At 60.8% G+C, this 55,075-nt stretch carries 62 protein-coding genes, 1 tRNA gene and 1 pseudogene (2 of these 64 cut by a window edge); 46 read left to right on the plus strand and 18 right to left on the minus strand.

What is annotated here, in order from left to right:
• Positions 1–1,079: the 3' portion of an MFS transporter gene (locus tag DK842_RS21275; protein WP_114063272.1), read on the plus strand. 235 nt of this gene lie to the left of the window's left edge; the window shows 1,079 of its 1,314 coding nt (coding positions 236–1,314); the start codon falls outside the window, past its left edge; it ends in the stop codon at positions 1,077–1,079.
• Here the strand turns inward: DK842_RS21275 and DK842_RS21280 are convergent.
• Positions 1,067–1,867, minus strand: coding sequence for a M90 family metallopeptidase (locus tag DK842_RS21280; RefSeq protein ID WP_232538553.1), 801 nt, complete (start codon positions 1,865–1,867; stop codon positions 1,067–1,069). The genes DK842_RS21275 and DK842_RS21280 overlap by 13 nt on opposite strands.
• A gap of 91 nt (positions 1,868–1,958) precedes the next feature.
• Here DK842_RS21280 and DK842_RS21285 point away from each other — a divergent pair, with 91 nt between their 5' ends.
• The 6 genes from DK842_RS21285 (at position 1,959) to DK842_RS21310 (ending at position 7,238) form a co-directional block, all read left to right on the plus strand.
• The gene (locus tag DK842_RS21285; protein ID WP_198414593.1) at positions 1,959–3,164 is read left to right on the plus strand and encodes a cation:proton antiporter; all 1,206 of its coding nucleotides are present in this window, start codon (positions 1,959–1,961) and stop codon (positions 3,162–3,164) included.
• Positions 3,157–4,290 carry a YbdK family carboxylate-amine ligase gene (locus tag DK842_RS21290; protein WP_114063275.1) on the plus strand — a complete coding sequence of 378 codons (1,134 nt, stop codon included), beginning with the start codon at positions 3,157–3,159 and terminating at the stop codon, positions 4,288–4,290. The genes DK842_RS21285 and DK842_RS21290 overlap by 8 nt, the downstream gene beginning before the upstream one ends.
• A gap of 25 nt (positions 4,291–4,315) precedes the next feature.
• Positions 4,316–5,110: an NAD(+) diphosphatase gene (nudC, locus tag DK842_RS21295; RefSeq protein WP_114063276.1), complete on the plus strand. Its 795-nt coding sequence runs from the start codon at positions 4,316–4,318 to the stop codon at positions 5,108–5,110.
• A gap of 144 nt (positions 5,111–5,254) precedes the next feature.
• Positions 5,255–5,689, plus strand: coding sequence for a hypothetical protein (locus tag DK842_RS21300; RefSeq protein WP_114063277.1), 435 nt, complete (start codon positions 5,255–5,257; stop codon positions 5,687–5,689).
• A gap of 47 nt (positions 5,690–5,736) precedes the next feature.
• A tRNA-Thr gene (locus tag DK842_RS21305) sits at positions 5,737–5,812 on the plus strand.
• Between the two features lie 1,069 nt (positions 5,813–6,881).
• Positions 6,882–7,238, plus strand: coding sequence for a hypothetical protein (locus DK842_RS21310; RefSeq protein ID WP_114063278.1), 357 nt, complete (start codon positions 6,882–6,884; stop codon positions 7,236–7,238).
• Positions 7,239–7,297: 59 nt separating this feature from the next.
• On the opposite strand, the gene DK842_RS21315 is transcribed toward DK842_RS21310, so the two are convergent.
• Positions 7,298–8,416, minus strand: a complete 1,119-nt coding sequence (locus DK842_RS21315; RefSeq protein WP_332835391.1) for a phage portal protein — start codon at positions 8,414–8,416, stop codon at positions 7,298–7,300.
• A complete protein-coding gene (locus DK842_RS21320) occupies positions 8,335–10,098 on the minus strand; it encodes a terminase ATPase subunit family protein (protein ID WP_114063280.1) in 1,764 nt (587 codons plus the stop codon). Before DK842_RS21320 ends, DK842_RS21315 begins: the two co-directional genes overlap by 82 nt.
• Positions 10,099–10,252: 154 nt before the next feature.
• Here DK842_RS21320 and DK842_RS21325 point away from each other — a divergent pair, with 154 nt between their 5' ends.
• From DK842_RS21325 to DK842_RS21360, 8 genes are all read left to right on the plus strand, one after another.
• Positions 10,253–11,074 carry a GPO family capsid scaffolding protein gene (locus tag DK842_RS21325; RefSeq protein WP_114063281.1) on the plus strand — a complete coding sequence of 274 codons (822 nt, stop codon included), beginning with the start codon at positions 10,253–10,255 and terminating at the stop codon, positions 11,072–11,074.
• 30 nt (positions 11,075–11,104) lie between these two features.
• The gene (locus DK842_RS21330; protein ID WP_114063282.1) at positions 11,105–12,130 is read left to right on the plus strand and encodes a phage major capsid protein, P2 family; all 1,026 of its coding nucleotides are present in this window, start codon (positions 11,105–11,107) and stop codon (positions 12,128–12,130) included.
• Positions 12,130–12,804: a phage terminase small subunit gene (gene gpM / locus DK842_RS21335; protein ID WP_114063283.1), complete on the plus strand. Its 675-nt coding sequence runs from the start codon at positions 12,130–12,132 to the stop codon at positions 12,802–12,804. Before DK842_RS21330 ends, gpM begins: the two co-directional genes overlap by 1 nt.
• A gap of 89 nt (positions 12,805–12,893) precedes the next feature.
• Entirely contained in the window at positions 12,894–13,364 is a 471-nt protein-coding gene (locus tag DK842_RS21340) for a head completion/stabilization protein (RefSeq protein WP_114063284.1), read from the plus strand.
• Complete coding sequence (locus tag DK842_RS21345) at positions 13,364–13,576, plus strand: tail protein X (RefSeq protein WP_114063285.1); 213 nt, start codon at positions 13,364–13,366, stop codon at positions 13,574–13,576. Before DK842_RS21340 ends, DK842_RS21345 begins: the two co-directional genes overlap by 1 nt.
• Before the next feature lie 2 nt (positions 13,577–13,578).
• On the plus strand, positions 13,579–13,950 hold the full coding sequence (locus DK842_RS21350) for a putative holin (RefSeq protein WP_114063286.1): 372 nt from the start codon (positions 13,579–13,581) through the stop codon (positions 13,948–13,950).
• Complete coding sequence (locus DK842_RS21355) at positions 13,947–14,258, plus strand: phage holin family protein (protein ID WP_114063287.1); 312 nt, start codon at positions 13,947–13,949, stop codon at positions 14,256–14,258. The genes DK842_RS21350 and DK842_RS21355 overlap by 4 nt, the downstream gene beginning before the upstream one ends.
• On the plus strand, positions 14,249–15,049 hold the full coding sequence (locus DK842_RS21360) for an N-acetylmuramidase domain-containing protein (protein ID WP_114063288.1): 801 nt from the start codon (positions 14,249–14,251) through the stop codon (positions 15,047–15,049). The genes DK842_RS21355 and DK842_RS21360 overlap by 10 nt, the downstream gene beginning before the upstream one ends.
• Here DK842_RS21360 and DK842_RS24310 read toward each other — a convergent pair.
• Positions 15,019–15,381: a hypothetical protein gene (locus DK842_RS24310; RefSeq protein ID WP_145964111.1), complete on the minus strand. Its 363-nt coding sequence runs from the start codon at positions 15,379–15,381 to the stop codon at positions 15,019–15,021. The genes DK842_RS21360 and DK842_RS24310 overlap by 31 nt on opposite strands.
• Between DK842_RS24310 and lysC the strand changes: the two genes are divergently transcribed.
• The 10 genes from lysC to DK842_RS21415 all read left to right on the plus strand — a co-directional run bounded on the left by lysC (position 15,371) and on the right by DK842_RS21415 (position 22,056).
• Positions 15,371–15,652: an Rz1-like lysis system protein LysC gene (gene lysC, locus DK842_RS24315; protein ID WP_114063290.1), complete on the plus strand. Its 282-nt coding sequence runs from the start codon at positions 15,371–15,373 to the stop codon at positions 15,650–15,652. The genes DK842_RS24310 and lysC overlap by 11 nt on opposite strands.
• On the plus strand, positions 15,649–15,861 hold the full coding sequence (locus DK842_RS21375; RefSeq protein ID WP_114063291.1) for a TraR/DksA family transcriptional regulator: 213 nt from the start codon (positions 15,649–15,651) through the stop codon (positions 15,859–15,861). Before lysC ends, DK842_RS21375 begins: the two co-directional genes overlap by 4 nt.
• On the plus strand, positions 15,858–16,256 hold the full coding sequence (locus DK842_RS21380) for a phage tail protein (protein ID WP_114063292.1): 399 nt from the start codon (positions 15,858–15,860) through the stop codon (positions 16,254–16,256). Before DK842_RS21375 ends, DK842_RS21380 begins: the two co-directional genes overlap by 4 nt.
• Positions 16,253–16,696 (plus strand): phage virion morphogenesis protein, encoded by a 444-nt coding sequence (locus DK842_RS21385; protein ID WP_114063293.1) that lies wholly within the window; start codon positions 16,253–16,255, stop codon positions 16,694–16,696. Before DK842_RS21380 ends, DK842_RS21385 begins: the two co-directional genes overlap by 4 nt.
• 1,066 nt (positions 16,697–17,762) lie before the next feature.
• A complete protein-coding gene (locus DK842_RS21390) occupies positions 17,763–18,410 on the plus strand; it encodes a phage baseplate assembly protein V (RefSeq protein WP_114063294.1) in 648 nt (215 codons plus the stop codon).
• Positions 18,407–18,769: a GPW/gp25 family protein gene (locus tag DK842_RS21395; RefSeq protein ID WP_114063295.1), complete on the plus strand. Its 363-nt coding sequence runs from the start codon at positions 18,407–18,409 to the stop codon at positions 18,767–18,769. Before DK842_RS21390 ends, DK842_RS21395 begins: the two co-directional genes overlap by 4 nt.
• A 4-nt stretch (positions 18,770–18,773) precedes the next feature.
• Positions 18,774–19,715, plus strand: a complete 942-nt coding sequence (locus DK842_RS21400; protein WP_114063296.1) for a baseplate assembly protein — start codon at positions 18,774–18,776, stop codon at positions 19,713–19,715.
• Entirely contained in the window at positions 19,712–20,278 is a 567-nt protein-coding gene (locus DK842_RS21405) for a phage tail protein I (RefSeq protein ID WP_114063297.1), read from the plus strand. Before DK842_RS21400 ends, DK842_RS21405 begins: the two co-directional genes overlap by 4 nt.
• Positions 20,275–21,474, plus strand: coding sequence for a tail fiber protein (locus DK842_RS24020; RefSeq protein ID WP_114063298.1), 1,200 nt, complete (start codon positions 20,275–20,277; stop codon positions 21,472–21,474). The genes DK842_RS21405 and DK842_RS24020 overlap by 4 nt, the downstream gene beginning before the upstream one ends.
• Positions 21,475–21,486: 12 nt before the next feature.
• Entirely contained in the window at positions 21,487–22,056 is a 570-nt protein-coding gene (locus DK842_RS21415) for a tail fiber assembly protein (RefSeq protein WP_114063299.1), read from the plus strand.
• 58 nt (positions 22,057–22,114) lie between these two features.
• Here the strand turns inward: DK842_RS21415 and DK842_RS21420 are convergent, their stop codons facing one another.
• Positions 22,115–22,381, minus strand: a complete 267-nt coding sequence (locus DK842_RS21420) for a hypothetical protein (RefSeq protein WP_145964112.1) — start codon at positions 22,379–22,381, stop codon at positions 22,115–22,117.
• Positions 22,382–22,432: 51 nt separating this feature from the next.
• On the minus strand, positions 22,433–22,840 hold the full coding sequence (locus DK842_RS21425) for a helix-turn-helix transcriptional regulator (RefSeq protein ID WP_114063301.1): 408 nt from the start codon (positions 22,838–22,840) through the stop codon (positions 22,433–22,435).
• 129 nt (positions 22,841–22,969) lie between these two features.
• Between DK842_RS21425 and DK842_RS21430 the strand changes: the two genes are divergently transcribed.
• Genes DK842_RS21430 through DK842_RS21460 form a run of 7 tightly spaced genes read left to right on the plus strand, consistent with a single transcriptional unit; the run spans position 22,970 to position 29,614 of the window.
• Positions 22,970–24,142, plus strand: coding sequence for a phage tail sheath protein (locus DK842_RS21430; protein ID WP_114063302.1), 1,173 nt, complete (start codon positions 22,970–22,972; stop codon positions 24,140–24,142).
• Between the two features lie 15 nt (positions 24,143–24,157).
• Positions 24,158–24,667: a phage major tail tube protein gene (locus tag DK842_RS21435; RefSeq protein WP_114063303.1), complete on the plus strand. Its 510-nt coding sequence runs from the start codon at positions 24,158–24,160 to the stop codon at positions 24,665–24,667.
• Positions 24,668–24,712: 45 nt separating this feature from the next.
• Positions 24,713–25,000 (plus strand): phage tail assembly protein, encoded by a 288-nt coding sequence (locus DK842_RS21440; protein ID WP_114063304.1) that lies wholly within the window; start codon positions 24,713–24,715, stop codon positions 24,998–25,000.
• An 8-nt stretch (positions 25,001–25,008) separates the two neighbouring features.
• Positions 25,009–25,128 (plus strand): GpE family phage tail protein, encoded by a 120-nt coding sequence (locus tag DK842_RS21445; protein WP_114063305.1) that lies wholly within the window; start codon positions 25,009–25,011, stop codon positions 25,126–25,128.
• Positions 25,125–27,971 (plus strand): phage tail tape measure protein, encoded by a 2,847-nt coding sequence (locus DK842_RS21450; protein ID WP_168194952.1) that lies wholly within the window; start codon positions 25,125–25,127, stop codon positions 27,969–27,971. The genes DK842_RS21445 and DK842_RS21450 overlap by 4 nt, the downstream gene beginning before the upstream one ends.
• Positions 27,972–27,974: 3 nt before the next feature.
• The gene (locus tag DK842_RS21455; RefSeq protein ID WP_198414594.1) at positions 27,975–28,418 is read left to right on the plus strand and encodes a phage tail protein; all 444 of its coding nucleotides are present in this window, start codon (positions 27,975–27,977) and stop codon (positions 28,416–28,418) included.
• Positions 28,415–29,614, plus strand: a complete 1,200-nt coding sequence (locus DK842_RS21460; protein ID WP_114063308.1) for a phage late control D family protein — start codon at positions 28,415–28,417, stop codon at positions 29,612–29,614. The genes DK842_RS21455 and DK842_RS21460 overlap by 4 nt, the downstream gene beginning before the upstream one ends.
• Before the next feature lie 263 nt (positions 29,615–29,877).
• On the opposite strand, the gene DK842_RS21465 is transcribed toward DK842_RS21460, so the two are convergent.
• Positions 29,878–30,702, minus strand: coding sequence for a GTP pyrophosphokinase (locus DK842_RS21465; RefSeq protein WP_114063309.1), 825 nt, complete (start codon positions 30,700–30,702; stop codon positions 29,878–29,880).
• Between the two features lie 57 nt (positions 30,703–30,759).
• Between DK842_RS21465 and DK842_RS21470 the strand changes: the two genes are divergently transcribed.
• Positions 30,760–31,086, plus strand: a complete 327-nt coding sequence (locus tag DK842_RS21470; RefSeq protein WP_114063310.1) for a hypothetical protein — start codon at positions 30,760–30,762, stop codon at positions 31,084–31,086.
• Positions 31,087–31,319: 233 nt separating this feature from the next.
• Positions 31,320–32,324, plus strand: coding sequence for an FRG domain-containing protein (locus DK842_RS21475; protein ID WP_114063311.1), 1,005 nt, complete (start codon positions 31,320–31,322; stop codon positions 32,322–32,324).
• A gap of 187 nt (positions 32,325–32,511) precedes the next feature.
• Here the strand turns inward: DK842_RS21475 and DK842_RS21480 are convergent, their stop codons facing one another.
• The 5 genes from DK842_RS21480 to DK842_RS21495 form a co-directional block, all read right to left on the minus strand.
• Positions 32,512–32,952 (minus strand): hypothetical protein, encoded by a 441-nt coding sequence (locus DK842_RS21480; RefSeq protein WP_145964113.1) that lies wholly within the window; start codon positions 32,950–32,952, stop codon positions 32,512–32,514.
• A 149-nt stretch (positions 32,953–33,101) separates the two neighbouring features.
• On the minus strand, positions 33,102–33,749 hold the full coding sequence (locus DK842_RS23190) for a hypothetical protein (protein ID WP_145964114.1): 648 nt from the start codon (positions 33,747–33,749) through the stop codon (positions 33,102–33,104).
• 10 nt (positions 33,750–33,759) lie between these two features.
• Complete coding sequence (locus tag DK842_RS23195; protein ID WP_145964115.1) at positions 33,760–34,815, minus strand: hypothetical protein; 1,056 nt, start codon at positions 34,813–34,815, stop codon at positions 33,760–33,762.
• A gap of 48 nt (positions 34,816–34,863) precedes the next feature.
• Positions 34,864–35,439 (minus strand): PH domain-containing protein, encoded by a 576-nt coding sequence (locus DK842_RS21490; protein WP_114063314.1) that lies wholly within the window; start codon positions 35,437–35,439, stop codon positions 34,864–34,866.
• A gap of 187 nt (positions 35,440–35,626) precedes the next feature.
• Positions 35,627–35,965 carry a helix-turn-helix domain-containing protein gene (locus DK842_RS21495; RefSeq protein ID WP_114063315.1) on the minus strand — a complete coding sequence of 113 codons (339 nt, stop codon included), beginning with the start codon at positions 35,963–35,965 and terminating at the stop codon, positions 35,627–35,629.
• Positions 35,966–36,033: 68 nt separating this feature from the next.
• On the opposite strand from DK842_RS21495, the gene DK842_RS23200 reads away from it, so the two are divergent.
• The 10 genes from DK842_RS23200 (at position 36,034) to DK842_RS21540 (ending at position 42,407) form a co-directional block, all read left to right on the plus strand.
• Positions 36,034–36,231 carry a hypothetical protein gene (locus tag DK842_RS23200; RefSeq protein ID WP_145964116.1) on the plus strand — a complete coding sequence of 66 codons (198 nt, stop codon included), beginning with the start codon at positions 36,034–36,036 and terminating at the stop codon, positions 36,229–36,231.
• Between the two features lie 45 nt (positions 36,232–36,276).
• Positions 36,277–36,729 carry a YmfL family putative regulatory protein gene (locus tag DK842_RS21500; RefSeq protein ID WP_114063316.1) on the plus strand — a complete coding sequence of 151 codons (453 nt, stop codon included), beginning with the start codon at positions 36,277–36,279 and terminating at the stop codon, positions 36,727–36,729.
• Between the two features lie 2 nt (positions 36,730–36,731).
• On the plus strand, positions 36,732–37,013 hold the full coding sequence (locus tag DK842_RS21505) for an ogr/Delta-like zinc finger family protein (RefSeq protein WP_114063317.1): 282 nt from the start codon (positions 36,732–36,734) through the stop codon (positions 37,011–37,013).
• A gap of 83 nt (positions 37,014–37,096) precedes the next feature.
• Complete coding sequence (locus DK842_RS21510; RefSeq protein WP_114063318.1) at positions 37,097–39,799, plus strand: toprim domain-containing protein; 2,703 nt, start codon at positions 37,097–37,099, stop codon at positions 39,797–39,799.
• Between the two features lie 21 nt (positions 39,800–39,820).
• Positions 39,821–40,006, plus strand: coding sequence for a hypothetical protein (locus tag DK842_RS21515; RefSeq protein ID WP_114063319.1), 186 nt, complete (start codon positions 39,821–39,823; stop codon positions 40,004–40,006).
• Positions 40,003–40,221, plus strand: a complete 219-nt coding sequence (locus DK842_RS21520; protein WP_114063320.1) for a hypothetical protein — start codon at positions 40,003–40,005, stop codon at positions 40,219–40,221. Before DK842_RS21515 ends, DK842_RS21520 begins: the two co-directional genes overlap by 4 nt.
• Positions 40,222–40,231: 10 nt before the next feature.
• A complete protein-coding gene (locus tag DK842_RS21525; protein WP_114063321.1) occupies positions 40,232–40,579 on the plus strand; it encodes a hypothetical protein in 348 nt (115 codons plus the stop codon).
• Position 40,580: 1 nt separating this feature from the next.
• Positions 40,581–40,880 carry a helix-turn-helix domain-containing protein gene (locus DK842_RS21530; protein WP_114063322.1) on the plus strand — a complete coding sequence of 100 codons (300 nt, stop codon included), beginning with the start codon at positions 40,581–40,583 and terminating at the stop codon, positions 40,878–40,880.
• A gap of 268 nt (positions 40,881–41,148) precedes the next feature.
• Positions 41,149–41,373, plus strand: a complete 225-nt coding sequence (locus DK842_RS21535) for a DUF4224 domain-containing protein (protein WP_168194953.1) — start codon at positions 41,149–41,151, stop codon at positions 41,371–41,373.
• Positions 41,373–42,407: a tyrosine-type recombinase/integrase gene (locus tag DK842_RS21540; RefSeq protein ID WP_198414595.1), complete on the plus strand. Its 1,035-nt coding sequence runs from the start codon at positions 41,373–41,375 to the stop codon at positions 42,405–42,407. Before DK842_RS21535 ends, DK842_RS21540 begins: the two co-directional genes overlap by 1 nt.
• A gap of 314 nt (positions 42,408–42,721) precedes the next feature.
• Here the strand turns inward: DK842_RS21540 and DK842_RS21545 are convergent, their stop codons facing one another.
• Genes DK842_RS21545 through DK842_RS21560 form a run of 4 tightly spaced genes read right to left on the minus strand, consistent with a single transcriptional unit; the run spans position 42,722 to position 49,788 of the window.
• Positions 42,722–43,717 (minus strand): restriction endonuclease, encoded by a 996-nt coding sequence (locus DK842_RS21545; protein ID WP_114063324.1) that lies wholly within the window; start codon positions 43,715–43,717, stop codon positions 42,722–42,724.
• Between the two features lie 39 nt (positions 43,718–43,756).
• Positions 43,757–46,891 (minus strand): type I restriction endonuclease subunit R, encoded by a 3,135-nt coding sequence (locus DK842_RS21550; RefSeq protein ID WP_114063325.1) that lies wholly within the window; start codon positions 46,889–46,891, stop codon positions 43,757–43,759.
• Between the two features lie 7 nt (positions 46,892–46,898).
• Entirely contained in the window at positions 46,899–48,245 is a 1,347-nt protein-coding gene (locus DK842_RS21555) for a restriction endonuclease subunit S (RefSeq protein ID WP_114063326.1), read from the minus strand.
• Entirely contained in the window at positions 48,235–49,788 is a 1,554-nt protein-coding gene (locus DK842_RS21560; protein WP_114063327.1) for a class I SAM-dependent DNA methyltransferase, read from the minus strand. The genes DK842_RS21555 and DK842_RS21560 overlap by 11 nt, the downstream gene beginning before the upstream one ends.
• A gap of 243 nt (positions 49,789–50,031) precedes the next feature.
• Here DK842_RS21560 and DK842_RS24025 point away from each other — a divergent pair.
• Both DK842_RS24025 and DK842_RS21575 read left to right on the plus strand, forming a co-directional pair.
• A pseudogene (locus DK842_RS24025) lies at positions 50,032–50,722 on the plus strand (transposase); the annotation flags it as partial.
• 160 nt (positions 50,723–50,882) lie between these two features.
• Positions 50,883–51,650, plus strand: coding sequence for a hypothetical protein (locus DK842_RS21575; RefSeq protein WP_114063329.1), 768 nt, complete (start codon positions 50,883–50,885; stop codon positions 51,648–51,650).
• 171 nt (positions 51,651–51,821) lie between these two features.
• On the opposite strand, the gene DK842_RS21580 is transcribed toward DK842_RS21575, so the two are convergent.
• Positions 51,822–52,373 (minus strand): cob(I)yrinic acid a,c-diamide adenosyltransferase, encoded by a 552-nt coding sequence (locus tag DK842_RS21580; RefSeq protein ID WP_114063330.1) that lies wholly within the window; start codon positions 52,371–52,373, stop codon positions 51,822–51,824.
• On the minus strand, positions 52,366–55,075 hold the 3' portion of the coding sequence (locus tag DK842_RS21585; RefSeq protein ID WP_114063331.1) for a hypothetical protein. The gene runs 263 nt beyond the window's last position; 2,710 of the gene's 2,973 nt are visible here — the last part of the coding sequence; its start codon lies beyond the right edge, outside the window; it ends in the stop codon at positions 52,366–52,368. Before DK842_RS21585 ends, DK842_RS21580 begins: the two co-directional genes overlap by 8 nt.

A 55,075-nucleotide genomic window follows, 5' to 3' on the forward strand; every position in this document is an offset into this window, starting at 1 on the left:
TGATGGCCCATTTCGGCGACCTGATGGGCCGCAAGCGGATGTTCACGCTGAGCATCGTGCTGATGGCGCTTCCCACGCTGGCGATGGGGATGCTGCCCACCTACCACGATATCGGCATGGCCGCGCCGCTGCTGCTGTTGGCGATGCGCATCCTGCAGGGTGCGGCGATAGGCGGCGAAGTGCCGGGCGCCTGGGTGTTCGTCGCCGAGCACGCGCCGGCGCGCCACACCGGCTTCGCCTGCAGCGTGATCACCGCCGGCCTGACCATAGGCATCCTCCTGGGCTCGCTGATCGCCACCGCGATCAACCTGGCCTTCAGTCCGCAGCAGATCGCGGACTGGGCGTGGCGCGTGCCTTTCCTGGTGGGCGGCGTGTTCGGCCTGGTGGCGATGCAGCTGCGCCAGTGGCTGCACGAGACGCCGGTGTTCGCCGAGATGCAGGCGCGCAAGGCGCTGTCCGAGGAGCTGCCGCTGAAAACGGTGCTCAAGAAACACAAGGCCGCCGTCGCGCTGTCGATGTTCGTCACCTGGTTCCTGGCCATTTCCATCGTCGTCGCCATCCTGATGGCGCCGGCCTATCTGCAAAAGCAGTTCGGCCTGCCGGCGGTGGACACCTTGCGCGCCAACAGCCTGGCCATCGTCGCGCTGACGCTGGGCTGCCTGGTGGCCGGCGTGTCCAGCGACCGCCTGGGCAGCGGCCCCACCTTCATCGGCGGCAGCCTGCTGCTGGGCGCCAGCAGCTACGCCTTTTATTCGTCGATGGCGGCGCACGCCGGCCAGCTGTACACGCTCTACCCGCTGCTGGGCTTCAGCGTGGGCATCGTCGGCGCGGTGCCGCTGGTGATGGTGCGCGCCTTCCCCGCGCAGGTGCGCTTCTCCGGCCTGTCCTTCTCGTATAACGTGGCTTACGCCTTCGCCGGCGGCCTGACGCCCATCTTGCTGTCCATCTGGCTGAAGTACGACGCGCTGGCGCCGGCCTACTACCTGATGCTGCAATGCCTGATCGGCCTGCTGGTCGGCTGCTACCTGCTGTTCGCCGGCAAGCGGGCCGGCTCGTCTGCGCTGGCTCAGGAGGGCTGAGCCGGCGTCACGCTCTCTTCGTCCACCGGCGGCAGCCTCGCCGCCGGGTCCTGGCGATAAAACAGGCTGAGCAAGCGATACAGCTCGGCATAATCGCGCTTTACCAAGTGCGGAATCTCGAAGAATGCTTCGCTGAGCACGGCGAAGAATTCGGCTGGGTTTTCGCTGGCGTACGGGTCCAGCCAGCCCTCCACGCCGCGATCCACCTCTCGGCAGAATTGACGGTAGGCCTGATTCCAGGCTCGGCTCCACTCCGCGCGGTTCATCCCCTTGTGCAAGGGCGGCGCGCCGTTGGCCGGGCCGTCCAACATGTCGAACTGGTGGGCCGCCTCGTGGATCACCACATTCCAGCCGTCCAGCAGCGGCGATTCGTTCACATCCGGCCAGGAAAACACCAGCGGTCCCTGATAATGCGCCTGGCCGATCAGCACCTGCTCGCCCTCGTGAGTCAGGCCGATTCCATCCTGCCAACGGTTGCGCACCACGAAGGGAGCCGGGTAAAGTACGGCCTCGCGCCAGTTCGCATAGGCGCGCATGCCCAGGTTCATCCCCGGCAGCGCAAGCTGCAGGGCCAGCCGGCAGCGCATGGCGTCGTCCACTTCCATATCTTCCAGGCCGGTAACGGCCTTGGCCTGCAGCAGTTCGCCGGCCAGCTTGATCAACCGGTCAGTTTCTTCGGCCGACAAACCGTCCAGCAGCGGCATGCCGCTCGCCTCTTCGCGCAAGCGCGACAGCAAGGCGGCCGGCGGTCGTTTGCCGCCCAGGCGGCGCATCCAGTCTAATAGCATGAACTCTTGGCTCGGAATCGCGTCAGTCATTGAACCTTAGGGCGGGCCCTCGGCAATTCAATGCCTTGGCCCGCGATAGAGGAGAACCATAATGACCATCCCCCTCTGGCACAACCTGATGCTGAACCCGCTGGCCGCGTTCGGCATCCTGCTGGCGCTGGGCGTGATAGGCGGCCAGATCGCGGTGCGCGTGGCGCGCCTGCCCGCCATCACCGGCTACATCGCCACCGGCCTGATCATCGGCCCCTACAGCCTCAACCTGCTCAACCAGCAATTGTTGAACGAAGCCTCGCTGTTCGTGCAGCTGGCGCTGGGCATCGCGCTGTTCGAAGCCGGCCGCCGCGTGGACCTGCGCTGGCTGCGGGTGGAGAAAACCCTGCTCGCCACCACGCTGCTCTATTGCCTGCTGGTGTTCGCGTCTCTGTTCGCGCTGTTGAACGCCAGCGGCTTCGGCGCGCCGGCCAGCCTGATGCTGGCGGCGCTGGGCATGGCCACCTCGCCCATCGTGGTGCTGGAAATCGTGCGCGAGTCGCGCGCCGACGGCCAGGTGAGCGAAAGGCTGCTGACCGCCACCGCGCTGTCCAGCTTGCTGGCGATGGCTGGGTTCGCCCTGGCGCTGTCCTACACCCACCTTTCCGCCGACCACAGCGTGGAGGACGGCATCCTGATGCCGGGCTGGCTGATCCTGGGCTCGGTGGCGCTGGGCCTGGTCGCCGGCCTGGTCACCACCCAGCTCAACCGCTGGCTGGGCGGCCACCAGCGCGAGGCGCAGCGCGTGCTGCTGTTCGGCCTGATCGCGCTCTTGGTCGGCGCCGCCGACATGCTGCAGCTGCTGGCCTTGCTGGCGCTGCTGGTGGCCGGCATGAGCACCCGCACGCTGCGCCACGGCTACACCGTCAGCGAGCCCGGCATCCTGTCGCTGAGCCATGTATTCACCGTCGCCTTCTTCGTTTCCGCCGGCGCCCACCTGTCGCCGCAGGCGCTGGCCTCGCACTGGCAGCTGGCGCTGCTGTGCCTGATCCTGCGCAGCGGCATCGGCATGCTGGTGTGGTGGCTGGCCGCGCGCGGCAACGGCCTGTCCCGCAAGCAGGGCGCCTGGCTGGGGCTGGCGCTGAGCCCGATGAACAGCGGCTCCGCGCTGCTGCTGGGCCTGGGCATGGTGTCGCTGGGCGAAGCGGCGCAAAGCTTCAGCGCCGCGCTGATGGCCGCCTTGCTGATCAACGAGATCGCCGCCCCCATCCTCACCCGGCTGGCGCTGCGCCTGGCCGGCGAAACCGCAGGAGCCAGCCATGCTTGAATTCACCCAAAGCCAGCCGCTCACCCTGGGCGTGGAGCTGGAGCTGATGATTCTGAACCGCCGCGACTATAACCTGACCCGCGGTTCCGACGACCTGTTGCTGCAAGTCGACCGCAAGCCGCACGGCTTCGACATCAAGCCCGAAATCACCCAGGGCATGATAGAGATCGGCACCGCCGTCCACAGCGACGTCAACGCGATGCTGGAAGAGCTGCTCGCCATCCGCAAACTGCTGGTGGACAGCGCCCACAAGCTGAACCTGGGACTGGCCGGCGGCGGCGCCCACCCGTTCCAACACTGGGACGACCAGCGCATCTACCCCAAAGAGCGCTACCAGCTGGTGTCCGAGCTCTACGGCTACCTGGCCAAGCAGTTCACCGTTTACGGCCAGCACATCCACATCGGTTGCCCCGATGGCGACGCCGCGGTGCGGCTCACCCACTACCTGGCCCGCTACATCCCGCACTTCATCGCGCTGTCGGCATCCTCCCCGTTCTATCAGGGCGTGGACACTTCGTTCCAAACCTCGCGCCTGACCAGCGTCAACGCCTTCCCGCTGTCCGGCTGCATGCCGGTGGTGGATAGCTGGAGCGCGTTCAACGACTACTTCGAGCGGATGGAGGCGCTGGGCATCGTCGCCAGCATGAAGGACTTTTACTGGGACATCCGCCCCAAACCGGAGTACGGCACCGTGGAGATCCGCATCTGCGACACGCCGCTGTCCATCGAAACCCCGGTGCTGCTGGCCGCCTACGCCCAGATGCTGGCGCGGCGCTGCTTCGAGGAAGAGTGGAACGACATCTGCTCCGAACCCTACCTCACCTACAGCTACAACCGCTTCCAAGCCTGCCGCTTCGGCTTCGACGGCGTGATGGTGGACGCCCGCACCAAACAACAGCAAGGCCTGCAGGAAGACCTGCTGGACACGCTGCGCGCGCTGGAGCCGCATGCCGAGGCCCTGGGCAGCCAACGCCAACTGGCCGCGCTGAGGCAGCGGGCGCTGAAATGCCACAGCGACAGCCGCTGGCTGCGGCAGATCTTCGAGCAAAGCGGCTCGCTGAGCGAGGTGGTGCGCCGCCAGAGCGAGCACTGGATGTACGCCGAACCGGGAGTGGGCGTAAACTGAACGATTCCAAACGAATCGCTCCGCCATGCCCTTCGAACTTCCGCAACAACCGGCGCCGGAACTGCCTGCGCGCTGGTGCGTATTCAACGGCAGCCTGCTGTGGCTGCTCGACCAGCAACTGCCTGCCCGCCCGCCTGTCGACAGCCCGCTGACCGGCCAACGCTTCCTCGGCGTTCACGAGGGCTGCAATCTGTTCATGGCGGAGCTGGTCGGACCGCCTCCTGCGGAAGGCGAATGGCTGCCGCTGCGGCCGGCCTTGCTGGCCATGCCGTTGCCCCAGGTGCAGGCGGCGGCCCGCGCCGCCCAACTGCGCCAATTCTTCCGCAGCCATCGCTTCTGCGGCCACTGCGCCACGCCGCTGGCCATCAGCAGCGACCAGTTGGGCCGGCTTTGCCCCAGCTGCGGCCAGGTCTACTACCCGCGCATCTCTCCGGCGATGATGGTGCTGGTCCACCGCGGCCGGGAACTGCTGCTGGCCCGCAGCCCCCACTTCGCGCCCGGCGTCTACAGCGCGTTGGCTGGCTTTGTCGAACCCGGCGAAACGCTGGAAGAATGCGTGCATCGCGAAACCCTGGAGGAAGTCGGCGTCCGAGTGAAAAATCTGAAATACGCCTTCTCCCAATCCTGGCCCTTCCCCCACTCGCTGATGCTGGCCTTCACCGCAGAATACGAAAGCGGCGACATCCTTCCCCAGGAAGGCGAAATCGAGGACGCGAGCTGGTTCGACATCGACGCGCTGCCCTCGCTTCCCACGCCGATCTCCATCGCTCGCCGGCTGGTTGATCACACCTGCGGCTGGCTGAGAAGCCAAAATGCGTGACGAACGCCAAAGCCTTCAACACTGGCCGTCTAGCGCTCGCATGCTAAACTTGGCAGATATCGCCTAGATTCAGGCGCCGGGGAATCCGTGCGCCACGCAGAGCTTTCTCGGCCTCGCTTACATCCTCAACAAGAATCAAAACACATGAACCTGATCAAACTCATCAGCCCGCTCGTCGCCATCGGCCTGGCCTTCGCCAGCCCGCTTGGCCACGCAGAAACCGAAGATCAGCCCTTGCCAGGCGACTTTCAAGCCGCGCCGGCGCCGAAACCGATCAAATCGCATGCCAAGGCCGCGCCCTCCCGCGCGGCCAAGCCTGCGCCTTCTGCCAAGCATCAACATGCGAAGCCTGCCAAGTCCCACGCCAAGAAACATGCAGCCAGACCGCATCATGCCAAGTCCAAGCATGCGGCCAAAAACAAGCGCGCGCATGCTGCCGGCAAACATGCGAAGAAAGTTCAACCCAAACATCACGCCAAGAAAAAGGCGCATAAACCAGCCAAGGCCCAAAAACACAACGCCCATAAAAACAATGCGGTAGCGGCCAAACCCCATCGGAAGAACAAGAAAAAGCATTAGCGGCTCTTGCCAAGCCATGATCGGCCGGGCATAATGCCCCTCTCTTCGCCGGTGTAGCTCAGTTGGTAGAGCACCTGACTTGTAATCAGGGGGTCGCGAGTTCGATTCCTGCCGCCGGCACCAAATTCCGATCAGGGGTTTGCAAATGCAAACCCCTGATTTCATTTAAGAAACCATCAGTTTCAGCCTCGTTGTTCTGCGTATCAAATTCCACCCCACGGCTTCTACAAAAATCGGCAACCTTCTACAAAAATCATTCCCACCCTAACAGGCTAGCCAAGTAAACGTTTTTTCCCTGAGGGCTCCAAGTACACGCACACACATACATGTACGTGTGCGGGGGCGTTATGCGCGTGAGTGGGTTTTTCCAAAGTGATGGGGGGGGCTAGAAAAATAGTAACATCGGTAACCTGTCACGCAGGAAGGTCATTTCTCCCAGTAAATTCAAGGCATTGCAAGGTATGGGGAAAAGTAACAAATCAATAATCTATAAGTAATCAGATTACCTCTATGCTTTGTAACCTCTAAATTTTTTAATCTCAATAAAATCAGTCACTTAGGATTTGGTTACTGCATCAGTTACCGCTGGTGACCTCGAAAAATAACCCTGGAAATCATTGTGATTCAATGGTTTAGATCGATTCGACGCCGTCACCTATCACTGGTTACCATTTTGGTGCCCCCCTCCCCAGCATTTTTTGACGCCCCCCAGTTCTGCTAGACCACGCTCGTTCCTTTGCATGGGCTTAGGCGCATGAATCCGCAAGTTTTCCAGCGGGTTCCTACCTGCCATGAGGCCCGGTACTGGCGGGCTTTCCTGCCGGTTCATGCGGTTGCACGTTTTCCCACACATGAAGCGGGCGGGCGGGGCGGGGTCTCGACCGCGCGCACTCGGCAGTGGGCAATATAAGAAAAGTCATCCATCTAGACTGATTTACCTATCCTCGCCCCGATCAGATAGCCGATACCACCAACTATTTTGTTCAGACGCTGCTCTCTATACCGACCATCTTGTTCATTTCTTTCAACATTCTTCACAACGGCACGCCTACACCCTCGCATTACTACCACCAAGCCATTTCCGCGCAGTCACCACCACCAATCAAGCTCGAGACCATGCCAAGGAGATTGCCTTGGACTGTATTGATATCCTCCCACTCGTACCTTAATTTGAATTAGTACAAAATCAAAAATGGGTGAGATCATGAAAAGGCATTACCTCCTCGAAGATCTTGCAGATGAGCTCGATTTGGTCTTCCGGGCGATCAAAAGCGGGCAACCCACGCTCTGGGAAGCCAAGCAGCTTGCCGCGCACTTTCGTGAAGCGTTCATCACGCCGGACCTATTCCCTAACGAAACCGAGCATGCAAAGCATGTAGCGGCACAGCTCTCCGTCATCCAGGAGCTAGAGCTTGCGTTGGATCGCATGCACGGCTTAGGCATCTCGGCAAAAACTAGGCTTCGAGACATCCCATGCGTCGATACCGCGCTGCGACACTCGCTGGACGAAGCCGCCGCGAATAGACCTGGAGGAATATCCTTCCGATAAAACCAAACACCAACGTAAAAGCCCCGCAACCGCGGGGCTTTGCCAAAGAGAAAACAGAATCAGGAAGCCTCCACCGCCAACGCATACTCCCCAAACCCCACCACCCTCTCCCCCACCCACTCATTCAGCTCCTCGAATCGCGCCTGCAGCGGCACGATCTCGTTCTCATAGAACACCCGCGCGGCCTTGCCCGCGTCGCCGAAGCCGCCGGTATTGTTCGGGATGATCCCCATCAGCTGCGGCGGCACGCGGTGGGCGGCCAGGACATCGTCCCGGGTGGTGTTCTTGATGTTGAAGAACTCATCCTTCGCGGCCACCTCGCTGATCGGGATCACCTGCACGCCGTCCTTCTTGCCGTTGGGCGCGTAGAGGAACACGTTCCGAAAATTCCCCGGCCCCTTCGACTCCTTCAGCGCCTTGCGCATCGCGTCGATGTCCGCCGGATTCTGCGCCGCGTCGGTCATGTACAGGATGAAGCCCGCGTGCGAGCCGTTGAGGTAATAGCGGCGGCGGAACAGCGTCGCCGACTCATTCAGCCAGGCGCTGTTCAGCGCGGCCAGATACTCCGGCAGCCCGTACACCTCCTGGTTGATGTCGTGCTCCAGCAGATGGAACACCTCGCCCAGCTCGTGCTCCTGGTTCCAGCCCGGCACCCACCAGTAGGAAGAGAGATCCACCCCGCGGCGCGTGAACTTGGCCGGCGACGGATCCAGCGCCAGCACGCCGCCCAGCCGGTTCTTCACCTTCTCGCAGTACAGGTTGCCGAACACCAGATAGTCCTGCACCAGCTGCTGGAACGCCGAGCGCGACAGCAGCGGATGCGGCCGGAACGTGCTGGTCAACACGTTGCGTTTCACCGCGATCGCGCTGTTGTGGTGCACCGACGCCCGCCAACTGCGCGCCAAGCCCTCCCAACTGATCGGCGGCTCGTACCACCGGCCCGCGTTCAGGCACTCGGCGTAGTCCAAGATCTCGCGCCGGTCGAGCACCGGCGTCGGGTCGCCAAAGGTGAAGGACTCGACGCCGCCAATGGGGCCCGATGTCGCCACTGGACTCGCCTCGGGCGTGGATGGTTTGAACCTGCGACGCTTGATCATCAGCAAAACTCCATGAAGCCGGAGTTGGCCGCGGTCGCCCCCTCCAGCGGTTCGTTGAAAAGGGCGTGCATGGTCGCCCATGCGATGTCGGAATGGCTGGTCTCCTCGGACCGGCCCGCTTGATAGGTGACCTGGCGGCCGGACGCCGTCATGGTCTTCTTGATCGCCATGAAGCTGGCCGCGATGTCCGTGCTGCCGGCGTCGAACTCCAGCCGGCCGCTGCTGATCACGTCCAGCGCCTTCAGCACCATCCGCGTTTTCAGCTCCACGTTGTAGGTGAAGGCCTGCGCATCCGGGCGGAACTGCTTCACCAGCTGGTGCACGCCCACGCCCAAGCCCGACGTGTCGATGCCGATGTAGGCCACCTCATAGCGGGAGCAGGTCTGGCGGATGAACTCCGCCTGGCCGGCAAAGTCCGCGCCCTTGAACAGATGGCGCTCCAGGATGCGGAACTTGCCGCCCGGCGCAGCCGGCGGCGCCAGCACCACCAGCGCCGCGCTGTCGCCGGTGCTGCTCGGGTCATAGCCCACCCACACCGGCTTGTTGCCGAACGGACGCGGCGAGAACGGCTTCCAGTCTTCCCACACCTCCCAGCTGTCCACCATGCAGCGCTGCATCAAGCTGAACGAGAACACGCTCGCGCCATCGTCGATGAACTGGCACAAGAACAGCTGGGCAAACTCCTCCGGGCTGTACTCCAGCCGCAGTTGGTCCAGATCGAACAGATCGCAGCCGCTGGCCAGCGCATCCTCGATCGTCACGATCTGCCGCCACTGGCCATCCTCGCAATGCCGGCCCGCCGCCAGCGCCGCATGGCTGATGTCCAGCCGGATCTGCTCCGCCTTCGGCCGCCCGCGGTTGTACTGCTCGCCGGTCCAGAACGGATAGGCCTCATGCGACATCGCCGACGGCGTCGAAAAGTAGGTCTGGCGCCAGCGCTTCTGCGACGCCATGCCCGACGCCACCTTGCGCAGCTCCTTGTAGCGGGGAATCCAGAAGTATTCGTCCAGATACAAATTGCCGTGGTAAGACTGCGCGGTGCGGCCGTTGGTCCCCAAGAACATCAACTCCGCCGCGTTCGGCAGCTTGATCACGTCGCCCTTGAGCTCGACATCCGCCTCCTTGGCGAAGTCCACGATATATGACCGGAACTGGAAAGCCTGCGCCTTCGAGGCGGAGAGGAAAATCTGGTTTCGCCCAGTGTCCAGCGCATCCATCAGCGCCTCTCGTGCGAAGTAGAACGTCGCGCCGATTTGGCGCGACTTGAGCAGGTTGCGGATCCGCTCGACAAAGCCGGCGCGATGCCAGTGCCGCTGGTAGCCGAACATGCTGTCCATGAACGCCTGGCGCAGCCGCTCAATCTGCTCCTCGCCGATCGCGTTCTTGGCCGGCGGCCGCTTCGGCGCCGCATTGCGGCTGGCGATGTTCGGGTTGAGATCCGCCTCGCGCCCGGTCTGCTGGTACTTGCCCACCCGCGCCAGGCGCTCCACCTGCCGCCCCAGCAGGTCAATCTCCTTGTAATCGCATCCCTCCTTGCGCTCCTTCAGGATCAACTGCTGCAGCCGCGCCTCGATGGTCGACGCGATGCGCTCGGTCGGGTCTGACTCATCCCACGCGTCGCGCCGCTTCCAGCTGTGCAGCGTGGACGCCTTCTCGCCCAGATGCTCGGCAATGCGCGCGATGCGCCAGCCCTGCCAATACAAAGCCCGGGCCACGCGGCGCGGGTCCAATTCGGGAACATGCGGAAAGGAAATTTCACTCATGACCGCCAGTCTGCCTCGCGCGCAGAACCGCGCCCTCAAGCCATGGTTGTAAGCGCAAACGGCACAACCGCCCCTTGTTGAGCCGTAGCCCTCCAAGTTTCAGCATGGGCGCATCTCACCCGAACAGCCCACGGCAACTCCAAAGGAACCGCACATGGCAGGCAAGTCCAAAAAGTTCTGCATCGCCACCGAAGGCGCTACCACCGATGGCCGCGTCATCGAGCGCGCCTGGCTGGAGCAGATGGCCAAAAACTACGACCCCAAGCTCTACGGCGCGCGCATCAACATGGAGCACATAAAAGGCTTCACCTCCGACAGCCCGTTCCGCCGCTACGGCGACGTGTTGGCGCTCAACGTCGACGAAGGCGCCGACGGCAAGTTGCGGTTGTACGCCGTCATCGATCCCACCGACGACCTGGTCGCCATGACCCAGGCCCGCCAGAAGGTTTACTCCTCCATGGAGGTCAACCCCAAGTTCGCCGACACCGGCGAGGCCTATCTGGTCGGCCTGGCCGTCACCGACGACCCAGCCAGCCTCGGCACCGAGATGCTGCAGTTCAGCGCCAGCGCCAAAAACAACCCGCTGGCCAAGCGCAAGGCAGATCCCGACAACCTGTTCACCGAAGCGGTCGAGTTCAGTCTGGAGATGGAAGACGAGCATCCCGGCAAGGCCCTGCTGGAGGGCTTCAGCGCCAAGATCAAGACCCTGCTCGGCGGCGCCAGGAAAACCGCCGACGCCAACTTCAGCGAAATCCAGCAAGCGGTGGAGCTGATCGCCGACAGCCAGAAGCAAGTGCTGGAGCAGTTCGCGGCGCTGTCCTCCAACCAGACCGAACATCAGGCGCAAAAGGAACAGCTGCAGAAACTCTCCGCCGACCACGCCAAGCTGGTGCAAACCCTCAGCCAACAACCGTCCGCCAAACCGCGCGACCGCACCCCAGGCGGAGACACTAGTGCCGCAGTAACCGACTGCTGATCTGCCACCCACCAGAAAGCCAACGACGCCATGCGAAACGAAACCCGCCCGCTATACGAAGCCTTTGCCGCCCAGGTCGCCAAACTGAACGGCGTGGCCACCGCCGAGAAGTCCTTCTCGGTCACCCCCGCCATCCAGCAAAAACTGGAAAGCCGGATCCAGCTCTCCAGCGCCTTCCTCGGCATGATTAACATTTTCCCCGTGACGGATCTGGAGGCCGAAAAGCTCGGCCTCGGCGTGCTCGGCCCCATCGCCGGGCGCACCAAAACCAGCGCCAGCAAGAAACGCCAGCCTCGTTCCATGGCCGACTTCGTATCCGGCAAATACCGCTGCGAAAAAACCGACTTCGATACGGCCATTCCCTACGCGCAAATCGACATGTGGGCCAAGTTCGCGGACTTCCAAACCCGGCTGCGCGATGCCATCGTCAAACAACAAGCGCTGGACCGCATCATGATTGGTTTCAATGGCATCTCCGTCGAAGAAGACACCGACCGCGTGGCCAACCCGCTACTGCAAGACGTCAACAAGGGCTGGCTGCAGCAATACCGCGAAAATGCCGCGGCGCGCGTGATGAAGGAAGTGAAGAAAGACTCTGGCAAAGTGCTGATCGGCCCCGGCGTCGCGACTGAGGATGGCTACAAAAACCTCGACGCTCTGGTCTTCGACGCCACCAACAACCTGATTCATGAAGTGTTCGCCGAACACCCGGATCTGGTCGTAGTGGTCGGCCGCGATCTGCTGGCCGACAAGTACTTCCCCATCCTCAATAAGGACAATGCGCCCACCGAGCAACTAGCCGCCGACGTAGTCATCAGCCAAAAGCGCATCGGCAATCTGCCCGCCGTGCGCGTGCCGTTCTTCCCGGCAGGAAAAATGCTGATCACCCCTCTGTCCAACCTCTCCATCTACTACCAGGAAGGGGGGCGCCGCCGCCACCTCCGCGAAGAGCCGGACTACAACCAAGTGGCCAACTACGAATCGAGCAACGACGCATACGTCGTCGAGTGCTACGAAGCAGGTTGCCTGATCGAAAACATTGAGCTGGTGGCCTGATGACCAGCCCTGCCCGCGCCCACTTCCTGCGTGCCTGCGCCGCCGAGGCATCCGTCTCGGCGGCTGCCGGCCAGCCACTCCAAGCCACGCAATACGAGCTGATGCTGCTCAAGCTCGCCGAAGACCGCCGCCGGCTGAAAGACATCCAGTCCATGGAAGCCAAGGCCGAGCTCAAGCGCCAGTTGTTGCCGGAATACGCGCCATGGATCGACGGCGCGCTGTCCGCAGGAGGCGGCGCCCAGGACGCCGTGCTGATGGCCGTCATGGTCTGGCGGATCGACGCCGGCGACTACGGCGGCGCGATGGACATCGCCGCCTACGCCATCCAGCACAAGCTGGCCATGCCCGACAACTACCAGCGGACAACCGGCGCGGTCATCGCCGAAGAAGTGGCTGATGCCGCCAAACGCGCCCGCGACGGCAAACAGCCCTTCGACCTCGCCATTCTGCAGCGGGCGATGGCCCTCACCGAGGCCACCGACATGCACGACCAGATCCGCGCCAAATTGCACAAGGAACTGGGCCTACTGCTGGCGGAGACAGACAAGTCCGACGCCTTGCGGCAGCTGCAGCGCGCCACCCAGCTGTTCGACAAGGTGGGCGTCAGGAAGGAAATCGAAAAGCTCGAACGCGAGCTGAAGAACGCGGACGCCGCCCGGCAGGGCGGCGGCTGACACCGGGCGAACCCCGCGACCAGGCGGCAGGGGGCGGCGATGGCAGCGTCTGATCAAAACCCCCTCCACCGCCTCCAACAGGAGCCGACATGCTGATCCAACCCGCAAAACCATCCGGCGGCGCCAACGAAAGCGCGTCGATCCGTTCCGGCAGCTTCTGGCCCGAGGTCGATCCCATCGCCGCCCGCGCCGCGATGAGGCTGGACGGCACGGTCACCGCGGAGCGGCTGCGCAGCGCGCTGATCGAGGCGATCGCCAGTGTCAACAGTCAGTTGGCCGACTGGCGCCGCCTTGCGCAAGATGCCGGAAACGCCAGCTTGCACGCGGTGCCGGCTGACGAGATCGACGGCCAGTCCATCCAGGTACAGCGCTGGCAGCGCGCGGTGCAGTGCCTGGCCGCGGCCAACCTGACCGAACGCTATCGCAGCTTCGACAGCACCGCCGCCGGGCACAAGCAGGCCGACGAACTCGGCACCGCCATCGACGATCTGCGCCGCGACGGACGCTGGGCCATCAGCGACATCCTCGGCCTCGGTCGCAGCACCGTGGAGTTGATCTGATGCGCGTCGCCGCGCGACAAGGCGACACCGTCGACTTGATCTGCCACCGCCACTATGGCCGCACAGCCGGCGTCACCGAGGCGGTCTACGCCGCCAACCCCAGCCTGGCCGACATCGGCCCGACGCTGCCGATCGGCACCCCGGTCAACCTGCCCGACCTCACCACCCAACCAGCTGAAGCCATCCGGCAACTGGTCAATCTTTGGGACTGAAAATGGCTGAACCCGCCTCCACTTCCGCCACCTATGCCGCCGTCGCCGGCGCCAGCCTGCTCGCCATGTTCCCCGGCCTGGATGCCGGAGCCGTGCTCGGCGCGTTCGCTGGCGCGGCGGTGTTCGTCATGTCCAGCAACGAGCTCGGTGTAGGCAAAAAGCTGGTCTTCCTTGCCCTCGCCTTCGTCGCCGGCCTCATCGCCGCGCCCATGGCCACCACCTTGTTGGCCACGATGCTGCCTGCGCGCGTCCAAGTCTCCGCCGGCGTCGGCGCGCTGCTGGCCAGCGCGCTGGTGATCAAGGTGCTGATCCGCCTGATCAACAAAGCGGATTCGATGGACTTGCTGACTGGAATGAAAGGAGGCGGCAAATGACCGCCCTCACTGCCGCGCTCAGCATCGCCTGCTGCCTGCGGCTCATCCTGTTCTCCCGCCGCGGCGCCGCGCACAGGCCATGGGCCAGCGCGCTGGCCTACTTGCTGATCGTCGCCTTCGGCGCGCTGGCCATCGCCCCCCTGCTCGGCCAGCCGGCCGCCGCCGGCTGGGCGCAGCTGCTGATCAATATCGTGTTCGCCGCGGCGCTGTTTTCGGTCGGCGGCAATGTCGTCGAGCTGTTCCGGCCGGCCAGCGACAGCCGGCCGTCCCTCATCCTGCGCATTCTCCGGAGAGAAACATGGATCTGATCCTCAAGAAAGGCGATCACGGCATTGCCGTCCAGGAGCTGCAGCACAAGCTCAACACCCAGGGCGCCGCGCTGTCGGTGGACGGCTGGTTTGGCGACGCCACCGAGGCGGCCATCGCCATCGTGCAACGCCGGGCGGGACTGGTGGTGGATGGCGTGGCCGGGCCGAAGACGATGGAAGCGCTGCGCGGCGAGGACAAGATCGCCCGGCTGCGGGAAAGCGACCTGCAGGCCGCGGCCGACCGTCTCGGCGTGCCGATCTTCTGCATCAAGGCCGTCAACGATGTCGAATCCCGCGGCAGTGGTTTCCTGGCGGATGGCCGCCCGGCCATTCTGCTCGAGCGTCACATCGCCTACCGGCAAGCCACGGCGGCGGGCATGGACGCCGAAGGCCTCGCCATCCGGTTCCCCAAGCTGCTCAGCCGCGCCCGCGGCGGCTATGTCGGCGGCGCCGCGGAATGGGTCCGCTTCGACAGCCTGCGCAGCGTTACCAGCCAGGCCATCGCCGTGGAGGCCTGCAGCTGGGGCCTGTTCCAGATCATGGGCTTCCACTGGCGGGCGCTGGGCTATGCCGGTGCGCTGGATTTCCAGCAAGCCATGACGGCGGGGGAGGACAAACAGCTGGACGCCTTCACCCGCTTCATCGCCGCGGATCCGGCGCTGCTCAAGGCGCTGAAGGCCAAGAAGTGGACCGACTTCGCGCGGCTGTACAACGGCCCGGCGTTTGCCGAGAACCTGTACGACGCCAAGCTGGCCGCCGCTTACCTCAAGGCGGAAAGGCTGGCAGCATGAGCTGGCTCCGCGACAACCTGCGCTGGCTGGCGCTGCTGGCCCTCGCCCTGTGCGCCATCGCCGCCGGCGCCGCCATATGGCTGCAGCGCCTCGACAACGCCCGGCTGCGCGAGCGGCTCGACGCCGGCAACGCCCAGCGCGACGCCCTTCACGGCCAGCTGCAAACCGCGCAACAGACCATCGCCGGCCAAGACGCGCAGATCGGCGAGCTCGCCGCCCTCAACCGCCAGCAAGCCGCAGACGCCAAGCGGCAACTGCAGCTTATCGACGCCATCACCCGCCGCGCGGCCACCCGCGCCGCAGAACTGGAAGCCACGCTCAATGAAGACCAAGACGCCAAACGCTGGGGCGATACTCGTCTGCCTGACGCTGTTGCCCGCCTGCTCGACGCCGCCCGCGCCGCAGGCGATCCCGCCGGCGCGCCCGATCCTGCTGCAAGCCTGCGCGCCGGTGACGGCATGCCAGCCGCCGGCCGGCAGCCCGAGAACCAACCGCCAGCTAGCGCAAACGCTGCAGGCGGCCCGAGCCGCCCTTGAGATCTGCGCCGCCCAGGTGGAAGCCATCGCCGCCTGCCAGCAACGCGCCGCGAGCCAACGCCCATGACCGACATCTTTGACCAAGCCCAGGCGTTGGAGCTGCGCCAGCGCGAGGAAGCGCTCGCCCGGCAGGCCGCCAAGCAGCGCGGCGGCGCCAGCTTCAGCCACTGCGAGGATTGCGGCGACGAGATCCCGCCGCTGCGCCGCGAGAAAGCGGCCGGCTGCACCCGCTGCGCGCCATGCCAATCCGACCACGAGAAAGCCAGCCGCCGATGAACAAAGCCGCCAGCCTGCGCGCCGCCCTGGAGGCGGCTTTGCCTTATCTGCTGGACGATCCCGATCGCCTGGTCATGTTCATCGACGCCGGCCAGGTCGCCGCCGGCATGGGCGGCCCCAGTTTCGAGTACCGCTACACGCTGACCATCGGCCTGCTGGACTTCAACCTGCATCCAGACGAGGTGATGATCCCGCTGCTGCGATGGCTGCGCGCCAACGAGCCGGCGCTGCTGCAAAATCCGGACAAGGCCCGCGAGGCGATCGCCTTCGAGGCCGAGATCCTCAACCACGCCGCCTACGACCTGCGCCTGCAGGTGAAGCTGACCGAGCGCGTCAAAGTCACCATCTCCGGCGACGAGTGCGTCGCCGAACACCTGCCCGAGCCGAAGCCATGAGCGCGCAGCGCTACGAGGACGCGCTGGCCGGCCTGCTCGCCAATCTGGACGGCAAGGCCCGGCGGCAGCTCGCTCGCGAGATCGCCAGGCAGCTGCGCCAGAGCCAGCAAAAGCGCATCGCCGCCCAGCTCAATCCGGACGGCAGCGCCTTCGCGCCGCGCAAGCCGCAGATCCAGGACAAGAAAGGGGCCATCCGGCGCGCGATGTTCAGCAAGCTGCGCACGGCCCAATGGCTGAAGACAGAAGCCAGCGCCGGCGGCGCGGCGGTCGGTTTCATCGGCGAGGTCGAGCGCATCGCGCGGGTCCACCAACTCGGACTACGTGATCGTGTCTGTCAGCACGTGTCTCGCGAGGTGCAATACCCAGCGCGTGAATTGCTGGGCTTAAGTCCACAAGATTACGAAATGATAAGGGATAAGGTTGTAGATTTCTTGTCTTAAACTAATTCTTGGGCATTGCAAGCTGAAAAAAGCTAGCCAATATTGTCAGCACCAAGAGACCTAGCATGCAATTAAGCATAAACTGATCATGTTGTTTTAGCGTCATCGCGACTGAAAAAACACCAAACATTTGAAAAAAATACTGAAAATTAGAAAAGAATTTCTTCATTAAATCCTACCTATTTCCCTTGCTAATAACAATCATCAGCAAGAGGTGTTAAACATAAAGTCAATCAGATTAATTTAAAATTAATCCCCGCCATCGCCTTCGCCTCCGTCACCCCCGCACGGCCCCATGCCTCCAGATGGTTCATTGGGATCATGTGGCGCACTGCATGATACCGATCCGTGGCTTTCTGTGTGGCTGACGCCATGGCCCTCGCCCCCGTGTCCAGCGTCAGGAACCACCATAATGCAGGCCCCAGTTATGCCTGTCGCGGCTCCGGTTGTCCAAGACAGCATGCCTGGCAAGGATGGATTCTGCACGACTGCAGGAATGTTCCCGAGGGCCGCAACTATCGCACCAATACAGGCGCCATTTGCGCCAGTATATTCAAGATGTGGAGCGCCAGGAACGTGGCCATTAACTCCAGGGTAGCCACTCAAGCCCGGTGTATTTGCCATACCGGGCTGATTAATTTGCGTGGCAGGATATCCGCTAAGGACAGCCAATGCAGCGGGGGACAAATTGACTGAAACGGAAGGTGTCGGCTGTGGAGCTGGTTTCGGCGAATTTGATTGTTTTTGAGCAGCCGCTGCCAGCATGTTGCGCAGCATATTTGTACTGATTTCCATCATATATTCTCGATATGAAAACGCAGTGCGAATATATCAAAGACAAGGCATTTGACGCACAAAACATTCAGCATGTCATGTGCATATATTGTTTCTGAATTATGACAAATCATGACACTTAATATGGCTTCTATGCATATTATTTTGAATTGTTAATTTTTGTTAACATCTTAAACGTAAGCACCCTGACAAAGATGCAATGAGTTGTAGAAGGCCACTACACAACACGCTTGCCACGACACTCCCCGCCGGCCTGTGCAAACTGGCCTATATGGACGATTTCGCCGACCTTTCCCGCCGCATCGAGAGCATGATCCGCTTCGGCTCCATCGCCGCCGTGCAGATGGCGCCGCCGCGCGTGCGCGTGCAATCCGGCGGCCTGACCAGCGCCTGGCGGCCCTGGTTCGCGCTGCGAGCCGGCGACACCCGCGACTGGGATCCGCCGACGCCAGGCGAGCAGTGCGTGCTGTTCAGCCCCAGCGGCGACCCAGCCACCGGCGTCGCGCTGGTCGGCCTGTACTCCGACAGCCGCCCCGCGCCATCCAGCAACCCCGATGAACATGTCCGAGCCTACCCGGACGGCGCGCGGATAGCCTACAACCACGTCACCGGCGCGCTGTCGGTCGCCGGCGTCAAGACTGCGCGGATCCAGGCATCGGGTCTATGCACGGTGGACTGCCCTCATGCCGAGTTCACCGGCGACGTCCACATCCAGGGCAAGCTCACCGTCGATGGCGAAACCCTGCTCAAGGCCTTGCTCACCTATATGAACGGGCTTGCAGGCCAGGGCGGCGGCGCGGGCACCCGCATCAGCGGCGCGATCGAGCACAACGGGGGCGGCCTCAGCAGCAACGGCGTCACGCTGCATGCCCACGTCCATCCGGACTCGCATGGCGGCGACACCGGGGGGCCGAAATGAGCGCGCGCTACATCGGCCTCAACGCTGCCACCGGGCAACAGCTCTCCGATCTGGACCACATCCGGCAAAGCATCCGCAAGATCCTGACCACCTCGCTGCGCAGCCGCGTGATGCGCCGCGACTTCGGCAGCCTGGTGCCGGATCTGATCGACAAGCCGCTCAACAGCAAAACCCATATGCAGCTGCTGGCCGCCACCGTGATGGCAATCAGCGCCTGGGAACCGCGGGTCGAGCTGGCGCGCGTGCGGCTGCAGGCCGGCCAGAACGCCTCCGACCTGTTCGTCGATCTTGAGCTCACCCGCCGCGATGACCGCGGCGCAGGCCAATCCGCCAACCTTCGCGTGCCGCTGAGAGGCTGACGCCATGACCATCGACATCACCCAGCTTCCCGCGCCGCAGGTCGTCGAGGAGATCGACTACGAGGCGCTGCTGCTGCGGCGCAAGCAGCGGCTGGCCGCCGCGGTGCCGGCCGACATCCGGCAAGCCGTCGCCGCCGCGCTGGAGTTGGAAACCGAGCCGCTGACCATCCTGCTGCAGGAAAGCGCCTACACCGAGCTGATCCTGCGCCAGCGCGTCAACGAGGCGGCCAAGGCCACCATGCTCGCCTACGCCGGCGGAACCGACCTCGACAACAAGGCGGCCGATTACAACGTCAGCCGCCTGCTGGTCGCGCCGGCGAATCCGGATGCCAATCCGCCGACCGAGGCCGTTTGGGAGAGCGACGACCGCCTGCGGCTGCGCGCCCAGATGGCGATGGAGGGAACCACCGTCGCCGGCAGCCGCGGCGCTTACCTGTTTCACACGTTGTCCGCCTCCGCCAATGTCGCCGCCGCCCACGTCGAATCGCGTGCAGATGGCCCGCTGCGAGGCGACTCGCCGGCTCCGGGCGAGGTGCGCGTCTGGCTGCTGGACGCGCGCGGCGACGGCGTGCCCGGCCGGGAACTGCTCGATGCCGTCACCGCGGCGCTATCGGCCGAGACCGTGCGTCCGCTCAACGACACCGTCACCGCGGCCGCCGCCAAGCCCGTGTCTTTTGCCGTGTCGGCCGTGCTGACGTTCGAGACCGGGGGAGAGGCCCTGTCCGGCGGGCTCGACGCCGCCCGGCAGCGGGTGGAGGCCCTGCTGGCGAGATCCAAGAGGCTGGGCACCGGCAAGCAGCCGTCCGGCCTTCCGCCTGCTGCGCTGATCGCCGCATTAAAGGTGGCCGGCGTGCACGACGTCAAGCTGCTTTCCCCGATGGCGACGGTCGCGCAGGGCGTCGGCGAGTTCCCGCTTTGCGCCGCCATCACCCTGGATAAAGCATGAGCCGCGACCTGCTGCCGCCCAACCGCACCCCGCTCGAGGCCGCGCTGGCGGATGCCACGGCGCTGGCGATCAACCCTGCGCCGCTGCGCGGGACGTCCGATTCCGCCCGCTGTCCCTCGGCGCTGTTGCCCTGGTTGGCATGGGAACGCTCGGTCGAGGGATTCGACGCCGCCATCAACGAGGAGCAGCAGCGAGAGTTGATCCGGCAGTCCATCAGCCTGCATCGCCGCAAGGGCACGGTCTCGGCCGTGCGCGACGTGTTCCGCGCGCTGGGGCTGGGCGAGGTCCAGATCCTTGAAGGGAACCACCACTACATCGCTGACGGCACGCTGGCTGCCGACGGCTTCGGCACTGCCGGCGCCCCGGACGGCTGGGTCGAGTACCGCGTGCAGATCGACAAGCTGTTGTCGATCAACCAGGCCAACACCGCGCGCGATGTGTTGGCCGATGTCGCGCCGGCGCGCAGCATCCTGTGGGGGATCGACTTTACCGGCGCCTCCCTGATCGCAAACGGCTTTGCCATCGCCGATGGCGCCTATACCGCTGGAGTTGTGAACACATGACCAAGCTGATCTCGCCGACCAATCCTGGCTGGCCCGACGTGACCCGCTTCGAAGTCGTCGAGCGCCTGCTCGGCGGCGATGGCGGCCCGCTGAACCGGGCGCCGCTCGAACTTCTCGAGCGCACTGAGTTTCTCAAGAAACAAATCGACGATCTGGTATCCGGCGCGCTGATCGCCGAGTACGCCGATCGCCTGAAGACACCACGCAACATCGCCATGACGGGCGATGGTTCGTGGAGCGTGGCGTTTGACGGCAGTGGCAACGCCAGCGCGGCGCTGACACTCGCCAATAGCGGCGTCGTCGCCGGAACGTATGGCATGTTGACAGTGGACATCAAGGGGCGTGTGACCGCGGCGCGAGCATTGGCCGCTGCAGACATTCCTGCGCTGGGCTGGTCCAAGATCGCCAGCGGCAAACCAACCACGCTCTCTGGCTATGGCATAACCGATGCGGCCTCCATCCGCGCTCCGGTATTTGAGGATCGGATAACGGTTCCGGAGGGGACGCAGACAGCGCCAAGCATCTCATTTCTGATGGACGGCAACGGCGATACCGGATTCTGGCATATAGCGGATGGCATGATTGGCGTGACGTGCAACGGCGTGGAGTCCGTGCGTTTCGGCCCCGCTGGCATCCAGTTTCCTGGCGTGGCGGCAGCCCTCAGCACACCGCAGGCCCTCGCGTCGGCACTGGGGAATGATCCCAACTTTTTCACGACAATCACGACGCTGGCGCGGGCTGCCGCGCCTTCTGGCTTGATCGGCTATTTCGCAGGTTCCGCGGCCCCTGCTGGCTGGTTGCGAGCGAATGGCGCGGCGGTATCTCGCGCAACATATGCCGCGCTCTATGCCGCAATCGGCACCACCTACGGCGCGGGCGACGGGGCCGCCACCTTCAATCTGCCTGACCTGCGCGGCGAGTTCGTGCGCGGCTGGGACGATGGGCGCGGCGCGGATGCCGGCCGGGCGCTGGGCAGCTGGCAGTCGGATCTTGTCGGCCCTCACGATCACAATATCCGGAGGATGCCCGATGGAGCATCGCTCGGTCTCCCGTCACCGGCGGCAGGCGGCGCCTGGGCATATGGCAGTGGCGTCACCTCCGCCGACTTGGCGAATGTCTATACGACAGCGAAGAGCGGCATGGGCAATGAGAGCCGCCCCCGCAATATCGCGCTGCTCGCGTGCATCAAGATTTGATTGGAAATCTCCATGGATACCAAGATCGTCTATTCATACCATCCGCACACTGGTGAATATCTCGGCGCAACACTCGCCGATCGCTCGCCGCTGGACATCGACGAGATTTGGCTGTTGCCGGCGCACAGCACCGAACTGCACCCCCCGCTCGCGGGAGAGCGCCAGGCAGCAGTCTTTCTGGATGGCGCATGGAGCCTGTTACAGGACTGGCGTGGGATCCCGTTGTGGTGCCAATCCACAGCGCGACCCATAGCTGCGCAGTTGGGAGAGACCCCTGACGACGTGGGCGCCACCGAACTGCAGCCGCCGGCATATGGGGTGTGGACTGGCAAAAGCTGGGACGTCGATCAAGCTGCGCAGCGCGCCGGATTGATGCGCGTGGTTGACGATGAAATGACCATGAGGCGCATGCAGGCAGATGCGGCGATCACTCCCTTGCAAGACGCTGCCGATCTGAAGATCGCGACTCCAACCGAACTGGCCTCTCTCACCGCATGGCGACGCTACAGGGTAGAACTCTCACGCATACCAGAACAGCAGGGATATCCATTGAATATCAATTGGCCGCTGAGACCTCAATAAAGTGCCACGGGCAGGTGAAATGCCTGCCCAGACGTTGACTCGATCAGTAGGCGACGGCTTATCCGGAACTTGACGTCATCGACACGGAAACAGATTTTCCAACCGTCGCCGGCGGCCCCTGGTCTTTGAGGTTGTCCGCCTCGAACTTCAGGGCCGCCGCCACGCTGCGGCAGAAGAAAGAGATGGAATTGTCGTCGTGCTGGCTGGCCATGGAGATGCCCACTTTATCCAGGCAGAGACAGAGATTTTCGATGGTGTCGGCGGTAGACCTTCCGACCAGAGGATTCAAAACCCGAGCGGCTTGGCGGCTATTCATTTTTTCCATTTATCGTTACCAACATATAAAAACCCGGAACGCATATTGTTGGCGATGGAATTAAATGCCGGTATTGGCGGATCCGCCAATATTGAGGCCATGGACACTGGCTAATAGTGCAGTTCGATTGGAAACCTGCAGCTTGCGCTGCATGTTTTCAAGGTGCGCGCGAATTGTACGCTCAGTGCATCCCAATACAGAAGCCATATCTGTATTGTTCATGCCGGAACGCAATAGTTCGGCAACCTGCCTCTCCCGCCGCGTCAGCTTATTCAACGCGAGTTCAGCTTTCAACTTTACCGCCGCCGCATCGCGCAAGATAAAAATCAGAGCATCGGCCGCCGCGCCCAAATCCATCCCGTCCAGCACATTCGATTTGTCCGCCACGCGCCTCAAAACCGAAAGCATATCGCCCTCGTCTACCGCGCCCACGATAGTGTGGATGGCGGCGGCAGACGGGTATTGCATTTAAAAATCCTGGGTTTTTTATAAAACTAGCCGGATAACGCTGTGCCCGCCAGCGGCACAACCAGCCTTCGCTGCCACCGGCGCGCGCGTGCGGCAGACTCGGCATGCAACCTCACTCCGGAGAACAGCATGCCTGCCGATTATCACCACGGAGTCCGTGTCTTTGAAGTCAATGAAGGCACGCGCACCATTCGCACCGTTTCCACCGCCGTCGTCGGCCTGGTGGGCGTCGCCGACGACGCCGACGCCGCCTTCTTCCCCGAAGACACGCCGGTTTTGATCACCGACATCCAGGCCGCCATCGGTCGGGCCGGCGTCAAGGGCACGCTCGCCGCATCGCTGGACGCCATCGCCGACCAGGCCAAGCCGCTGGTCATCGCCGTGCGCGCCAAGCAAGGCAAGGACGAAGCCGTCACCACCAGCAACCTGATAGGAACCACTACCGCCGAAGGCAAGCTCACCGGCATGAAAGCGTTGATGTCGGCACAGACCCGCTTCGGCATCAAGCCGCGCATCCTGGGCGTGCCTGGGCTGGACAATCTGCCGGTGGCCACCGAGCTCGCCGGCATCGCCAAGAAACTGCGCGGCTTCGCCTACCTGTCCGCCTGGAACTGCATGACCAAGGAAGACGCGGCGGCGTATCGGCAAAACTTCGGCCAGCGCGAAGCCATGGTGATCTGGCCGGACTTCGTCAACTGGGATACCGCCGCCAACAAGGAAACCATCGCCTTCGCCACCGCTCGCGCGCTGGGCCTGCGCGCCTATCTGGATCAAACCGTCGGCTGGCACAAGACGCTGTCCAACGAGCCGGTGGAAGGCGTACAGGGCATCAACCGCGACGTGTACTGGGATCTGCAAGAACCAGACACCGATGCCGGCTTCCTCAACGCGGCCGGCGTCACCACCTTGATCCGGCGCGATGGGTTCCGATTTTGGGGCAGCCATACCTGCAGCGCTGATCCACTGTTTCAGTTCGAAAGCGCAACCCGCACCGCCCAGGTGCTGGCCGACACCATGGCGGACGCGCACTTCTGGGCAGTCGACAAGCCCATGCACCCGACTCTGGTGCGCGACATCCTGGAAGGCCTGAACGCCAAGGGCCGCGAGATGGTCAGCAACGGCTACCTGCTCGGCTACCGCGCCTGGTACGACGAATCCATCAACACGCCCGACGTCCTGAAAGCCGGCAAGCTGTACATCGACTACGAATACACCCCGGTGCCCCCGCTCGAAAACCTCATGCTGCGCCAGCGCATCACCGACCGTTTCCTGCTCGACTTCGCCGCCAAGATCCAGGCCTAACCCGAAAGGAAAACCATGGCACTCCCCCGCACCCTCCGGCTCTTCAACGTCTTCGTCGACGGCGTCAGCTATATCGACCAGGCGCTGGAGATCAAGCTGCCCACCATCGCGATGAAGACCGAGTCCTTCAGCGGCGGCGGCATGATCGGCTCGGTCAAGCTGCTGAAGATGCTGGAAGACATCCAGATCGAACACTCCTACAACGGCCCTCGCCAGGAAATCGTCGCCACCTTCGGCGCGGAAAAACACGACGCCGCCATGCTGCGCTTCGCCGGCTCCTACAGCGAAGAAGGCTCAGGTACCGACCAGGCGGTCGAGATCGTCGTCCGCGGCCGGCATAACGAGTTCGACCAGGGCAGCGCCAAAACTGGCGAGAACGGCGACTGGAAGGTGAAGACCGACTGCACCTACTACAAGCAGACCATCGACGGCCAGGTCTGGCTGGAGCTGGACGTCGTCAACAAGATCTTCGTTGTCATGGGCGTGGACCGCCTCGCCGCCCACCGCCGCAACATCGGCCTGTAATCCGGCGCCGGCCTGGCCGGCGGCCGCAACCACCAAGGACACCTTATGACCACCATCCAGCTCGACACCCCCTTCAAGCGCGGCGACGCCGACATCGCCGAGATCACCCTGCGCAAGCCCGCCGCTGGCGAACTGCGCGGCTGCAATCTGACCGACCTGCTGCAAATGGACGTCATCGCCCTGCAGCGCGTGCTGCCGCGCATCTCCACCCCCACGCTGACCGAGCAGGACGTCAGCCGCCTGGACCCGGCGGACTTGCTGCAGCTCGGCACCGCGGTGGCCGGTTTTTTGCTGCCGAAGGACAAGCAGCTGGCCGCCTCCCAGTCCGTGTAGAAGAGCCGATGGCAGACATCGCGGCAGTGTTCCACTGGCCGCCGCCGGCGATGGACGCCTTCACCCTGGCTGAACTGATGGAATGGCGCGAGCGCGCCCGGCAACGCAGCGGAGCAAACGACGAATGAGCGGCATACGCAACCTGAAGCTGGAAGTGATCCTGTCGGCGATCGACAAGGCCACGCGGCCGATCAAGACCGTGATGGGCAGCTCGCAGGGGCTGTCCAGGCAGCTGAAGGAAACCAAAGACCGTCTCAAAGAGCTCAACCAGGCGCAAGCCGGCGTGGCCGCCTTCCGCCAGTTAACCAAGGACGCCAAGGAAACCGGCGACAAGCTGGCCGGCGCGCGCCAGAAGCTCAAGCAGATGCAGGAGCAGATGGCCGCGCTCGGCCCGCCCACCGAGGCGATGACGCGCAAGCTCAAGAGCGCCGAGATCGCCGTCGAAAAGCTCACCCTGGCCAATCGCAAGAAGATCGACGCCGCCAAGCAGGCCAAGGCCGCGCTCGAGACCAACGGCGTCAGCGTGGCCCGGCTGGGCCAGCATGAGCGGGAGCTCGCCGGCCGGATCGGCGACGCCACCGCGGCGATGCGCCGGCAGGAGGACGCGCTCAAGAAGCTCAGCGACCGGCAAAACCGCCGACGCGCCGCGCGCAGCGGCTACGAACAGTCACTGGAAAACCGCGATCGCGTCGCAGGTGCCGGCGCGGCCGCCACCGCGGCCGGCACCGCCGTCGGGCTGCCCGTGGTCAAAATGGTCCGTGACTACAGCAGCTTCGAAGACGCCATGCTCGGCGTCGCCCGCCAGGTAGACGGCGCGCGCGACGCCAACGGCAAGCTCACCCGCACCTACTTTGAGATGGGTGATGCCATCAAGGCCATGTCCACCCAGATCCCAATGGCCACCACCGAGCTGGCGGCGCTGGTGGAAGGCGGCGCGCGCATGGGCGTGCAAGGCAAAGACAATCTGTTGGCTTTCGCCAAAACGGCCGCCACCGCCGCCATCGCGTTCGACCTGCCGGCCGACCAAATCGGCGAGAGCATGGGCAAGATCGCCAACCTCTACAAAGTGCCGATCAAAAACATCAGCCAGCTCGGCGACGTCATCAATTACCTGGACGACAACGCGCAGTCCAAGGGCGCCGACATCATCAACGTAATGCAGCGCATCGCCGGCATCACCACTCAAGTGGGCATGAGCTACCAGGAAGCGGCGGCGCTAGGCTCCACCTTCCTGTCGCTCGGCGCGTCGGCGGAGGTCGCCGCTACCGCAACCAACGCGATGATCCGAGAATTGGCCAATGCCGCCCAGCAGCCCGCGCGCTTCCAAAAAGGACTCAAAGCGATCGGGCTGGACGCCAAGTCCGTGCAGAAGGGCATGGCCACCGATGCCACTGCCACCATCCAGCAGGTTCTCGCGGCGGTCAACAAGCTGCCAAAGGACAAACAGATCGGCGTGACCACCGAGCTGTTCGGCAAGGAGTATGGCGACGACGCCGCCAAACTGGCCGGCAACCTGCAGGAATACCGCCGTCAACTGCAGCTGACCAAAGACACGAAAGCGACGGGGTCAATGGACCGCGAAGGCGCGGCCCGCAAGGATACGCTGTCCGCGCAATGGCAGATAAGCCAGAACAAGCTGTTCAATCAATCCGCCGCGCTGGGTGAAACCCTGCGGCCTGCGCTGATGGAGGCCATGCAGCTGTTCGGCCAGGTGGTCGACAAAGTCGCGGCCTGGACCAAGGCCAACCCGGAGTTGACGGCCACCCTGGTCAAGATCGCCGCCACGGTTGGCTTGGCGCTGGCGGCGGCCGGCAGCCTGCTGTTGCTGCTCGCAGGCTTTCTCGGCCCGCTCGCCGCCATCCAGTTCGGGCTGGCCACGCTCGGCATCAACCTGACCAGCGGCATCGGCATCCTCGGCCGCCTGGGCGGTGCGCTGAGCATGATAGGCAAGGTGATGATGTGGCTGGGGCGCGTGTTTCTGATGAATCCAATCGGCCTGGTCGTGGCCGCCATCGCCGCGGCGGCCTACCTGATCTGGCGCAACTGGGACTGGATAGGCCCCAAGATGGCCGCGCTCTGGGAAGGCATCAAGCGCGTCATCGGCGCCGTCTGCGGCTGGATCATGGACTACCTGATGAACTGGACCATCGTCGGCTTCGTCGTTGAGCACTGGGAAGATATCAAGGCCATCACCCTGGCGGTCTGGACGCGGATCAAGGACAGCGTCGCCGCCGTCGCCCAGGGCATTGTCGATTTCTTCATGAACTGGACTATCGTCGGCATCATCGTCAGCCACTGGGACGCCATCAGCGCCGGGGCCAGCGCGGCGTGGGAGTGGATCAAGAACATCGCCGTTAGCGCCGGCGCGGGCATCGCCGACTTCTTCATGAACTGGACGCTGCTCGGCCTGGTGGTCAAGCATTGGGACAGCATCACCGGCTTCCTCGGCGGCCTGGCCGCCAAGTTCATGACCATTGGCTCACAGATCATGCAGGGGCTGATCAACGGCTTTCTGGGCGGGCTCGCCACGCTCAAGAATGCCGTCAACGGCGTTGGGGAAAGCGCCATCGGCTGGTTCAAGGAAAAACTGGGCATCCACAGCCCAAGCCGCGTGTTCGCCGAACTGGGCGGCTACACCATGGCCGGCCTGCAGCAAGGCATCGCTAATAACCAGGTTGGGCCGCTGGACGCAGTCGCCGGCATGAGCAAACGGCTGGCAGCCGCCGGCGCGGGCCTGGCCTTGTCGGCTGGCGGGGGTATCGCCGGCGCGGTGGCGATAGACCGGCGCGCTCCCATCACTGCCCTGCCCTCAACCCCCGCGGCCAGCCCGGCGCCGCAATACCACATTGCCATCTACGCCGCCCCAGGCATGAATGAACAACAGCTGGCGCAGATGGTGGCGCGCGAGCTGGACCGCAGAGAACGGCAACAAGCCGCCCGCGGCCGCAGCCGCCTCATCGATAAGGACTGAGCCATGCTCGGATTGCCCATGATGGCCCTTGGCCTATTCGTGTTCATGCTTGACACCGTGCCCTACCAGCAGCTGCAGCAGCAACTGAAGTGGCGGCTGCCAAGCAACAGCCGCGTCGGCCAACGCCCCGCTTATCAATTTGCCGGTCCGGACGAGGAAACCATCACGCTGACCGGCGTGCTGATGCCGGAGATCACCGGCGGAGACACCACGCTAGCCTTGCTGCGGCTGATGGCGGATCAAGGCAAATCCTGGCCACTGATCGAAGGAACCGGCAACATCTACGGTTTCTATGCCGTGGAAAGCATAGACACCACCCGCGGCGACTTCTTCAGCGACGGCAAGGCGCGGCGCATCGAATTCACCATCGCGCTCAAGCGAACCGACAGCAGCCTGATCGACACCCTCGGCGCCATCACCCACGGCGTGTTGGAACTCATCCAATGAGCGCGCTGGAGAGTTTTGAGAACGCCTCGACGGCGGCGTACCGCACCGCGGCCGGCGGCGTGAGCCAGCTGGCTGATAGCCTGACAGACGCGGCCGGACTGCCGGCATTGCAGACGCCGGCCTTCCTGCTTAGCGTGGATGGCAAAAACATCACCGGCCAGTTGCAGAACCGCCTGATCTGCCTGACCCTCACCGACAACAAAGGCTTCGAAGCCGATCAGCTGGAGTTGGAGCTGGACGACGCCGACGGCAAGCTCGAGATCCCGCCGCGCGGCGCCAAGCTGCGACTCGCCATCGGTTGGAAAGGCTCGCCGCTGATCGACAAAGGCAGCTACACCGTAGACGAAGTGCGTCACGTCGGCGCGCCGGACCGGCTGACGCTGCGCGCCCGCGCCATGGACCTGCGCGCCGGGCTTACCACCAAGAAGGAACGCAGCTGGCACAAAACCACCCTCGGCCAGCTGGTGGAGGCCATCGCCAAGGCCAACGGACTCAAGCCGGCCGTGCCGGCCTGGCTGGCCCGGCAACCGGTAGAACACATCGACCAGACCAACGAAAGCGACGCCAACCTGCTGACGCGGCTGGCGCGCCAGCACGACGCGGTGGCCACGGTGAAGAACGGGAGATTGATTTTCTGCAAGGCCGGGGAAGCCGAGTCAGTGACCGGCAAGCCCTTTCCCACCGCGCGGATCCAGCGCGCCAGCGGCGACAGCCACGACTTCGGCGCAGCGGACCGGGACGCCTACACCGCCGTCAAAGCCTGCTGGCACAATCTGGACCGCGGCATGCAGGGCGAAGTGATCGTCAACGCCGACACCAAGTTCGAACGCCGCGCCGGCGTCACCAAGCGCGGCCGCAAGACCAAGCGCAAACACCTCACCGCCACGCAGCAAAAGGCGATCGAGCCCAGCGCCGCCAACATCAAGACGCTGCGCCACATCTACGCCACCGAGGCCAGCGCGCTGCAGGGCGCCAAGGCTGCATGGGAAAAGATCCAGCGCGGCGTGGCGGAATTCAGCATCCAGCTGGCCACCGGCCGGCCCGAGCTGTTCCCGGAGCTGCCGGCCAAGGTGTCCGGCTTCAAGCCCATCATCGACGCCTGTGACTGGATCATCAGCAAGGTGACTCATCGGATCAGCGACGGCGGCTATACCTCCGCGCTGGAAATGGAGGTGCGGCTGGAGGATGTGGAGTAGTTATTATAAAAAGCAAGGAAACATATAATCTGTGCTTAGAGATTAGATCATCTTGCAATGTTAATTTAAATTGCTGTTATGAGAATTTTGAGTAAAGCCACTCACGAACTATTTCAGACCCAAACTTCTCCCGGAGCGCTTCTCTAGCGAGACCCGCATGCGAAAAAAACACCCCGCGATTAATACGATCTTGCGTGCTCTCTCCCTCTCGATCTATATAATGAAAATGTGGGGAGGACTGCCTTTTTGTCACTTCCTCTCTTTCATGCTGCATTATATTCATGCATGCTTTCTTGAAGAAGGTTGATTAAATTTTTTCTGGATTTTATTTCAAATTGTTGAAGGTCAACGAGCAGGCTAAAGTAATCCTCTGCTCCAGTATCTTTATTCCCTGGGGGCAGCAACTCATCTAAAATCATCTCGACAAGGGTCACGTTCAATTCATCATCATCCGCTGCTTGAGTATCTTGAGCCTCACGGTATTCTTTCAGATTATCTAATACACGAATGAATTCCAGGTCAACTGTCTCAAGCAGCGCAGATACTCGATAGATCGAGCGACGTAGTGGTGCTGGGACACTTTGTTCATGTTTGTACTGCAGCTTGTGTGAAGCCGCTGCCCAAATATGTTGTGCCAATGTACGTACTTGAAGCTCGATTTTTTGCCCAGTAAGCCCATTTAGGCTGGGGACGCCATTCCATCCTTCAGGCATGGTAAGTATGTAGTGGCGAGAATGGTATCCAAATTGTGCGTCATCCAGCCGGTCTGAAGTATTTTCCTCTGACATTACATTGAATATCTCCTTGATTTTTCCGTGAAATGGATCAAGGTCTCGCTGAAAGAGAAAGATCACGCGAAGCCCAAGCAAATCTTCAACTTCTTCGAGCTCCTTTGGCGTCATTCCTTTTCTCTCAAGCTTCTCTTCGATGGATTCCCAGGTTTTTACCCGGCTCTCAATGGGAACGCCAAGAGTAAGGTCGCAGTCCCTAACAAGCGCATCCAGTTGCTGGATCATTGCTTCTTTCAAGCGATTGAGCTTAGGGACTAAGTCCTGATGATCCAACTTAAGCGAACTTTCACGCGTCATTTAGTATATCCAACATGAAATATGCCTCGAATCTGAGGCGTAAGTTAATTTATTCCCTTGAAAGAACATGAGCATATCTCACTTCGCAGTGAGAGCTCGAGGCTGGCCCTACCAATATCAAGGCGCTACGCCACCGAGGCCAGCGCGCTGCAGGGCACCAAGGCAACATGGGAGAAGATCCAGCGCGGCGTAGCGGAGTTCAGCATCCAGCTGGCCACCGGCCGGCCCGAGTTGTTCCCGGAGCTGCCGGCCAAGGTGTCGAGCTTCAAGCCCATCATCGATGCCTGCGATTGGATCGGCAGCGAGGTGACCCGCCGGGTCCGCGACGGTGGCTATACCACCGCGCTGGAAATGGAGGTGAGGCTAGAGGATGTGCCAGGGTGAACAGTGTCAGTTGGCCGAGCTTTGTCTTGTCCCAGGTAGATCGCTATGTCGAGCGCCACTACGACATCCGATTCGGTTTTCTCACCCGAACGGGGTTAGAGCTAATCAACAAGGAAAAACAGGTCGAAATTTCCTGACATTCCCTCCTTTACCCTTGGTAGAAAAAACGTCCCACTTGGGGCGTTTTTTAATTTAACATTGCAATTATCCAGTGATATTTACAGAGTTGACCCATGAATGAAATTCATATAAGCAATGCTAATATATCAAAAATAATTCAAGAGATACGTGAAATCTCATTGTCTTCAAACGTATGGTTTAGAGGGCAGCCTTCGTATAAATATAATTTACAGCCTGCATTATTTCGGGGGCCTGATTTTTACTCGGAACATGACATGCTTATGGAGTTCATAAGGAGTCAACCCGACCATGCCCAAACACACAAAACAGTGTTTGAGTGGCTAACATTAATGCAGCATTATGGTCTTCCGACCAGATTGCTTGATTGGACAAGTAATTTGCTCGTCGCGCTCTACTTCTGCTGTACTTCAAATGAAAATGAAAAAGACGACTCTGGAGCCTTGTTTGTGATCAATCCTGATCATTTGCCACACAGCGTAGAGTCAGCTGAGTTTGTCGAATTGCTAATAGAAAGTAAAGTTGAATATGAGGCGATAGGGAGAATATTAAAAACAAAATATATAGAGTCTAACATTTTTATTCCTTCAGATACCCACTATGGGAAATTAATATTAAACGAAACACCAATAGATAGATTTAGAGAGGAGAGATCTGAAAAGATATCAAGAGCGTTGTCGCGGCGCGAGTCATTGATTGGCTACAACATAGAAAAAATAGAGTACGGAATTTTTCCACATGGCTCTAGGGAAAATTATGATGGTGCACATCATATATCTTCTTTTTTAAGAGGGGTAATGCAATATAAGCCGCCTCATTTGAATCCACGCATAAGGCAGCAGCATGGATTTTTTACTTTGCATGGGGGTAAGATAATGGATGGTAGAACATTTATAGTGCCGCCAGATTTGGAAGATTTGCTCGGAAGTAAATGTATTAAGATCAAAATTAATCCGAATGATAAAATCAAGATATTAGATGAGTTAAAATTTTCTGGAATTGCAGAGCATACTCTATTTCCAGAAATTGAAAAGCAAGCCCAGTATATAAAGAGGAAATGTAAATCTGATACAACTCCCAAGGGAATGTATTACTTATAAAGTAACTCTTAGCGCGCAGCTATAATTAATTATTATCCTGACAGTGTTTTTAGACGCCCGTACTACCACGTGCGGCCTATTTATTTAGTCTTGTGTGAGGTCTAATCTTCTGTGCGGAGTGAGTACTCATTGCTACCTAAATAAAAAGCACCTCTAATTGAGGTGCTTTTCCTAGGTCAATAAAAATCTATATGCTATGCAGCGCTTTCTCGTACTCAGCTGCTTGAGTAGGCGTCAATGCTTTGTCCAGGCGAATCAGTACCAAGCCATTGTGGTACTGGTACTGCGCCATCATCGGCATGGTCTTGCCGATCCTCTCCACGTACTCCTTGCGCGCCTTCAGGTCGTCTTCGCTCTTGAAGATCTCCACCGTGCCGCCGGCCATGTCTTCCTGCGGCTGCGACAGGCGGCCATCTGCCCAGTTAGCCTTGGCGACATACTGATTCGGGCGCCCTAGCAGCTTGTTGCTGTCTGTCTCTGCGGTGTACACCACTTCTTTGGCGATTGGGATTCCGGCCTTCTTGAGAGCGGACAGAACGGTCTCAGGCTTCACCTCTTGCTTGACGCTCTCGCTGCAACTGGTCAGCAGGAAAACGCTCACCATTACTGTGGCAAACAAACTCTTCATGGCATTCTCTCTTTGCTCAGGAAAAAAATGAACATATCATGCCATTCGACGGTGTTTGTGAGGCTACTGGACCGAGGTAGAGGTCAGAGCTATACCACTGGCTTAGCTATCGAGTTTTGAGAAGAAGAAATACCTGACTAGAGGACTGATTAATATCTTGGACGGCGTCTAGCTAGTTTTTTCTTTTTCTTCTCAGTATCTATAGATATGCTTTTCAGACCAACAACAATCATAACCGCTGAATAAATATTGTACATAAAAGATTTAAGCATCATGAGTGATAAAATAAAAGCAGAAACATTAATAGCATCCAATGCAGACCACAAATAGATATTGCCAAAGTTCTTAATAAGAAATCCAGAGAAGCCCCAGTCTCGTAATAGTAGAACTAGAAGTAAGGAGAAGGTACTGCCGATCAAGAAAATTATGATTGTTTTGAAAAAGCTAGCATGTATATACCTTAGCATGGACATGCCATTAATTGGCGACTCTGTTGATGCAAGGCTTACGCTCATTTCGGCACTGGTTACTGTTGCAAAAATAGTATAGCCTGCTACCAAAAATGCTAAAATGGTGTAGTACCATCCAATTAGATTGTTGGAGAATGAGGCGATGTCAGTAAATTTTATTTCTTTGCAATCAAGCCCGAAGCTGTTAAAAAGAAATAATATGATCAGTACAATAGCTGGTATCAAGATATTTTCCATGTTAAATGGAATGCTGAATACCAGCCTACATAGTCCCCAGAAACTATTTTCTTTCTGAACTTCTTGAACAACATCAATCTCTTCTTCCACGACTTCTCCCTTACCTCATATATCTCTCAAATATTCTGGTAAGCTTTCCAATGATAACTCCACCGACCCCAGCACCAACCATCTCCGGCTCAGCAACCCGACCGTGTTGTTTTAATGCAGTATACTCTTGAGATGCTTGTCTCGCCATTTGTGTCAAGCTTGCATTTGCATTAATCAAAGGGACCGATATAGCTATTTTATCCATTTCGGCATTGTCGTCCAAGTTGATCTGGTTGCTATATTGAACATTTGCGGTACCGACTTGTCCTTTTACCGTATAAAGTGTATTTTGATCTTGCACGGCTTCTATTACAGATTCAGCTGCTTCGGCTATGTCAAAGGTGTTTTCAGAATCACTATATTTCAGTATTGCATTTTTTGGATTTCCAAGCTTAACCTTTTTCTTTCTTACCGCATCTAATACACTTCCAGGAGGAACTTCATCATTAGTTCTGACAACTTCAAAAACCAATGATGAAATTGAGCCCATTTCAAGAATAGCATCTCGGATGTTGCGCTCATCAACAAGTGGAACTATGTCAATGGTTGGCATAGGGTTGAGATGGGTGAAATTTTCTCGTAGCTCTACCCATTGAGACCTTGGCCGCCCTCTACGAACAAGAGCCCGCTGTTCTTTTAGCCAAAGTCTATAAATCTTCTTTACAAAATACTCTAGCGTTGATCGAAATAATTTCAAGCTTGGCGAGCCAGCATGCTCTTGTACATATGCCATTCTATGGTTATGCAAAAATAAGGCAAACATAGATGAAGGAGAACTGTGGAGCGTATCGTCTACTTCCTTTAATGCCCCATTTTCAAATCGCTGCTCTGCTTTCAAATGGGCATCTCGTATAATTCTTCCGACTATAGCCAGTCCAGACAAGTCACCATCATCTCTTAAATTGACAAGCTTAACCCCATGAAAAACAAAAGTAGTTGAGCCGTATGTTCTCTCAAGTGCCTCACCAAAGAATGCAGGGTATATGATGTGATCAAACATATCTAGCATAGTGTTATCGCCAGAACGGCAAACAAGATTTGCAAAGTTAATTTTCTTATGTCGCATGCAGAAGGCTCCAACTATATCAATAAGAGAAAAAGAAACGCATAGCCTTTAAATGCTATTCAATATTCTATTTTTTTGCTCACTAAACTCTAGGTCTGTAATTAGCCCTTTGTCTTTCATTTTTTGGAGTTTTTCAAGACGATTAACAGGGTCTTCTGTAATGGCAGATTGTTGGCTTTTCGAGGGATGGGAGCTAATCATCCTCTCTGACTTCGCATGTAGTGCATCTCGAACTTTGTTCACAAATGGAATTACAGTTTTCTTTGGAACATTGTCGATGACGCGTTGAGCTGCGCCGTCCTCAATCATGATCTTACCGAATAAAATGCCAGTTTTGCCGGAGACTGAATTGACTTTGCCGAGCTCGATGGAGGTTTGCTTGAGCCCGAAAATCATGCCTTTGTCTAGAAAGATGATTCGACGGTCGGTCAGGGTGATCAGCCAAGTATTGGAATCCATGAGACCCGACGCAAACGCCAGTACCTGTTCACCGTCGGCGAGTACCTCGGGGAGATGGTTCAGCTCTTTCTTGGTGAAGAATTGATCATCTCCAATCTCGCGCGCTATGCGGTTGTACTCTAGCTTACGGTCTTCATCTGAAGCATTTTTGAAGTCAAAAGCCATGTGGCCTCCTGAGCAATGTGCATGTTGTTCTTGGACTGGGTGGCCGCCTGAGCAATAGGTGGCATCAGCTCGAGATTATGCAATTTTCATGCTGAGTGTGCCAGGGTATCGAGTGCATTAGGTGCAAGCTTTATCTACCCGCAGATTTCGTTAGCACCAATAAAAAAACGCCCTTTCGGGCGTTTGTTCATTTCTCTCTCAGGGCGCTTGCGTACGATCGGTAGAACCCCAAGACGGCTGAGCGGAGCTCGTCGGGGCTGTCCCGCCAGTGGCCGAGCAGCATCATTTCGTCTGGAGACAACCTGTCTTCGATGGCCTGGCCGGTGATCACATACAAGACATCAACACTGTGCTGTGCCAGAAGCGCCAACGCCTCAGCGTTTGGCGCACTGCGGCCGTCCTCATAGGACCGGTAAGCGCTAAATGACACGCCAGCTTTCCCAGCGGCCTCCATCTGAGACCAGCCGAAACGGTGGCGTTCGCGCGACAGTCGATCACCAATTGCCTTTTTTTGATCAATTTCCATTGCTTAGTGTCTTTTTTTAGACAACAATCCGATTGTGCAACTAACCATTCCGCAATCATAACACCGACATGACTACGCCCAAGCGCCGAGCCCCTCAAGGCATGCAGTCCGACAAGCCAGTCCCTGTCCGTTTCTCCACCGAGGAGAAGGAGGAGTTGGCCGAGATTGCCGATCTGGAAAACCGTTCCAACGCCAGCATGGTCCGCATCATCTACTTGATGGGCTTGCCCCATTTCAAGGCCGCGCGCGGTCTCAAGTCACGATAGACCGTGGTTGTCCGAACAAGTACCACAAACGCAAAGGAATAGATTGTGGACAGCCTGAAGGGTAGCTACCAGATGATGTGCCGGGCCATGAATGGCGGCTGGGCCGCCATGGCGCAGGCGCTGGGCGCGTCGGTCACCAGCCTGCAAAACAGCGCGTACTGCCGCAAAGGGCAGCAGATGACGGTGAAGCGCGCCATGGCGATGCAGGCGGCCAGCCGCACCCGCTATTTCGTGGAGGCGGTGGCGAGGGAGAGCGGGGGCGTGTTCATTGAGCTGCCGCCGGCCGCGGAGTTCGGCAATGCCGACATCCAGGAGAAGTATGTCGAGCTGCTGGAGCTGGTGGGCAGCCTGGCGCGCACCTACCGCGAGGCCACCAGGGACAACGAGGTGGACCGCTACGAGCGCCGCGATCTGAAAGCGCTGGAATACCAGATTTGCCAGCTGGTCACCCAAATCAACCAGATGACCTTCCTCATCTACTGCAAGCAGGAGTCCTAACCATGGCAGCCAAGTGCGCTCATTGCGGTTCCGTCGCCTACACCCGCTCCAGCCGCCATCTGTCGCTGGTCACCCAGGAAGAGTACTTCCAGTGCAGCAATATCGCGTGCGGCCACACCTTCACCGCCATCCGCGAGCACCGCGAGACGCTGTCCCCCTCCGCCATGCCCAATCCGCAGGTGCGGTTGCCGCAGGCCAGCCGGGCCAAGCTGGCCGCGGTGAGGATGGCGCTGAACAAGCAGCTGGATGAAAACCAGCTGCCGCTCAGCCTAGACAGCCAGTAAGCCCTTAATCACCCGAAACACCCCGCGCCGTCGCGCCCTGCCACAGGGCTGCGAGGGACGAGTCTTGCCTACGGAAACGCAATATGGACGCCCACCTTCACCAACAGATTCACGAACGGTTCGACCGGGAGTTCCGCTTCAAGAAGGAGCAGAGCGGCTGGTTGCGCCAGGGCGTGTGCCCCGGCTGCGGCAAGAAGGAGCTGTACGTCAACGCTGAACACCCGTGGGTAGTGCGCTGCGGCCGGCTGAACCATTGCGGCTACGAGACTCATGTCCGCGACCTGTACAGCGACCTGTTCGAGGAGTGGAGCGAGCGCTTTCCCAAGCAGCCGGACAACCCCAACGCCACGGCGGACGCCTACCTGCAGCACGACCGCGGCTTCAGCCTGGACAAGATCCGCGGCTGGTATAGCCAGGAAAGCTACTGGAGCCCGGAGCTGAAAATCGGCTCCGCCACCGTGCGCTTCGCGCTGCCGGGCATCGGTTACTGGGAGCGCATCATCGACCGGCCGCACCGCTTCGGCCGCCGCAAGGCTTCCTTCCAGGGCAACTACGGCGGCGCCATCTGGCAGGCGCCGGGCCAGAGCTTCACCGGCGTGGAGGAGATCTGGATCGTTGAGGGCATCTTCAAGGCCATCGGCCTGCTGCATCACGACATCACCGCGGTGTCGGCGCTGTCCACCACCAATTACCCGCACCTGTTCCTGGCCGGCCTGGCCGAGCTGTGCGACGCCGCCGGCCGCGATCGCCCGGCACTGGTTTGGGCGTTTGACGACGACCCCGCCGGCCGCAAGGCCATCCGCGCCTTCGTCAAACGCGCCCGCGAAGACGGCTGGACTTGCAGCGCGGCGCTGTCGCCGGCCATCGGCAAGGCCAAGCGGGATTGGGACGATCTGCACCGCATCGGCGCGCTCACGCCGCAAAACATCAAGGACTACCGCCATCACGGCGCGCTGCTGATCGCCGGCAGCGCCGGGGAGAAGGCCGCGCTGATGTACATGAAGCACGGCCTGCAAACCTTCCCGTTCGACTTCGACCGCCGGCTGTACTGGTTCAAGCTGGATATGGAGAAGTTCGGCGCCGAGCTGGACGCGCTGATGGAGAAGCACCCGGACGCGTCCGAGGAAGAACTGCGCGGCCAGGCGCTGGAGCGGTCCCACAGCGTGCAGGAGATCGCCAACTGCCTGCCCGCGCCGCTGTACAACCTGCGCAGCGAAGTCACCGACGAGAGCTGGTACTACTTCCGCATCGATTTCCCGCACGGCGGCCCTTCGGTCAAGGGCACCTTCACCGCCGGCCAGATCACGTCCGACAGCGAGTTCAAGAAGCGGCTGCTGCACCTGGGCGCCGGCGCGTACTGGTTCGGCAACAAGCACCAGCTGGACAAGCTGGCCAGCCGCTGGACCTACAACATCAAAACCGTCCAGACCATCGACTACCTGGGCTACAGCATCGAGCACGGCTGCTACGTGTGGAACGAGGTGGCGGCCAAGGGCGGCCAGTTCTGCGCGATCAACGAAGAGGACTACTTCGACCTGGACAAGCTTTCCATCAAGAGCCTGTTCAAGTCCATCCGGCTGGAGGTGAACACCGACCTGAAGGCCTACCGCGAAGACTGGTTCTCCAAGCTTTACCTGTGCTTCGGCGCCCGCGGCGTGGTGGCGCTGGCCGCCTGGTTCGGCAGCCTGTTCGCCGAGCAGATCCGCGCGCAGTTCGAGAGCTTCCCCTTCATCGAGATCGTCGGCGAGCCCGGGGCCGGCAAGACCACGCTGATCGAGACGCTGTGGAAGCTGGTGGGCCGCAATGGGCATGAGGGCGACGACCCGATGAAGGGCTCGATGGTGGGCCTGATGCGCACCATGGCGCAGGTTTCCAATTTGCCGGTGGTGCTGATCGAGTCCGACCGCAGCGACGAGGGTGCCGACAGCAGCCGCGGCCGGCCGCGCGCGGCCTTCCATTGGGATGCCTTCAAGAGCCTGTTCAACGGCGGCAGCCTGCGCACCACCGGCGTCAAATCGTCCGGCCTGGACACCTACACTCCGCAGTTCCGCGCCGCGCTGTTCATCAGCCAGAACGCGGCCGTGCAGGCCTCCGCGCCGATCATGGAGCGGATCGTCCATATCTGGTTCGACAAGGCACGGCAGAGCACGGAGGGCCGGGAGGCGGCGCTGGCGCTGGGCCGCATGGCCGCGGCAGACCTGAGCGGCTTCATGGTGAAGGCCATCCAGCAGGAGCAAACCGTGCTGGCGCTGATGGAGGAGCGCCAACGCAAGTACGAGCTGGTCATCCAGAACGCCGGCGTCAAGAACCTGCGGGTGCAGAAGAACCATGCCCAGCTGATCGTGATGGTGGACTGTCTGTCCGCCGCCTGCGCCATTACGCCGGAGCAGCAGCAGGAGGCGAAGGAGCTGCTGCTCGAGCTCGCCATCCAGCGCGAGACAACCCTGGCCGCCGACCACGCCGTCGTCCAGCAGTTCTGGGAGATCTACGACTACCTGGAAAACGACGAGGACGGCTGCTCGCAAGTGCTCAACCACAGCCGCGACAGCGGGCTCATCGCCATCAACCTGAACCACTTCATCGAGGTGGCCAGCGACCGGCGCCAGACCCTGCCGGACATCGGCGAGCTGAAGAAGCTGCTGCCCACCAGCCGCCGCCACAAATTCATCGAAGCGAACAAGACCGTGAACAGCGCCATCAACGCGCAGTTCAATGCGCGCTCCAGCGGCCAAAAGCGCGCCAGCACCGTGAAGTGCTGGGTATTCGAGGCCAAACGCAATGCCTGACACCCGGAAAGGAGCAAGACCATGCAGTCTCAATTCCATCGTCTGATCGCCGCGGCCGACGCCGTGCTGGGGCAAGTCCAGAACGGCGAACTGTTCTGCCACGGCGAGCCGTACATCAGCCGCAACAGCGTCATCCTCGATGAGCTGGAGTCCGCCACGGAGGAAGCGCGGCGGCTACAAGCGCTGGACCAGGGAGAAGCCGCATGAACCTGTCCCAGCTCGATTACCTGGACCAGATCACCTCCGACGCGCTGAACCAGATCGACAGCCGCGTCGGCCAGCTGTCTACCGGCGAGCGCCTGTACGTGGCGCTCGCCGCCAACCGCCTGGACCTGATGCCGGGCTACACCATCCCGCAAGCGCTGGCTCGCCTTGGCGACGACGATGTCGCCGAGCTGATCGCCCGCTGGCAATACGCATAAGGACGCCAAGATGAACCTCTACACCCACGCCGCGCTGGAAATCATGCAGGAGTGCCACGGCCATCTGCGCAAGCTGGAGCATGCCGTTCCCGCCATCAGCCAGGCCGAACAGCTGGCCGCGGCCCTGACCGGTGCCGGCGTCCAAACCGAGGCGCGCTATGGTCTGAGCGCCGGCGTGCACCTGAAGGCGGTGATCAAGCGCTATCACCGAATGGCCGCCATCCGCGTGCTGCACGCCAAGGCGACCGACACCGGCCGCGTCGTCGTCAACGAGAACAACACCCGCTTCATCTTGATCCCCGCCAGCCACGCGGACACGAACACCCAGACCATCGAACTGACCTTTGAGGAGATCTGACATGCACGCTGCCATCACCCACACCCCGCGCGAGATCCGCCGCAAGCTTGGCCTCAATCAGCAAGAGTTCTGGAGCCGCCTGGGCGTGACCCAGTCCGGCGGCAGCCGCTACGAATCCGGCCGCAGCATGCCGAAGCCGGTGCGCGAGCTGCTGCGCCTGGTGCACATCGAACAGATCGACCTCTCCACGGTGCGCCGCGAAGACTTCGAAATCGCGGCCTATCTCAAGAGCGCGCATCCGGATCTGTACCTGAGCCTGAAAAGGGCCATGGTCGGCCAACAAGAGAAAGGCGAATCATGAAGCTGTCCATGAGCGCGGAGGGTTTCTGCCTACCGGAGCGACAACTCCCAGAACTAACTCGACTACCCAAAAAGCGGGTTCGCCTGTTGGTGGTAAACGCAGCACCGTCTCTGCGCTACGTTTCCAAGGTGGAGATTTCTGGACGGAAGTATTGGGCAGATCACTCCACCGGCACGTTATATCGCCAGGACAATGGCCGCTGCGTGGGCAGCAGCAGGCTGCAACTGGACTTGTCGTCTCTGCAGTAGTGCGACAGGCCGGGATGATCATGTTTCTGACCGAGATTGAAATCCAACGGCTAACCGGCTACAAGCGCCCGGCAGACCAGCTTCGCTGGCTGCTGGAGCGCGGCTGGCTGCATGAAACCAATGCAGCCGGCCGGCCTATCGTGCTGCGCCGCTACGCTGATAGCCGGCTGTCCGGCAGCAAAGCTGCAAACCAGGCCATGCCCGCCGCGGGCATGGTCCCTGATTTTTCCAAGGTGAACCGTTGATGGGCCGTAGACGCACCGTACACAAAAAACTGCCCGCCCACATGCACCGCAAGGGCAACAGCTACTACTTCGTCCAGATGGTGGACGGGCGCCGTTCATGGGTGCCTCTGGGCAACGACCTGGCCATCGCTCGGCTCAAGTGGGCCGAGCTGACCAATATTGGCGACGCCGAGGTCGAGGACATCACCTTTGCCGTGGCGGTGGCGCGTTACCGCCGCGATGCGCTGCCGGCCAAAGCGGCCAAGACTCAAGAGGAGTACGACCGGGCGCTGGACCGGCTGCTGGCCGTTTTCGGCAAAATGCCGCTGGATCTGATCATCCCGCAGTACGTCAGGAAGTATCTGGACGAGCGAAAGGCAAAAGTCGCCGGCAACCGTGAAAAGGCGGTTCTGTCCACGGTGTTCAATCACGCGCGCGAGTGGGGATATACCAAGGCCGCCAACCCCTGCGCGGGAGTGAAAGGGAACACGGAAACCGGCCGGCTGCGCTACATCGAGGACCAGGAGCTGCTGGCCGTTTTGGACCACGCCTGCCGGCCGCTGCGCGATGCGATGGAGATCGCCTACTACACCGGCCAGCGGCCGAGCGACGTGCTGAAGCTGAAGCGGACGGATATCCGCGAAGGCACGCTCTTTTTCCGCCAGAAGAAGACGGGCACCGCGCTGCGGTTTGCGATCGATGGCCCGCTGTTCGACGTGCTGCTGCGGATCACCACCGATCCAATCCAGATCCCGGCCGGCGCCGTGCGCTCGCTTTACCTGATCCAGAACGAGGAAGGCCAGCAGCTGGGCTATCGGGCGCTGAACTACCGCTTCAACAAGGCATGCAAAGCCGCCGGCATCCCCGACTTCCAGTTCCGTGACATCCGCGGCAAGGCCGGGACCGACACGGAAGACGTGACCGGCCTGGGACATGCCCAGCGCCTGTTGGGACACAAGAACCGGAAGATGACCGAGCACTACATCAAAGAGCGGCTCGGCTACCGCGTAGCCCCGACGCCGAAGCTGCTGATCAAGCAGAAAAAGCGGGCGTGACCCTTCTACAAAAGGTGCCAAGAACCGCGTAAAACCTAGGGAAAACAAGGGGTTTTTGACATGTTTTGTAGAAGCGAAAATGAGCTAAGCTATTGATTTGTTACGTCTTGCAGCACAACTTGTAATCAGGGGGTCGCGAGTTCGATTCCTGCCGCCGGCACCAAATAAAATCAAGGGCTTGCAAGATTTTTCTTGCAAGCCCTTGATGCATTTTAGACGGAATATTAGACAGCACTGTCCAATCCCCCCGGGCGAGCTGCCGCATCTGTGCAGAAGGTCAGCCCCGGGGAGCGTTTAATCCTTGCCGGCTACAGTCAGGCCGGCCAGTAAACCCGTTTCAGCGGCAACAGCACGCGCGTTTCCAGGTCCATCGCCTGATAGTGTTCGAGGATGGCCTCGACGAGGTCATCCAGATTCATCAAGGTGATGGGGTTATTTGCGCGTTCGGCCTCGTAATAGGCTTCACGTGAGAACCCGCCAGTGCTGACGTACAAACCCTTGTCGCCAGGGTGCCGGATGACGGCCAGAAAACCACGCACTTCCTTCGTACCCATCTGGGCGCGGCGATGCTTCACCTCGACGATGATGCGCGGCTGCTCAAAACCGAAGCCATCCGGCGAAGCAACAATATCCTTCCCGCGGTCGGGCCCCGAGGGCGATACGCGGGTTTTATACCCCATGGCGCGCAGCAGTCCCGCTGTGAGGTCCTGCATCTGCTCCCAATCGAGTTTGCTCACCCGGTCTTTGATGAACTCGAGGGACCTTGCTTGCAAGTCCTGCAGGAGGTCCTCTTCCTCAAGCCCCTCGTCTTCCTCGCTCGCTTGTTGTGGCTTCCCGCCGCTCATCAGGGCTTCAAACTCACAGTAGATTTCTGCCGAGACCTTGAAGAGGGTCAATGTCGAACCCAGCGAGTTCTTGGCCTTGACCGTCAAGTCATCCCGCGCCACCTCGTGCAGCCACTCGATCTGGCGGTAGGTCGGAAACTCCCCCTCAAACAGGGTAGCGTCATACCGTGCCTCACTGACAATCCTGCCAACCAGATAAATACGGCGGGCACTGTCGTAGGTAACTACTTGGTCGCCGACTTGCACTTCGCGCACAAACCGGAACACCTGCCCCGCGGCGCTGCGCTGTTTGGGCTTTGAATCCTCCGGGTAAGCCTCCGCCATACGCTGTGAAAAGTCTTCGCGTGTGACGAGGTCCAAGGTATTCCCCGCTTCAATCCAGCCAATGGCCACGATAGCCATGGATTTGAATTCCGGAGCAAGACGGCCGCCGCTATCGGCGCGCACGAGCCAGGTTGAGGCCATAGCAATCCTTTTTTGACATTATTTTCATAAAAACCCGCATCAAATCCACGCTTCCCCGAGTGCCTGCGCCTGCTGCAGCACCAACTCCACGGCGCCGTCCTGCTGGTCCGGCGGATACTTGTACTTGCGCAGAATCCGCTTCACCATCAGCCTCAGCTTGGCGCGGACGCTTTCGCGCGCCGACCAGTCCACGCTGAGGTTTTTGCGCAGATTGTCAGTCAGCTCATGGGCAATCTTCTTCAGCGTCTCGTCCGTCAGCTCGCGCACCGCGGACTCGTTGTTGGCAAGCGCGTCGTAAAAGCGGATTTCATCTTCAGTGAGGCCCAACGCTTCGCTGCGGTTGGCCGCTTCATGAAACTTCTTGGCCATCTCGATGAGTTCCTCGATGACCTGAGCCGTTTCAATGGAGCGGTTCTGGTAGCGCTTCACCACATTGGCCAGCATTTCGGAGAACTTCTTCTCCTGCACCACATTGCCGGAGAAGCGGCTTTTCACCTCGCCTTCCAGCAGGCGCTCCAGCAGCTCTACCGCCAGGTTACGCTCAGGCAGATTGCGCACTTCCGCGAGGAACGCCTCGTCGAGAATACCGATATTGGGTTTATCGAGACCCACGGCTTCGAACACATCCACCACTTCGTCGGACACCACCGCCGAGCCGATGATTTGGCGGATAGCCAACTCCCGTTCTTCGTCGGTGCGCTTTTGCTGGCTGATATCGCGCTTGGTCAGAATGACTTTGACGGCCTGCATGAACGCCACTTCCTCGCGCACGGCCTTGGCTTCGTCCAGCGTGCAGCACAGCGTGAAGGCCTTGCTCATCGCCAACGCGGCATCGGCGAAGCGCTTCTTGCCATCCTCCAGCCCCAGGACATGGTTGGCGGCGCCGGCCAGGCATTTGTGTCCCGCCGTCAGGAAATCGCTATAGTCGTAGCCGTGCAGCATGCCCTGCAGGATGTCGAGCTTCTCCGCCAGGATGGCATAGGCTTCCGCGGCGTCCACGGTCGGCTTGCCGCGGCCATTGCTGGCGGTGTATTCCTTGAGCGCCGATTTCAGCTCGTTGGCGATGCCGATATAGTCCACCACCAAGCCGCCTTGCTTGTCCTTGAACACCCGGTTGACCCGCGCGATGGCCTGCATCAGGTTGTGGCCTTTCATCGGCTTGTCCACGTACAGGGTATGCACGCAAGGCGCGTCGAAGCCGGTGAGCCACATGTCGCGCACGATGACCAGGCGCAAAGGGTCGGCGGGGTCTTTGAAGCGTTTTTCCAGGCGCTTCTTGGTTTGATGGTTGTAGATGTGCGGCCGCAGCAGCGCTTTGTCGCTGGCCGAGCCGGTCATCACAATCTTGATGGCGCCTTTCTCGGGGTCGGCGTCATGCCAGTCCGGACGCAGCCTGATGATTTCCTTGTAGAGGTGGACGCAGATGTCGCGGCTCATCGCCACCACCATGGCCTTGCCGTTTTGCGCCTTGCAGCGTTCCTCGTAATGGGCCACTAGGTCCGCCGCCACGGCTTCGATGCGCGGTTCCGCGCCCACCACCTTTTCCAGCACCGCCCAGCGGCTCTTCAACTTGGCCTGCTGGCTTTCCTCTTCATTCTCGGCCAGCTCGTCCACTTCTTCGTCTATCAGCGGCAGCTCGTCGGCCTTGAGCGACAGCTTGGCCAGGCGGGACTCGAAATAGATGGCCACCGTGGCCCCGTCTTCCTTGGCCTGCTGCATGTCGTAGACGTGGATGTAGTCGCCAAACACCGCCCGGGTGTCGCGGTCCTCGCTGGACACCGGAGTGCCGGTGAAGGCGACGAAGGTGGCGTTGGGCAAGGCGTCGCGCAGATGCTGGGCATAACCCACCTGATAGACGGCGTGCGGCTCCGCCGCCCGCTGGACCTTATCGTCATTGGCGGCGGCTTTCGGGGCTTTCAGGGTCTTGAGCTTGGCCTCAAAGCCATACTGGGTGCGATGAGCCTCGTCGGCGATGACCACGATATTGCGGCGGTCGGACAGCATGGGGAAGCTGTCTTCGTCCTCGCCGGGCATGAACTTCTGGATGGTGGCGAACACGATGCCGCCGGAAGGCCGGTTGGCCAGCTTGGCGCGCAGGTCCTGGCGTGTGGCCACCTGTACCGGCTGCTCGCGCAGCAGGTCCTGCGCCAGCGAGAACACGCCAAACAGCTGGCCGTCCAGGTCGTTGCGGTCGGTAATCACCACGATGGTCGGGTTTTCCATGGCGGCGTCCTGCATCACCCGCGCGGCGAAACAGGTCATGGTGATGCTCTTGCCGCTGCCCTGGGTATGCCACACCACGCCGCCCTTGTGGCTGCCGCCGGGGCGCGACGACGCCACCACCTGCTGAATGGCGGCGCGCACCGCGTGAAACTGGTGGTAGCCGGCAATCTTCTTCACCAGCTTGCCGTCATCCTCAAACAGCACGAAGAAGCGCAGATAGTCGAGCAGATAAGCCGGCGCCAGCACGCCGCGCACCAGGGTTTCCAGTTCGTTGAACTGCCCCAGCGGGTCCAGCGTGACGCCATCGATGGTGCGCCACTGCATGTAGCGCTCGGCATTGGCCGACAGCGAACCCATGCGGGCTTCGGAACCATCGGCAATCACCAGGATTTCGTTGTACTGGAAAACGTCCGGTATCTGCTCCTTGTAGGTTTGAATCTGCTCGTAGGCTTTCCAGATATCGGCGTTTTCATCCGCCGGGTTCTTCAGCTCCAGCAGCGCCAGCGGCAAGCCATTCACAAACAGGATGATGTCCGGACGGCGGCTGTGGCGCGGCCCCTTGATGGCGAATTGGTTCACCGCCAGCCATTCGTTGGCGGACGGATTGGCCCAGTCGATGAGGCGCACAAAGTCGCCGCGGGTTTCGCCGTCTTTCCGCACCTCCACCGGCACTCCGCCCACCAGCAACTGGTGGAAACGACGGTTGGCGGACAACAAGGCCGGAATGCCCAGCTCCTGCATCTGGCGCAGCGCATCCTCGCGCGCCGCCAACGGAATGCCCGGATTGAGCCGGGCAATCGCGCTACGCAACCGCTCCAGCAGCAATACCTGACGGTAATCGGCCCGCTCGCAATCAGCGCCTTCCGGCGCCAGGTCCGGGCCGAACAGACGGGTGTAGCCGACATCTTCCAGCCAGCCTAGGGTTTCCTGCTCCAGTTGGTCTTCAGTCATGGTGTTCTCAGGCGATGAGCGCTTCCGCTTCGGGCAGACGTAGTTGGCCGGAAATCAGGCGGGGAAGTAGCGTGTCGCGCAGGCTGGCAAGAGTTTGGGCTTGCTGCTGACTATCGGCAACCTTTGCAAGCAGCGGCGCAATAACCTTATGGAATGCGGACATTACTGCATCAGTTGGCACAATACAGTTCAAACCAGCTACGACTTCCGGACGTACCGCCGGATACGCGGCGCCGTCCGCCACATGCGCTAGATGTTCAATGCTGAAGTCTGCTGTCGCGGCAAGATAGACAAATTCGGTATTTTGAGCACACTTTGGCCGGAGCACAGCAAAACCGGTACTTGCTGTCAAATTGCTGGCTGGCTGATGGATGAAAGCAAACGAGCGGTTACCTGGGCGCACCGTGCCGACAATCGTATCTCCATCACGCAATACCCGACGGGCACGACTTGGTGCCTCATCAAATGGATATTCGGTAATGGCCGCGATTTCATTTTCTTTGGCATTGGCTAGGTCGATATAAGCCACGGAATCGGGATGCTTCTTCGCCGTCCATGATTCGGGATTGAGCGTAGACAAATCGGTCAGCGAACCCGCACGCCACCCCCTCGGCACCAAGCCCAGCTCCGACTCCTCAAACCCATCCGGAAACAGCGCCGCCGTGGCATCAATCATGCCCTCCGGGGCGCGGCCTTCCATTTTGGCGCGCACGGGGTCGAAATCGACAAACCAGGACTTGAACAAGGCTTGGGCGATGGCTTCCAGCGTGGCGTTGGTTTCGCGCAGTAGGGTGATGCGGTCGTCGAGTGTGCTTAGATACTCAGCTATCACTCGTTGCTCTTTCAAAGGTGGCACGGGGATAGAAAGAGACTTCAAAACAGAGAGGTTAATAAGTGGAATCGTGGAGCCTGTATTCCGACTCTGAATGGTCTGCACCATCGCTGGCGAAGCAAACCAGTAAAAAGCGAAAGTAGGGTCAATTTTTTCACTATCGAGCCTTGCTCTTAACTGCTTATTCGAAATGATATATTTCTGGTACTTAGCGTCTTTGGGAATGATTCCAACCTGTCCAATCGTACCCGCTGCTGTAAAAATCAGGTCACCTGCAACCGCTTCGCATGCCGTGAATTCTTTGGCTTTCTCTTCAGTCAGAAAAACAAACCCATTATCGTTGAACCTGTCCATTCCTGTCGTTAGGTTATTACCTCGGATGACAGGTACACCAGACTCGACAAAGAATCTCTTACCAATATTGGAACCAAACGGGCCAGAAACAACAGACCGACCAACCGCCTTCACATCATCAAGAATCGACCAATACCACCCATTTGGCAGTTCAGAGTCAAAACTCATACCCCAGCCCCCCCAGCTTCAGTCGAATCAAGGCATCCAGTTCTGCCCCCTTGGCCATCTGCTCGCCCAGCTTCTCGGTGAGTTGCTGCATCTTGTCGGCAAAGGCGTCGTCATCATCTTCCACTTCTTCCGCGCCGACATAGCGGCCCGGCGTCAGCACATGGCCATGCTCGGCAATCTCGGCAAGTTTGACGCTGCGGCAGTAGCCGGGGATGTCTTGATACTCGCCAGCCTCGGCCTCGCCACGCCAGGCGGCGACGGTCTGGGCGATGCGCTCTATCGTGTTGTCGGTCAGCTCGGCCTGCACCCGCGAAATCATCGTCCCCAGCTTGCGCGCGTCGATGAACAACACTTCACCCTGGCGGGCGGTTTTCTGCTTGGACAGGAACCACAGGCAGGCGGGAATCTGGGTGTTGAAGAACAGCTGGCCGGGCAAGGCAATCATCACTTCCACCACGTCGGCGTCCACCATGGCGGCGCGGATGGCGCCTTCGTTGTTCTGGCTGGAGGACATGCTGCCATTGGCCAGTACGATGCCGGCGCGGCCATTTTGCTTGAGGTGGTGCAGCATGTGCTGCAGCCAGGCGTAGTTGGCGTTGCCCTGCGGCGGCGTGCCGTACTCCCAGCGCGGGTCGCCTTCCAGGCTGCCGTGCCACCAGTCGCTGATATTGAACGGCGGGTTGGCCAGGATGAAGTCGGCGCGCAGGTCCGGGTGCTGGTTGCGGGTGAAGGTGTCGCCGGGTTCGCGGCCCAGGTTGTAGTCTATGCCGCGAATGGCCAGGTTCATCGCCGCCAGACGCCAGGTGGTGGGGTTGGATTCCTGGCCGTAGATGGAGACGTCGCCCAGCTTGCCGCCGTGCGCCTCGATGAACTTTTCCGACTGCACGAACATGCCGCCGGAGCCGCAGCAGGGGTCATACACCTTGCCGTGGTGCGGCGCCAGCACGGCCACCAGGGTCTTGACGATGGAGGCAGGGGTGTAGAACTGGCCGCCCTTCTTGCCCTCGGCGCTGGCGAACTGGCCGAGGAAGTATTCGTAGACTTGGCCCAGCACGTCGCGCGCCTGGCTGGCGTCCTCGCCAAAACCAATCGTGGATATCAAATCCACCAGCTCGCCCAGCTTGCCATCCGGCAATTGGGCGCGCGCGTAGCGCTTGTCCAGAATGCCCTTGAGTTTGGGGTTTTCGCCCTCGATTTCGGCCAGCGCATTATCCACCCGCTTGCCGATGTCGGTTTGCTTGGCCGCGGCGCGCAAGTTTTCCCAACGGGACGCTTCCGGCACCCAGAAGACGTTCACCGCCGTGTAGTAGTCGCGGTCGTCCAGCTCTTCCGCCAGCAGCTCATCATCGCAATCGTGCAGGAAGTATTCGTCGCTTTCGTCGGCGAAACGCTTCTTCAGTTCGGCCTGCCGGGCGGCGAAGGTGTCGGAGATGTACTTGAGGAAGATAAGGCCAAGGACGAGGTGCTTGTATTCGGCGGCATCCATATTGGCGCGCAGCTTGTCAGCCGCGGCCCAGAGGGTTTTCTTGATATCGTCAAGCATGGGTATGGGTATTTCCGTTCAAAAATCGCAGGAACACGCGGCGCATGCCCGCATCAGCATTCAATAGGCCGCTATTTTACGCTATATGGGATTTCACCGGGCGACGGGATGCGAGGATGGCGCCTTGAGGCGTCCAGATGAAAGGCGAACGATATATTGCGCCTGACCTCCTCCCGCAAAAACGTAGCGGCGAAAAGTAGAGATTTCTGGCAAATTCAAACCCATCCGGGCAGGCGATTTGTCATGAAAAATCGAAGTTCACCAAAACAAATTGCCTTCGCGTTGCGCCAGGCCTCGGCACCACCGTCGCCGAGGCCTGCCTCAAGATAGGTGTCTCCGAAGCCACCTTCTACAACTGGAAGAAGAAATACGGCGGCCTGGGCGTCAGCGAACTACGCCGCCTGAAACAACTGGAAGAAGAGAATGCCCGCCTCAAGCGCATGGTCGCCGACCTGAGCCCGGACAAGCCGATGCTGCAGGAAGTCATCCAAAAAAAGCTGTGAGGCCGGCCCGCAAACGCGAGTTGGCCAACGTCCTGATCAACGCGTACCGCGTCAGCATCCGTCGCGCCACCGCAGTCATTCAACTGCGGCAAGCTACCTATTTTTATCGCTCTCACCCTCGAGGCGATCGTGCGGAGCGGCAGCGAATCCGCGAGATCGCCACGCGTATTCGTTATGGCGCGCGCCGCATCCACGCCCTGCTGCGGCGCGAGGGCTGGCAGATCAATCACAAGAAGGCCTACCGGATCTACTGCGAAGAAGGGCTGAACCTGCGGCGCAAACGGCCCAAGCGGCGAGTGGCGGCCGCGCACCGGCAAGCCCGGCCGGCGGTCTCCAGTTTGAATGCCTGCTGGAGCATGGATTTCGTGGCCGATCCGCTGTTCAACGGCCAGAAAATCCGGGCCTTGACTGTAGTGGATAATTTTCAACAGCGCCCCTTCACCACAACACGGCCCCACACAACAAGCCAAATTCCGACAAAATTAATGTGAAAAGTCAAACGACAATAAGGTCAATTACATTAGAAACACATACTATGTAGAATTTTGCCGCGCAAATTTTCTTAAACCTTCGCAATAAGAAAGTCATAAAATGCTGCAAAAACTGGAAAACGCCTATCTGGCGATTCTGCGCTTCGTCACCCTTCTGGTTGCCGGCGCTCTGCTGATCGCCGCGGTCGTAATGGCCATCAACTCGCTGCGCGGCGGCGCCAATGAGCCTGAGCAGGCCAAGCTGGAACCCAAGGTCAGCGCGGAGCAGATTCTACAGGCCATCTCGCCGGAGGCATCGCCCAACAAGGACGCAGCCAAGAAAGAACCTGAAACCGCGGACCCGCTTGCCCACGACTATCAACGGACCGCGAAAGCCATCAGCCGCTTTATCGACAAGACCCATCCTGGACTCGGCCCTCTGGATCAGGACAGCCTGCTGGGCGCGCTGCACTCCCGCAGCGAAGCGCTGAAGAAGCCCGAGCACGCGCCTGCCTTCGTCAAAGGCATGGCAGACACCATGGAGAAGCTGTTCGCCGCCCCGGCTGCGGCCAAGGCGGTGAAGGCACAGGATCCGTTCGATTTCATCAATGGCGCGCTGGATCATTACACCGAGCAATTTGAAAACCAGGCGGACGCCATTGAAGTGAAAAATGCCGAACGCATGGCGAACTACCAGCAAGAGCAAGCCGACAGCGCCAAAAATCTTTATTTCGCCGCCGCCTGCTTCGGCGCCTTTCTGCTGATCGTATTCCAGTCCATCATCATCCGCATCGAACGCAATCTGCGCTGCCTGGAAAGGCTGCCCAAGCCTGCGGAAGAGGAAAAGCGCGAGGGAAAGAATCTGTCTCCCGCCGCCAGCCAAGCCTGATGGATGCAACGTCCTCTTGAGGCCAGCGCGCCCATGCGCAATGGACGCGCTACGGATGGCCGACAAGCCTTGACCCGCCAGGGAGAGGTTTGAAAACCCATGCCAGTGGGCAATGAAAAGGGCGGCCTGAAGCCGCCCTTTTCATTCTTCCGGCCGCCGGCCGGTTACCGCTCAACGTCGCCTGCCCGCCTGCCATAGCACATCCGGCACGCCGCTTTCGCGATTAAGATAACGCGCCAGCACGAACAGAAAATCGGACAGCCGGTTCAGATAGCGGCGCAGCGCCTGGGAAACCTCATCCTCCCGGGCCAGCGCCACGACGGAGCGTTCGGCCCTCCGGCAGACCGAACGCGCCTGATGCGCCAGCGCCGCGCCGCGCGAACCGCCCGGCAGGATGAACTCCTTGAGCGGCCCCAACTCCTCGTTCATGAAGGAAACCAAGCCCTCCAACGCCTGCACGTGGCTATCGGCGATGGCGCCATAGCCGGGGACGGCGAGCTCGGAACCCAAGTCGAACAAGTCATGCTGAATCTCGGCCAGCCACTCCGCCATAGGCTTAGGCGGCGCTTCCGCCAGCAAAACGCCGATCACGGAATTGAGCTCGTCGACATCGCCCAGAGCTTGGATGCGGACGCAATCCTTGGCTACGCGGCTGCCGTCGCCCAAACCGGTAGAACCGTCGTCTCCGGTCCGAGTGACAATGGCGGACAAACGATCACTCATTTCCGCCCTCCTCCGGTTTGCGCACGCCACCGTTGTCGCTCAGCGCCTGGCGCAGGCTTTCCTTCAAGGCGTCGCCAAACAGCATCTCGTAGTCCTCTTTCAACTGATGCATCATGCCGGAAAGCATCTGCTTGGCCTGCACCTCTATCGCGTCTTGCAGCCACAACGATAGTTCTACCTTCATCCGCGGCAGCATCTGCTCATACAAAGAATTGAACAGCGCCTGCTCATCCAGGCCGCCTTGCGGCGACGGCTTGCCTCCGGCCGCGGCGGACGACATGGCCGCCACCTTCAACACCGAGACTTCTGCGGTCGCATCGTTCTGCATCCGGGAGGTCTGAGGCTCCGCCAATGCCTGCGGCTCGGGTTGCGTCGCCGCCGGAGTCGACACGCCTCGACCCAACAGCCCGGACAACGCCGGCAAATCCTCGTCCTCCAGCGGAGCAGGCTGCGGCACCGCATCGTACAAGTCTTGCACCACGTCATCGACAGCCATCGGCTGCGGCCCTACCGCCACATCGTCCTGCTCAGCGAACGATGCCGCCGCCTCTTCCCGAATGCCGGAATCCGCATCGACATCGGGCTCAGGCTCTGCTTCCGACACAACCGGAAGCGCTCCCGACTCCGGACTGGACTCGACTGCGTCCGCCGTCAATGGCGGCAGTCCGGTCATCGCCTCTTCTTCGACAAACGACTCGGCAAGCTCTTCGGAAAACGCCGACTCTCCTTCCGCTGCCGCATCCCCATCCGCCCCAGACGCAAACCCGCTCGCCGGCGCCTCCTCTGGCTCCCCGTCCAGACTCGGCGCAAGCGCGCCTTCCAATTCGACAGATGGCGCCTCAGCCACTTCCGGCTGCGGCACAGACTCGCCATCCGTCAACATGTTGGCATCCGCGTCGACCACAGGCTCCGGCTGAAGCGCCGGCCCGATCGGGAAGTCCTCCCTCTCCGGCATAGGCTCAACCACGGCCTCCGGCGCGATGAAAACCTCTTCCGCCAATGGCAAAGACTCGGCTGCGGCCTCCTCTTCGGCGACCGACATGGCAGCCTCGCCCTCCGACGATGCCAATTCGCCTTCCGCGAGACTGCCGAAATGCTCGCCCGCTCCCAGCCCGATGTCGATTTCAAGACCAGCCTCAGCCCTCTGCGCAGCCTCGTCTTCCAATTCGGCCGACGGCGCAGCGACCTCTTCCACTGGCGGCACGGACTCGCTCTCCGTCAGCATGCTGAAATCTGCGTCAACAACAGGTTCCGGCTCCGACGCAACCGGGAATGCCCCAATCCCCGGCTCAAGCTCGATGATGGGATCAGATTCGACAGACGACACGGGGGCCTCTTCCCCCTGCGGCCCCGGCTCGCCCTCCATCAACACACTGAAATCGCCGTCAACCGTCGAAGCTGGATCAAGCTCCGGCATTGCAGGGAGAGTCTCGATCTCCAGCGCAGCCTCGACCTCTTCCGCCTGCGCCGACTCTCCCGCCTCTGCCGCAGGCTCGATCCCATCCGCCGGCAAAACAGGCGCGCCCCCCGGCAACTCTCGGGGCTCCGCCACCCTTTCCGGCTCGACGAACCGCCCGGCCGAGGCCCGCTCCGCCGATGCGTGGAGGTCGATGTCAGCCGCAAGCTCCGGCGCCATCCCGTCAAGCTCGGCATCGATGCAGCCCGGCATATCTGTCTGTTCCGGCACCGGCTCCGCACTGCCTAATGGCGGCCCGGGCTCGATCAACGGCATATCGGGATCCACCGGAAGCTCCGCCTCGGCAACGCCTTTCGCCTGTTCAGCCGCCCCCTCTGCCATGGACTCGGCGCAGATATCGGGCACTGTCGGCATGGCGGCTTCGTCCACCAGCGGCGACTCCGCCGCCAGTTCGGCGTATAGCTGGGCCTCCGCATGCTCCATGCCCGACGCCTCGGACAAATCATTCAGGACCGCGCCCACTGCCGTCTCCTGCGACGCCTGAGCAGTGGCCGGCGTCTCTTCGGCCGAAGACTGGACTGATTCCGGCGGCGTCATGCCAAAGGCTTCCGCCTCGGCGCGATTGGCCGCAGCCTGCTTGGCCCGTTCCTCGGCCAGCACGCGCTCCGCCTCGGCGATCATCTCCTTGACCGTCGGTTTCGGAGGCTCTGCGGGCGGTTGTTGCGACGGCAAATTGGACAGCCACTCCAGCCCGCTGGAGGGAGCGGGCTCTCTGCCGACGCCGCCGCCGAGCACGCCGCTGGGCAGGCTGTCCAGGGAAATGGAAGTAAAGCCGGCCGACTCGGATTCGGTGGACGCGGCCTGCGGCTCAGGCTGCTCGGCGACCTCGGCGGAGCCCCCCGAAGAAGCGGCCATCTCGCTATCCGTCGGCTCGCTCGCCGGCAGACTGGACTCGAACGTCGCCGCCGGCCCCACGCTCTCAGTCAAAAGCGGGGAAGGCGACTCCGGCGCCAGTTCGCTGGCCGCCTCCACCACATCGCCCCAGCTGATCTCTGCCCCGGTTTCCGCAGCCGGCTCCGGCACCTCCTGCGGCGTTTCTTCCCGGACTTGCAACTCGGCTCGCGCCATCAGCGCCGCCAAACCATCGGCTTCCCCGGCTTGCGGCTCGGCGCGCGGCTCCAGCACGAAATCCAGGCCCTCCGCACCGGCCAGCGAGTCGGCATCAGACAATTCCAGCGACGGCAAATTGCTGAAGTCGAGGCCGCCGGCCGCATCCGCGGAGGAA

The sequence above is a fragment of the Chromobacterium phragmitis genome, from assembly GCF_003325475.1.
In the GTDB taxonomy this organism is placed as follows: Bacteria; Pseudomonadota; Gammaproteobacteria; order Burkholderiales; family Chromobacteriaceae; genus Chromobacterium; species Chromobacterium phragmitis.

Coding starts and splice junctions, on each gene's coding strand:
- DK842_RS21395 (WP_114063295.1), top strand. CDS start 18,407: ATGAGCGCGCGCTACATCGGCCTCAACGCTGCCACCGGGCAACAGCTC.
- DK842_RS21490 (WP_114063314.1), bottom strand. CDS start 35,439: ATGGCTTTTGACTTCAAAAATGCTTCAGATGAAGACCGTAAGCTAGAG.
- DK842_RS21450 (WP_168194952.1), top strand. CDS start 25,125: ATGAGCGGCATACGCAACCTGAAGCTGGAAGTGATCCTGTCGGCGATC.
- DK842_RS21390 (WP_114063294.1), top strand. CDS start 17,763: ATGGACGATTTCGCCGACCTTTCCCGCCGCATCGAGAGCATGATCCGC.
- DK842_RS21340 (WP_114063284.1), top strand. CDS start 12,894: ATGCTGATCCAACCCGCAAAACCATCCGGCGGCGCCAACGAAAGCGCG.
- DK842_RS21515 (WP_114063319.1), top strand. CDS start 39,821: ATGCAGTCTCAATTCCATCGTCTGATCGCCGCGGCCGACGCCGTGCTG.
- DK842_RS21520 (WP_114063320.1), top strand. CDS start 40,003: ATGAACCTGTCCCAGCTCGATTACCTGGACCAGATCACCTCCGACGCG.
- DK842_RS23195 (WP_145964115.1), bottom strand. CDS start 34,815: ATGCGACATAAGAAAATTAACTTTGCAAATCTTGTTTGCCGTTCTGGC.
- DK842_RS21560 (WP_114063327.1), bottom strand. CDS start 49,788: ATGCTTGACGATATCAAGAAAACCCTCTGGGCCGCGGCTGACAAGCTG.
- DK842_RS21580 (WP_114063330.1), bottom strand. CDS start 52,373: ATGAGTGATCGTTTGTCCGCCATTGTCACTCGGACCGGAGACGACGGT.
- DK842_RS21495 (WP_114063315.1), bottom strand. CDS start 35,965: ATGGAAATTGATCAAAAAAAGGCAATTGGTGATCGACTGTCGCGCGAA.
- nudC (WP_114063276.1), top strand. CDS start 4,316: ATGCCCTTCGAACTTCCGCAACAACCGGCGCCGGAACTGCCTGCGCGC.
- DK842_RS21355 (WP_114063287.1), top strand. CDS start 13,947: ATGACCGCCCTCACTGCCGCGCTCAGCATCGCCTGCTGCCTGCGGCTC.
- DK842_RS21550 (WP_114063325.1), bottom strand. CDS start 46,891: ATGACTGAAGACCAACTGGAGCAGGAAACCCTAGGCTGGCTGGAAGAT.
- DK842_RS21375 (WP_114063291.1), top strand. CDS start 15,649: ATGACCGACATCTTTGACCAAGCCCAGGCGTTGGAGCTGCGCCAGCGC.
- DK842_RS21455 (WP_198414594.1), top strand. CDS start 27,975: ATGCTCGGATTGCCCATGATGGCCCTTGGCCTATTCGTGTTCATGCTT.
- DK842_RS21505 (WP_114063317.1), top strand. CDS start 36,732: ATGGCAGCCAAGTGCGCTCATTGCGGTTCCGTCGCCTACACCCGCTCC.
- DK842_RS21360 (WP_114063288.1), top strand. CDS start 14,249: ATGGATCTGATCCTCAAGAAAGGCGATCACGGCATTGCCGTCCAGGAG.
- DK842_RS21540 (WP_198414595.1), top strand. CDS start 41,373: ATGGGCCGTAGACGCACCGTACACAAAAAACTGCCCGCCCACATGCAC.
- DK842_RS21445 (WP_114063305.1), top strand. CDS start 25,009: ATGGCAGACATCGCGGCAGTGTTCCACTGGCCGCCGCCGGCGATGGAC.
- DK842_RS21545 (WP_114063324.1), bottom strand. CDS start 43,717: ATGGCCTCAACCTGGCTCGTGCGCGCCGATAGCGGCGGCCGTCTTGCT.
- DK842_RS21350 (WP_114063286.1), top strand. CDS start 13,579: ATGGCTGAACCCGCCTCCACTTCCGCCACCTATGCCGCCGTCGCCGGC.
- DK842_RS21460 (WP_114063308.1), top strand. CDS start 28,415: ATGAGCGCGCTGGAGAGTTTTGAGAACGCCTCGACGGCGGCGTACCGC.
- DK842_RS21290 (WP_114063275.1), top strand. CDS start 3,157: ATGCTTGAATTCACCCAAAGCCAGCCGCTCACCCTGGGCGTGGAGCTG.
- gpM (WP_114063283.1), top strand. CDS start 12,130: ATGACCAGCCCTGCCCGCGCCCACTTCCTGCGTGCCTGCGCCGCCGAG.
- DK842_RS21310 (WP_114063278.1), top strand. CDS start 6,882: ATGGGTGAGATCATGAAAAGGCATTACCTCCTCGAAGATCTTGCAGAT.
- DK842_RS21575 (WP_114063329.1), top strand. CDS start 50,883: ATGCTGCAAAAACTGGAAAACGCCTATCTGGCGATTCTGCGCTTCGTC.
- DK842_RS21415 (WP_114063299.1), top strand. CDS start 21,487: ATGGATACCAAGATCGTCTATTCATACCATCCGCACACTGGTGAATAT.
- DK842_RS21555 (WP_114063326.1), bottom strand. CDS start 48,245: ATGAGTTTTGACTCTGAACTGCCAAATGGGTGGTATTGGTCGATTCTT.
- DK842_RS21280 (WP_232538553.1), bottom strand. CDS start 1,867: ATGCTATTAGACTGGATGCGCCGCCTGGGCGGCAAACGACCGCCGGCC.
- DK842_RS21325 (WP_114063281.1), top strand. CDS start 10,253: ATGGCAGGCAAGTCCAAAAAGTTCTGCATCGCCACCGAAGGCGCTACC.
- DK842_RS21330 (WP_114063282.1), top strand. CDS start 11,105: ATGCGAAACGAAACCCGCCCGCTATACGAAGCCTTTGCCGCCCAGGTC.
- DK842_RS21400 (WP_114063296.1), top strand. CDS start 18,774: ATGACCATCGACATCACCCAGCTTCCCGCGCCGCAGGTCGTCGAGGAG.
- DK842_RS24020 (WP_114063298.1), top strand. CDS start 20,275: ATGACCAAGCTGATCTCGCCGACCAATCCTGGCTGGCCCGACGTGACC.
- DK842_RS21440 (WP_114063304.1), top strand. CDS start 24,713: ATGACCACCATCCAGCTCGACACCCCCTTCAAGCGCGGCGACGCCGAC.
- DK842_RS21285 (WP_198414593.1), top strand. CDS start 1,959: ATGACCATCCCCCTCTGGCACAACCTGATGCTGAACCCGCTGGCCGCG.
- DK842_RS21465 (WP_114063309.1), bottom strand. CDS start 30,702: ATGACGCGTGAAAGTTCGCTTAAGTTGGATCATCAGGACTTAGTCCCT.
- lysC (WP_114063290.1), top strand. CDS start 15,371: ATGAAGACCAAGACGCCAAACGCTGGGGCGATACTCGTCTGCCTGACG.
- DK842_RS21535 (WP_168194953.1), top strand. CDS start 41,149: ATGTTTCTGACCGAGATTGAAATCCAACGGCTAACCGGCTACAAGCGC.
- DK842_RS21435 (WP_114063303.1), top strand. CDS start 24,158: ATGGCACTCCCCCGCACCCTCCGGCTCTTCAACGTCTTCGTCGACGGC.
- DK842_RS21475 (WP_114063311.1), top strand. CDS start 31,320: ATGAATGAAATTCATATAAGCAATGCTAATATATCAAAAATAATTCAA.
- DK842_RS21300 (WP_114063277.1), top strand. CDS start 5,255: ATGAACCTGATCAAACTCATCAGCCCGCTCGTCGCCATCGGCCTGGCC.
- DK842_RS21420 (WP_145964112.1), bottom strand. CDS start 22,381: ATGGAAAAAATGAATAGCCGCCAAGCCGCTCGGGTTTTGAATCCTCTG.
- DK842_RS21320 (WP_114063280.1), bottom strand. CDS start 10,098: ATGAGTGAAATTTCCTTTCCGCATGTTCCCGAATTGGACCCGCGCCGC.
- DK842_RS21425 (WP_114063301.1), bottom strand. CDS start 22,840: ATGCAATACCCGTCTGCCGCCGCCATCCACACTATCGTGGGCGCGGTA.
- DK842_RS21525 (WP_114063321.1), top strand. CDS start 40,232: ATGAACCTCTACACCCACGCCGCGCTGGAAATCATGCAGGAGTGCCAC.
- DK842_RS21385 (WP_114063293.1), top strand. CDS start 16,253: ATGAGCGCGCAGCGCTACGAGGACGCGCTGGCCGGCCTGCTCGCCAAT.
- DK842_RS21315 (WP_332835391.1), bottom strand. CDS start 8,416: ATGGGCGACCATGCACGCCCTTTTCAACGAACCGCTGGAGGGGGCGAC.
- DK842_RS21530 (WP_114063322.1), top strand. CDS start 40,581: ATGCACGCTGCCATCACCCACACCCCGCGCGAGATCCGCCGCAAGCTT.
- DK842_RS21430 (WP_114063302.1), top strand. CDS start 22,970: ATGCCTGCCGATTATCACCACGGAGTCCGTGTCTTTGAAGTCAATGAA.
- DK842_RS21345 (WP_114063285.1), top strand. CDS start 13,364: ATGCGCGTCGCCGCGCGACAAGGCGACACCGTCGACTTGATCTGCCAC.
- DK842_RS23200 (WP_145964116.1), top strand. CDS start 36,034: ATGACTACGCCCAAGCGCCGAGCCCCTCAAGGCATGCAGTCCGACAAG.
- DK842_RS21380 (WP_114063292.1), top strand. CDS start 15,858: ATGAACAAAGCCGCCAGCCTGCGCGCCGCCCTGGAGGCGGCTTTGCCT.
- DK842_RS21405 (WP_114063297.1), top strand. CDS start 19,712: ATGAGCCGCGACCTGCTGCCGCCCAACCGCACCCCGCTCGAGGCCGCG.
- DK842_RS21480 (WP_145964113.1), bottom strand. CDS start 32,952: ATGAAGAGTTTGTTTGCCACAGTAATGGTGAGCGTTTTCCTGCTGACC.
- DK842_RS21510 (WP_114063318.1), top strand. CDS start 37,097: ATGGACGCCCACCTTCACCAACAGATTCACGAACGGTTCGACCGGGAG.